General features: G+C 64.5%; 47 protein-coding genes and 1 tRNA gene (2 of these 48 only partly in view). 30 read left to right on the forward strand and 18 right to left on the reverse strand.

Features of this window, described 5'->3' with window-relative positions; genetic code table 11:
• From murC to B133_RS0104545, 9 genes are all read left to right on the forward strand, one after another.
• On the forward strand, nucleotides 1-325 hold the 3' end of the coding sequence (gene murC / locus B133_RS0104505; protein WP_369751482.1) for a UDP-N-acetylmuramate--L-alanine ligase. 1,097 nt of this gene lie to the left of the window's left edge; only the last 325 of its 1,422 coding nucleotides appear in the window; its start codon lies beyond the left edge, outside the window; its stop codon occupies nucleotides 323-325.
• Between the two features lie 107 nt (nucleotides 326-432).
• Complete coding sequence (locus tag B133_RS0104510; protein ID WP_232423346.1) at nucleotides 433-1,299, forward strand: cell division protein FtsQ/DivIB; 867 nt, start codon at nucleotides 433-435, stop codon at nucleotides 1,297-1,299.
• Nucleotides 1,300-1,471: 172 nt separating this feature from the next.
• Entirely contained in the window at nucleotides 1,472-2,626 is a 1,155-nt protein-coding gene (ftsZ, locus tag B133_RS0104515; protein WP_018599528.1) for a cell division protein FtsZ, read from the forward strand.
• 43 nt (nucleotides 2,627-2,669) lie between these two features.
• Nucleotides 2,670-3,389 (forward strand): peptidoglycan editing factor PgeF, encoded by a 720-nt coding sequence (gene pgeF / locus B133_RS0104520; protein ID WP_085974166.1) that lies wholly within the window; start codon nucleotides 2,670-2,672, stop codon nucleotides 3,387-3,389.
• Entirely contained in the window at nucleotides 3,386-4,219 is an 834-nt protein-coding gene (locus tag B133_RS0104525) for a YggS family pyridoxal phosphate-dependent enzyme (protein ID WP_018599530.1), read from the forward strand. The genes pgeF and B133_RS0104525 overlap by 4 nt, the downstream gene beginning before the upstream one ends.
• Nucleotides 4,216-4,857 (forward strand): cell division protein SepF, encoded by a 642-nt coding sequence (locus B133_RS0104530; protein ID WP_018599531.1) that lies wholly within the window; start codon nucleotides 4,216-4,218, stop codon nucleotides 4,855-4,857. The genes B133_RS0104525 and B133_RS0104530 overlap by 4 nt, the downstream gene beginning before the upstream one ends.
• Before the next feature lie 133 nt (nucleotides 4,858-4,990).
• The gene (locus B133_RS0104535; RefSeq protein ID WP_026255961.1) at nucleotides 4,991-5,281 is read left to right on the forward strand and encodes a YggT family protein; all 291 of its coding nucleotides are present in this window, start codon (nucleotides 4,991-4,993) and stop codon (nucleotides 5,279-5,281) included.
• Between the two features lie 220 nt (nucleotides 5,282-5,501).
• Nucleotides 5,502-6,323, forward strand: coding sequence for a DivIVA domain-containing protein (locus B133_RS0104540; protein ID WP_018599533.1), 822 nt, complete (start codon nucleotides 5,502-5,504; stop codon nucleotides 6,321-6,323).
• A 55-nt stretch (nucleotides 6,324-6,378) separates the two neighbouring features.
• Complete coding sequence (locus B133_RS0104545; RefSeq protein WP_018599534.1) at nucleotides 6,379-6,750, forward strand: hypothetical protein; 372 nt, start codon at nucleotides 6,379-6,381, stop codon at nucleotides 6,748-6,750.
• Here the strand turns inward: B133_RS0104545 and B133_RS0104550 are convergent.
• Both B133_RS0104550 and B133_RS0104555 read right to left on the reverse strand, forming a co-directional pair.
• Nucleotides 6,747-7,427: a phosphoribosyltransferase gene (locus tag B133_RS0104550; protein WP_018599535.1), complete on the reverse strand. Its 681-nt coding sequence runs from the start codon at nucleotides 7,425-7,427 to the stop codon at nucleotides 6,747-6,749. The two genes, B133_RS0104545 and B133_RS0104550, sit on opposite strands and share 4 nt — an antisense overlap.
• A 27-nt stretch (nucleotides 7,428-7,454) precedes the next feature.
• Nucleotides 7,455-8,180 carry a type 1 glutamine amidotransferase gene (locus B133_RS0104555; protein WP_018599536.1) on the reverse strand — a complete coding sequence of 242 codons (726 nt, stop codon included), beginning with the start codon at nucleotides 8,178-8,180 and terminating at the stop codon, nucleotides 7,455-7,457.
• Between the two features lie 45 nt (nucleotides 8,181-8,225).
• Between B133_RS0104555 and B133_RS0104560 the strand changes: the two genes are divergently transcribed.
• Complete coding sequence (locus B133_RS0104560) at nucleotides 8,226-8,609, forward strand: DUF2784 domain-containing protein (RefSeq protein WP_018599537.1); 384 nt, start codon at nucleotides 8,226-8,228, stop codon at nucleotides 8,607-8,609.
• A gap of 54 nt (nucleotides 8,610-8,663) precedes the next feature.
• Here B133_RS0104560 and B133_RS0104565 read toward each other — a convergent pair whose 3' ends face one another.
• Both B133_RS0104565 and B133_RS0104570 read right to left on the reverse strand, forming a co-directional pair.
• The gene (locus B133_RS0104565) at nucleotides 8,664-9,335 is read right to left on the reverse strand and encodes a response regulator (protein WP_018599538.1); all 672 of its coding nucleotides are present in this window, start codon (nucleotides 9,333-9,335) and stop codon (nucleotides 8,664-8,666) included.
• A complete protein-coding gene (locus B133_RS0104570) occupies nucleotides 9,328-10,956 on the reverse strand; it encodes an ATP-binding protein (RefSeq protein ID WP_018599539.1) in 1,629 nt (542 codons plus the stop codon). The genes B133_RS0104565 and B133_RS0104570 overlap by 8 nt, the downstream gene beginning before the upstream one ends.
• Nucleotides 10,957-11,067: 111 nt before the next feature.
• On the opposite strand from B133_RS0104570, the gene B133_RS0104580 reads away from it, so the two are divergent.
• From B133_RS0104580 to B133_RS0104595, 4 genes are read left to right on the forward strand one after another with little or no spacing between them, the layout of a single operon-like run.
• Nucleotides 11,068-12,063 carry a tripartite tricarboxylate transporter substrate binding protein gene (locus B133_RS0104580; RefSeq protein WP_036418402.1) on the forward strand — a complete coding sequence of 332 codons (996 nt, stop codon included), beginning with the start codon at nucleotides 11,068-11,070 and terminating at the stop codon, nucleotides 12,061-12,063.
• Nucleotides 12,060-12,584 carry a tripartite tricarboxylate transporter TctB family protein gene (locus B133_RS0104585; protein WP_018599541.1) on the forward strand — a complete coding sequence of 175 codons (525 nt, stop codon included), beginning with the start codon at nucleotides 12,060-12,062 and terminating at the stop codon, nucleotides 12,582-12,584. The genes B133_RS0104580 and B133_RS0104585 overlap by 4 nt, the downstream gene beginning before the upstream one ends.
• Nucleotides 12,585-14,126 carry a tripartite tricarboxylate transporter permease gene (locus B133_RS0104590; protein WP_018599542.1) on the forward strand — a complete coding sequence of 514 codons (1,542 nt, stop codon included), beginning with the start codon at nucleotides 12,585-12,587 and terminating at the stop codon, nucleotides 14,124-14,126. It begins immediately after the preceding gene.
• A gap of 31 nt (nucleotides 14,127-14,157) precedes the next feature.
• The gene (locus B133_RS0104595; protein ID WP_018599543.1) at nucleotides 14,158-14,547 is read left to right on the forward strand and encodes a universal stress protein; all 390 of its coding nucleotides are present in this window, start codon (nucleotides 14,158-14,160) and stop codon (nucleotides 14,545-14,547) included.
• Nucleotides 14,548-14,626: 79 nt separating this feature from the next.
• On the opposite strand, the gene B133_RS0104600 is transcribed toward B133_RS0104595, so the two are convergent.
• From B133_RS0104600 to B133_RS0104610, 3 genes are all read right to left on the reverse strand, one after another.
• The gene (locus B133_RS0104600) at nucleotides 14,627-17,227 is read right to left on the reverse strand and encodes a LuxR C-terminal-related transcriptional regulator (RefSeq protein ID WP_026255964.1); all 2,601 of its coding nucleotides are present in this window, start codon (nucleotides 17,225-17,227) and stop codon (nucleotides 14,627-14,629) included.
• Between the two features lie 120 nt (nucleotides 17,228-17,347).
• The gene (locus tag B133_RS0104605; protein WP_018599545.1) at nucleotides 17,348-18,445 is read right to left on the reverse strand and encodes a catalase family protein; all 1,098 of its coding nucleotides are present in this window, start codon (nucleotides 18,443-18,445) and stop codon (nucleotides 17,348-17,350) included.
• The gene (locus B133_RS0104610; protein ID WP_036418945.1) at nucleotides 18,442-20,217 is read right to left on the reverse strand and encodes a peroxidase family protein; all 1,776 of its coding nucleotides are present in this window, start codon (nucleotides 20,215-20,217) and stop codon (nucleotides 18,442-18,444) included. The genes B133_RS0104605 and B133_RS0104610 overlap by 4 nt, the downstream gene beginning before the upstream one ends.
• Before the next feature lie 463 nt (nucleotides 20,218-20,680).
• Between B133_RS0104610 and B133_RS0104620 the strand changes: the two genes are divergently transcribed.
• Nucleotides 20,681-22,525: a S8 family peptidase gene (locus B133_RS0104620; protein WP_018599548.1), complete on the forward strand. Its 1,845-nt coding sequence runs from the start codon at nucleotides 20,681-20,683 to the stop codon at nucleotides 22,523-22,525.
• A gap of 17 nt (nucleotides 22,526-22,542) precedes the next feature.
• Entirely contained in the window at nucleotides 22,543-23,907 is a 1,365-nt protein-coding gene (locus B133_RS0104625; RefSeq protein ID WP_018599549.1) for a hypothetical protein, read from the forward strand.
• Nucleotides 23,908-23,943: 36 nt separating this feature from the next.
• On the opposite strand, the gene B133_RS0104630 is transcribed toward B133_RS0104625, so the two are convergent.
• Nucleotides 23,944-25,257: an NAD(P)/FAD-dependent oxidoreductase gene (locus B133_RS0104630; protein ID WP_018599550.1), complete on the reverse strand. Its 1,314-nt coding sequence runs from the start codon at nucleotides 25,255-25,257 to the stop codon at nucleotides 23,944-23,946.
• Nucleotides 25,258-25,481: 224 nt separating this feature from the next.
• On the opposite strand from B133_RS0104630, the gene B133_RS0104635 reads away from it, so the two are divergent.
• From B133_RS0104635 to B133_RS0104650, 4 genes are all read left to right on the forward strand, one after another.
• Nucleotides 25,482-27,218 carry a molybdopterin-dependent oxidoreductase gene (locus tag B133_RS0104635; RefSeq protein WP_036418951.1) on the forward strand — a complete coding sequence of 579 codons (1,737 nt, stop codon included), beginning with the start codon at nucleotides 25,482-25,484 and terminating at the stop codon, nucleotides 27,216-27,218.
• Between the two features lie 333 nt (nucleotides 27,219-27,551).
• On the forward strand, nucleotides 27,552-30,200 hold the full coding sequence (gene mgtA, locus B133_RS0104640; RefSeq protein WP_018599553.1) for a magnesium-translocating P-type ATPase: 2,649 nt from the start codon (nucleotides 27,552-27,554) through the stop codon (nucleotides 30,198-30,200).
• An 86-nt stretch (nucleotides 30,201-30,286) separates the two neighbouring features.
• A complete protein-coding gene (locus B133_RS0104645) occupies nucleotides 30,287-32,029 on the forward strand; it encodes an ABC transporter permease subunit (protein ID WP_018599554.1) in 1,743 nt (580 codons plus the stop codon).
• 30 nt (nucleotides 32,030-32,059) lie between these two features.
• A complete protein-coding gene (locus tag B133_RS0104650; protein ID WP_018599555.1) occupies nucleotides 32,060-33,376 on the forward strand; it encodes a nitrate/sulfonate/bicarbonate ABC transporter ATP-binding protein in 1,317 nt (438 codons plus the stop codon).
• Between the two features lie 11 nt (nucleotides 33,377-33,387).
• Here B133_RS0104650 and B133_RS0104655 read toward each other — a convergent pair whose 3' ends face one another.
• The 8 genes from B133_RS0104655 to B133_RS0104690 form a co-directional block, all read right to left on the reverse strand.
• Nucleotides 33,388-34,728 (reverse strand): DUF1254 domain-containing protein, encoded by a 1,341-nt coding sequence (locus B133_RS0104655; protein WP_232423258.1) that lies wholly within the window; start codon nucleotides 34,726-34,728, stop codon nucleotides 33,388-33,390.
• Nucleotides 34,729-34,772: 44 nt separating this feature from the next.
• Nucleotides 34,773-36,179 carry a DUF1254 domain-containing protein gene (locus B133_RS0104660; protein WP_026255968.1) on the reverse strand — a complete coding sequence of 469 codons (1,407 nt, stop codon included), beginning with the start codon at nucleotides 36,177-36,179 and terminating at the stop codon, nucleotides 34,773-34,775.
• A gap of 219 nt (nucleotides 36,180-36,398) precedes the next feature.
• The gene (locus tag B133_RS0104665; RefSeq protein WP_018599558.1) at nucleotides 36,399-37,625 is read right to left on the reverse strand and encodes a type II toxin-antitoxin system HipA family toxin; all 1,227 of its coding nucleotides are present in this window, start codon (nucleotides 37,623-37,625) and stop codon (nucleotides 36,399-36,401) included.
• Complete coding sequence (locus B133_RS0104670) at nucleotides 37,622-37,831, reverse strand: helix-turn-helix domain-containing protein (protein ID WP_018599559.1); 210 nt, start codon at nucleotides 37,829-37,831, stop codon at nucleotides 37,622-37,624. Before B133_RS0104670 ends, B133_RS0104665 begins: the two co-directional genes overlap by 4 nt.
• Before the next feature lie 290 nt (nucleotides 37,832-38,121).
• Entirely contained in the window at nucleotides 38,122-39,141 is a 1,020-nt protein-coding gene (gene dmpG, locus B133_RS0104675; RefSeq protein WP_018599560.1) for a 4-hydroxy-2-oxovalerate aldolase, read from the reverse strand.
• A 1-nt stretch (nucleotide 39,142) separates the two neighbouring features.
• Nucleotides 39,143-40,072 carry an acetaldehyde dehydrogenase (acetylating) gene (locus tag B133_RS0104680; RefSeq protein ID WP_018599561.1) on the reverse strand — a complete coding sequence of 310 codons (930 nt, stop codon included), beginning with the start codon at nucleotides 40,070-40,072 and terminating at the stop codon, nucleotides 39,143-39,145.
• A 7-nt stretch (nucleotides 40,073-40,079) separates the two neighbouring features.
• Nucleotides 40,080-40,883 (reverse strand): 2-keto-4-pentenoate hydratase, encoded by an 804-nt coding sequence (locus tag B133_RS0104685; protein WP_018599562.1) that lies wholly within the window; start codon nucleotides 40,881-40,883, stop codon nucleotides 40,080-40,082.
• The gene (locus tag B133_RS0104690) at nucleotides 40,880-41,512 is read right to left on the reverse strand and encodes a TetR/AcrR family transcriptional regulator (protein ID WP_018599563.1); all 633 of its coding nucleotides are present in this window, start codon (nucleotides 41,510-41,512) and stop codon (nucleotides 40,880-40,882) included. The genes B133_RS0104685 and B133_RS0104690 overlap by 4 nt, the downstream gene beginning before the upstream one ends.
• A 74-nt stretch (nucleotides 41,513-41,586) precedes the next feature.
• On the opposite strand from B133_RS0104690, the gene B133_RS0104695 reads away from it, so the two are divergent.
• The 6 genes from B133_RS0104695 (at nucleotide 41,587) to B133_RS0104720 (ending at nucleotide 49,104) form a co-directional block, all read left to right on the forward strand.
• Nucleotides 41,587-43,188 (forward strand): bifunctional 3-(3-hydroxy-phenyl)propionate/3-hydroxycinnamic acid hydroxylase, encoded by a 1,602-nt coding sequence (locus B133_RS0104695; protein WP_018599564.1) that lies wholly within the window; start codon nucleotides 41,587-41,589, stop codon nucleotides 43,186-43,188.
• Nucleotides 43,185-44,057 (forward strand): alpha/beta fold hydrolase, encoded by an 873-nt coding sequence (locus B133_RS0104700; protein ID WP_018599565.1) that lies wholly within the window; start codon nucleotides 43,185-43,187, stop codon nucleotides 44,055-44,057. Before B133_RS0104695 ends, B133_RS0104700 begins: the two co-directional genes overlap by 4 nt.
• Complete coding sequence (locus B133_RS0104705; protein ID WP_018599566.1) at nucleotides 44,054-45,058, forward strand: VOC family protein; 1,005 nt, start codon at nucleotides 44,054-44,056, stop codon at nucleotides 45,056-45,058. Before B133_RS0104700 ends, B133_RS0104705 begins: the two co-directional genes overlap by 4 nt.
• Nucleotides 45,059-45,078: 20 nt before the next feature.
• On the forward strand, nucleotides 45,079-46,110 hold the full coding sequence (locus B133_RS0104710; RefSeq protein ID WP_018599567.1) for an amidohydrolase family protein: 1,032 nt from the start codon (nucleotides 45,079-45,081) through the stop codon (nucleotides 46,108-46,110).
• An 875-nt stretch (nucleotides 46,111-46,985) separates the two neighbouring features.
• Entirely contained in the window at nucleotides 46,986-48,461 is a 1,476-nt protein-coding gene (locus tag B133_RS0104715; protein WP_036418407.1) for a hypothetical protein, read from the forward strand.
• 31 nt (nucleotides 48,462-48,492) lie between these two features.
• Nucleotides 48,493-49,104, forward strand: coding sequence for a hypothetical protein (locus B133_RS0104720; protein ID WP_018599569.1), 612 nt, complete (start codon nucleotides 48,493-48,495; stop codon nucleotides 49,102-49,104).
• A gap of 177 nt (nucleotides 49,105-49,281) precedes the next feature.
• Here B133_RS0104720 and B133_RS24035 read toward each other — a convergent pair whose 3' ends face one another.
• Complete coding sequence (locus B133_RS24035; protein WP_018599570.1) at nucleotides 49,282-49,944, reverse strand: hypothetical protein; 663 nt, start codon at nucleotides 49,942-49,944, stop codon at nucleotides 49,282-49,284.
• A 570-nt stretch (nucleotides 49,945-50,514) separates the two neighbouring features.
• Here B133_RS24035 and B133_RS0104730 point away from each other — a divergent pair.
• The 3 genes from B133_RS0104730 to B133_RS0104745 all read left to right on the forward strand — a co-directional run bounded on the left by B133_RS0104730 (nucleotide 50,515) and on the right by B133_RS0104745 (nucleotide 55,852).
• Entirely contained in the window at nucleotides 50,515-54,000 is a 3,486-nt protein-coding gene (locus B133_RS0104730) for a hypothetical protein (protein WP_018599571.1), read from the forward strand.
• A 32-nt stretch (nucleotides 54,001-54,032) separates the two neighbouring features.
• The gene (locus B133_RS24265) at nucleotides 54,033-54,644 is read left to right on the forward strand and encodes a hypothetical protein (RefSeq protein ID WP_157625784.1); all 612 of its coding nucleotides are present in this window, start codon (nucleotides 54,033-54,035) and stop codon (nucleotides 54,642-54,644) included.
• 200 nt (nucleotides 54,645-54,844) lie between these two features.
• A complete protein-coding gene (locus B133_RS0104745) occupies nucleotides 54,845-55,852 on the forward strand; it encodes a restriction endonuclease (RefSeq protein ID WP_157625785.1) in 1,008 nt (335 codons plus the stop codon).
• An 869-nt stretch (nucleotides 55,853-56,721) separates the two neighbouring features.
• On the opposite strand, the gene B133_RS0104755 is transcribed toward B133_RS0104745, so the two are convergent.
• Nucleotides 56,722-56,807: transfer RNA gene (locus tag B133_RS0104755), tRNA-Leu, on the reverse strand.
• 138 nt (nucleotides 56,808-56,945) lie between these two features.
• Here B133_RS0104755 and B133_RS0104760 point away from each other — a divergent pair.
• On the forward strand, nucleotides 56,946-57,671 hold the 5' portion of the coding sequence (locus B133_RS0104760) for a M20/M25/M40 family metallo-hydrolase (RefSeq protein WP_026255970.1). It continues 609 nt past the right edge of the window; only the first 726 of its 1,335 coding nucleotides appear in the window; its start codon is at nucleotides 56,946-56,948; its stop codon lies off the right edge, out of view.

Below are 57,671 nucleotides of genomic sequence, written 5' to 3' on the forward strand. Positions count from 1 at the left end.
CACAGAGACTTTCGCGCTCGAATTCGGTTCGGCCCTCGACGCTGCCGACCAGGTGTTCGTCCTTGACGTCTACGGCGCGCGGGAACAGCCGATAGCGGGCGTCAGCGGCGCCACCGTCGCCGGGCACGTCAGTGTCCCGGTGACCTACGTCCCGGATTTCTCGGCGGTGGCGGCCGCGGTCGCGACGGCGGCCCGCCCGGGTGACGTGGTGATCACCATGGGTGCCGGGGACGTCACCATGCTGGGCAGCGAGATCCTCACTGAGTTGCAGATCAAGTCGAACCGCAGTGCACCCCGCACGCGAGGAGGACAAGGAACGCCGTGACCGGACCTGATCCCGAAACGGCAGAGTCCGACGAGGAACAGGCACCCGCGGAGGCCGGGACGGTCGAGGCCGAGACGACACTGCCGCCTGCGGCGGCGGGGCCCGATTTGCCGCCTGCGGCGGCTGGGGACGATTTGCCGCCTGCGGCGGCGGAAGACTACGAGGGTCCGCGCCGGCGGGCGCGTCGAGAGCGTGAGGAGCGCCGGGCGGCCCGCGATCGGGCGATAGCCATCGAACAGGCCCGCCGGGAGGCTAAACGCCGGGCGGTCGGCTCGGTCGGAGAATCGGCGAAAGCGCCTTCCTCTGGCGCGATTCGGGGCGTGAAGGTGCTGTTGTGGTCGGCGCTGGCGAGCGTGGTGGCGGTGTCGATCGGCCTGCTGCTGTACTTCACCCCGATCATGTCGGCCCGCAATGTGGTGGTGGCTGGGCTCTCCACCGTGAGCCGCGAGGAGGTGTTGGCGGCCGCTGCCGTCCCGTCGGGTGCCCCGCTGTTGCAGGTCAACACCGACGCGGTCGCCGAACGCGTGGCCGCGATCCGGCGTGTCGCGACGGCGAGGGTGCAGCGCGAGTATCCGTCCACGCTGCGCATCACGGTGGTCGAGCGAGTTCCGGTGGTGGTCAAGGACTATCCGGACGGCCCGCACCTGTTCGACCGCGACGGAGTCGATTTCGCGACCGGTCCGGCACCGTTGTCGCTGCCCTACCTCGATACGGACAATCCCGGGCCGAGCGATCTGCCGACGCTGGCCGCCCTCAAGGTGATGCTGGCGCTGCCGCCCGATGTGGCCGGACAGGTTGGCCGCATCGCCGCTCCGTCGGTGGCGTCGATCACGTTGACCCTGACCGACGGTCGGATCGTGGTGTGGGGCACGAACGATCGGACCGACGAAAAGGCGATGAAGTTGGCGGCCTTGTTGACCCAGCCCGGACACACCTACGACGTCTCGAGCCCGGATCTTCCGACGGTCAAGTAGAAATTGCCGCGCGGCACCTCGGCGCGCCTGACGCGTTCACGCGTGTCGGCCCCCTACGGTTCTGTTTGCGCGGAACTACTTGACATAACTCTAAGCCTATGGTTGAGGTTGAGGGTTTGCAGCAGAGGGGTTCGGCGTCACGAACACCCCAGACCAGGGAGGAAGACGATCTATGACCCCCCCGCATAACTACCTGGCAGTGATCAAGGTGGTTGGCATCGGCGGCGGCGGCGTCAACGCCGTCAACCGGATGATCGAACAGGGCCTCAAGGGCGTTGAGTTCATCGCGATCAACACCGACGCGCAGGCGCTGTTGATGAGCGATGCCGACGTCAAGCTCGATGTCGGCCGCGATTCCACCCGTGGGCTCGGCGCCGGAGCAGACCCCGAAGTGGGCCGTAAGGCAGCCGAGGACGCCAAGGACGATATCGAAGAATTGTTGCGCGGCGCCGACATGGTGTTCGTCACCGCAGGCGAGGGCGGCGGTACCGGCACCGGCGGCGCGCCCGTCGTGGCCACTATCGCGCGCAAGCTCGGCGCGTTGACCGTGGGCGTGGTGACACGGCCGTTCTCCTTCGAGGGCAAGCGCCGCAGCAACCAGGCCGAGGCGGGCATCACCGCACTGCGCGAAAGTTGCGACACCCTGATCGTGATCCCCAACGATCGGCTGCTGCAGATGGGCGACGCCGCAGTGTCGCTCATGGACGCGTTCCGCAGTGCCGACGAGGTGCTGCTCAACGGTGTCCAGGGCATCACCGACCTAATCACCACTCCCGGGCTGATCAACGTCGACTTCGCCGACGTCAAGGGTGTGATGAGTGGTGCCGGTACAGCGCTGATGGGTATCGGCTCTGCTCGCGGTGACGGCCGTGCGCTCAAGGCCGCTGAGATCGCCATCAACTCGCCGTTGCTGGAAGCCTCGATGGAGGGCGCGCAGGGTGTGCTGCTGTCCGTTGCGGGCGGTAGCGATCTCGGGCTGTTCGAGATCAACGAGGCCGCCTCGCTGGTGCAGGATTCGGCCCACCCGGAGGCCAACATCATCTTCGGCACGGTGATCGATGACTCGCTCGGCGACGAGGTCCGGGTCACGGTGATCGCGGCGGGCTTCGACTCCGCCGGTCCCAGCCGCAAGCCCGTGGTCGGCCCGGGCCAAGCCACGACGCAGCCGATCGCCACCGCGCGCGCAGGCAAGGTGACCACGTCGCTGTTCGAACCGACAGATGCGGTCAGCGTGCCCGTTCACACCAATGGTGCGACGGTCAGCATCGGCGGCGACGGCGGTATCGACGACGACGACGTCGACGTCCCGCCGTTCATGCGGCACTGAGTCAGGCCCGCGACAGCTGGCCGCTGATTCGGATACTGAGATTGTGAGTGTTCGCATACGTCGGGTGACCACCACTCGTGCCGGTGGTGTCTCGGCCCCGCCCTTCGACTCCTTCAATCTCGGCGACCATGTCGGCGATGATCCGGCCGCGGTGACGGCCAACCGTCGTCGATTGGCCGCCGCGATCGGCGCGGACGCCGTGGTCTGGATGAACCAGGTCCACGGTGATCGGGTGGTCACCGTGACCGAACCGCCCGCATCGGGTGCCGCAGTCGATAATGCCGACGCATTGGTGACCACCACGCGCGGTTTGGCATTGGCGGTGGTGACCGCGGATTGCGTTCCGGTATTGATGGCCGATGCCCGCGCGGGCGTCATCGGTGCGGCGCATGCCGGTCGGGTGGGCGCGCAAAAGGGCGTTGTGGCGCGCACGTTGGAGGCGATGCTGGCCGAAGGTGCACACGTTCAGGACGTCACTGTCCTGCTCGGCCCCGCGGTCAGCGGCCGCAATTACGAGGTACCCGCCAAGATGGCCGACGAGGTCGAGACGGCGTTGCCGGGCAGCCGCACCACCACCCGACGCGGCACGCCGGGTTTGGATCTCCGTGCCGGAATAGCCCGGCAACTAAAGGATTTGGGCGTCTGCGCGATCGACGTGGATCCGCGCTGCACGGTCGATGATCGAACCTTGTTCAGCCATCGCCGGGATACTCCGACCGGACGCCTGGCGTCGCTGGTGTGGATGGAGTCGAGCCGACGATGAGCGCCGAGCAGCGGTCGCGCGATGCCGATCGGGTCGGCGAATTGACCACTGCGCTGGGGGCGGCGCGGGCGCGGCTGGCACGGGCCGCAGAATCGGCCGGGCGAAATGTCAATGAGATCGAATTACTTCCTATTACAAAGTTCTTCCCCGTCACCGATATTCGCATTTTGCATCGGTTGGGCTGCCACGCATTCGGTGAATCCCGCGAACAGGAAGCAGCCGCGAAAGTCGCTGCGGTACGTGAGGAATTGCCCGACGCGTCGGTTCGCTGGCACATGGTGGGCAGCATTCAGCGAAACAAGGCGCGCGCCGTCGTCAGCTGGGCGTACGCCGCGCACTCTGTCGACAACGTCCGGCTCGTCGGTGCGCTGGACCGCGCGGCGACTGCCGCACTTGCCAGCGGCATTCGGACCCAGCCGTTGCGGGTCTACCTGCAGATCAGCTTGGACGGGGACATCGAGCGCGGCGGTGTCGACATTTCACGGCCCGATCTAGTGGATGAACTCTGTGCGGCGGCCAATGCCGCAAAGGGTCTCGAGTTCGTCGGGTTGATGGGGATACCGCCGCTGAAGGCCGATCCGGAGGAGGCTTTCGCTCGGCTGGCAGGGGAGTTGGAACGGGTGCAGCGGGGCTACCCGCAGCGCCTCGGACTGTCGGCGGGGATGTCGAACGACCTGGAGATCGCTGTGCGACACGGTTCGACGTGTGTGCGTGTCGGTACCGCGCTTATGGGACAACGGCCACTAACGTCACCACCGGTAGTCACACCAGTCACACATTCATCACAGACATCAAAATTCCCAGGGTCAGCAGAAGGGTCGCCGAGATGAGCACACTGCATAAGGTCAAGGCCTACTTCGGCATGGCGCCGATGGATGATTACGACGACGAATACTACGAGGACGACGACCGGGGCGCTGCTCGCAGCTACGCCCGGCGACCCCGTGAAGAGCGCTTCGAGGACGAGGGTTACGGCTACGAGGGCCGGGAGTTCGATGAGGGACCGGCTTACCGCGCGGGTTATCCCGGTGGCGGTTTCGCCGAGGAGCCCCGGTTCGACTCGCGGATGCGCGGACCGCGCGAATTCGAGCGTCCCGCAGCGCGATTGGGCACACTGGCCGGTTCCACCCGCGGGGCCCTGGCGATGGATCCCCGCCGGATGGCCGAGCTGTTCGAAGCGGGCAGCCCGCTGTCGAAGATCACCACGCTGCGGCCGAAGGACTACAGCGAGGCGCGCACGATCGGCGAGCGGTTCCGCGACGGCACCCCGGTGATCATGGACCTGGTTTCGATGGACAACGCCGACGCCAAGCGCCTGGTCGACTTCGCCGCCGGCCTGGCCTTCGCGCTGCGCGGCTCATTCGACAAGGTGGCGACGAAGGTCTTCCTGCTGTCACCGGCCGATGTCGACGTGAGCGCCGAGCAGCGTCGTCGGATCGCCGAAGCCGGGTTCTACGCCTACCAGTAGTCACTCACGTCCGCGCAGCCGTCCGGCCTTAGAGCGTGGCCGGGTAGGCTGGGGGCGTCGCATAATCGGCTGGTAGCACCGCTGAGGCGACGTGTTCGAATGTCACACATCTGCCTGAGTGAGGTCGGCCCCGTTGTCGCTGCTCTTCGAGATCCTGTTCTTCGCGCTGTTCATCTTCTGGCTGTTGCTCATCGCGCGGGTCGTTGTGGAGTTCATCCGGTCGTTCAGTCGAGACTGGCACCCCAGGGGACTGACCGTAGTGATCCTGGAGGTCATCCTCTCGCTCACCGATCCGCCGGTGAAGCTGCTGCGCCGGATCATCCCGCAGCTCACGATAGGTGCGGTTCGGCTGGATCTGTCGATCATGGTGCTGCTGCTCGTGGTGTTCATCGGCATGCAACTGGCCCTCGGTGCGGCCGGCTGACAGGACGCCGCGCAGCGTCTAGCCGGGGTCCAGATCGTTTGCCGGAGAGTCCACAAAGGCGTAAGAAGATTGAAATTCACTCTTAAAAATCGGCCTCGACTGCAACCGCCGGGTCTGGTGTGACAGGATGGACGCCAGTTGCGTGCAAACAAGGCTATACACAAACAAGGCTCTACACTTTGAGATCGGTTGACGGTCCAAAACTCCAAGGGGGCAGACAATGCCGCTCACACCGGCGGACGTCCATAACGTCGCGTTCAGCAAGCCGCCCATCGGCAAACGCGGGTATAACGAGGACGAGGTCGACGCCTTTCTCGATCTGGTTGAGAATGAGCTGACCCGACTTATAGAAGAGAACGCAGATCTGCGGCAGCGGGTCGCCGAGCTCGACGCAGAGTTGGCGTCGGCGCATTCGGGCGGCGGTGGCGCGGCCCAACCGGCCAAGCCGGTTCCGCTCTACGAGCCCGAACCAGAACCGGCCCCGGCGCCGAAGCCGGTCTACGAGGCGCCGGCGGCACCTGCTGCGCCGTCGGTGACCAATGAGGACACCGCGGCGCGTGCTGCCCGTGTGCTCAGCCTGGCCCAGGACACCGCTGACCGGCTCACCGGCTCCGCCAAGGCCGAATCGGAGAAGATGCTGGCTGACGCCCGCGCGCAAGCCGACGCCATGGTCGGCGATGCACGCAAGACGGCCGAGACCACGGTCACCGAGGCACGGCAGCGTGCCGATGCCATGCTGGCCGACGCGCAGACGCGCTCGGAGACCCAGCTGCGTCAGGCTCAGGAGAAGGCCGATGCGTTGCAGGCCGATGCCGAACGCAAGCACTCTGAGATCATGGGGACCATCAACCAACAGCGCACGGTGCTGGAGGGTCGACTGGAACAGCTGCGGACGTTCGAACGTGAATACCGCACCCGTTTGAAGACGTACCTGGAATCACAGCTCGAAGAGCTCGGCCAGCGCGGTTCGGCTGCGCCGGTCGATTCCAGTGCCAACAGCGACGCCAGCAATTTCGGTCAGTTCAACCGGGGCAACAACTGACCCTTGACCGGGCCGCCACCGTTGGTCGGGAGACCGGCCTAGCTAGGGTTGAACGATGCTGATCATTGCGCTAGTGCTTGCCGTCATCGGCTTGGCGGCGCTGGTGGCCGCCGTGGTGACAGGCAACGAGCTGATCGCTTGGGTGTGCATTGGCGCGAGCATGCTCGGAACGGTCCTGCTGATCGTCGACGCTCTTCGGGAACGCTCACGCGGTGCCGCCGACAAGTCGGAGGAAGAGGCCGCGGGAGCGGTTACCGACGCCGGCGAGGAATCCGTGCAGGACTATCCCGATGAGCCGGTGGAGGCGGAAGAAGCTGAGCCGATCGCGGAATCCGAACCCGCCGACGAGGTCGATGAGGCGGACGAAGCCGACGAGGACGACGCTGAACCCGCTGCCGACGAAGCGGCTGAGGAACACAAGAGCTAGCCCGCGCCGACTGTCGGTGTAGCCAGCAGGCGACGTACTTCGTCGTCGGTGACCTGGTGAAAGTCGGCGAACGCTTGGCCGACCGCCGAGAAACTGCTGGGGGTGCTCGCGCACACCACCTCGTCGGTTTCCCGGGCAAGCTCTCGGCATGCCGAGGACGGCCCCACGGGCACCGCCACCACCAGCCGGCGGGCGGCGCGCACGGCCCGTACCGCGGCGAGCATGCTCGCACCGGTCGCGATGCCGTCGTCGACCAGAATCACGGTCCGCCCGGTCACCTCCGGGGCGGGGCGGCTGCCGCGATACGCCTGCTCGCGCCGGGTCAGTTCGGCCGTCTCCCGCTCGATCGCGGCATCGAGTTGGTCGTCACCGATGCCGAGCCGTTGCACAAGCTGCTCGTTGACCACGATTCCGCCACCGGTGGCCAGCGCGCCCATCGCCAACTCCGGCCACTGCGGCACACCCAGCTTGCGCACCAGGAACACATCCAGCGGGGCCTGTAGGGCAGCTGCCACTTCCCAGCCGATCGGTACGCCGCCACGAGCCAGGCCCAACACCAGCAGGCCAGACTGGCCGCGGTAAGACGTCAGCTCCTGGGCCAGGACCTGGCCAGCCTCGCGGCGGTCCTGGAACACCCGCCCGGCACCGTGCCGGACGGCACTGCTCCACGCACACATGGCAAATCTGAACTTCCACTGACCACCCTACGGCTGTGGCGTGGCGTGGACCACTCGTGTCAGGTAACTGCGTACCAAAGCACGGACGCGTTGCGCCGCGTCGTCGCTGAGTTCCTTTGTCTGCATGCGTAATTCGTCGTGGGTGGTTTGGCACTTCCTGGCGGCTGCGCCGTCGTGGTCGTCGGCCAGCCACTCCTCCAGCAGGGCAGCATCGAGTTCGGGATGGAACTGCAGGGCCAGTGTCCGGCCCAGCACGAAGCCCTGGGACGCGTTGCCGTTGCGGGCAATCTCGATGGCGTCCGGCGGCACCGTCCAGCGGTCGATATGCCATTCGAACCACGGACCCGGCGGGATCAGCTCAGGATCGTCGGTGCTGACCTCGTACCAGCCGATCTCCGGTGAATCGGAGCTGCCGACCGACCCGCCGAAGGTCTGCGCCAGCAACTGACCGCCGAAGCACACGCCGAACAGGCCCACTCCTGTGTCGGCGGCGTTCCGGAGCAGGGTCATCAGCGTTCCGACCCAGCTGGCGCGCAGGGCTTCGTCGTACACCGACCATCGGGCCCCGAGCAGGACTACCACGTCATACTGGGTCAGGTCGGGAAACTCCACCTCTGCGGCCAGGGCGTCGAGGTGGTCGGGGTGCACCACGTCGAATGTGTCGATGTCGAAACCACATTCGGTGAAGGCATCGGCCAGCATCGCCTCAGGCGCCACAGGGTCGTTGCGGATGAACAGTACTCTCGATGTCACGCCTCACATTATTGCGCGAACCGGCCACGAACAGGGGCCGGGGCCATGACGGTGTACTCGGTGCTGGTCGCCCTCACCGTCGGGGTTCACTTCGGCTTTATCGCCTATCTGGTGCTGGGTGGGTTCATCGCCTGTCGGTGGCCGCGCACAATCGGGTTGCACGCGGCGGCCGTGCTGTGGGGCCTTGGCAGCATCGTCCTCGGGTTGCCTTGCCCGCTCACCGATCTCGAACGCTGGTCGCGAGCACAGGCCGAGCTGCCACCACTGCCATCCCAGGGGTTTATCGCGCACTACATCACCGGGGTGCTGTATCCAGCAGGCTGGGAATCGGCCGTCCAAGCGGCGGTGTTCGTGGTTGTCCTGGCGTCGTGGGCGTTGTTTGCGATCACGCGGCATCGAAAGTCACCCGCTGGGACGCAGGGTCGGTGATGCCGAATGTCGACATCACCGACGAGGACCGGCAGACACGCATAGCAGGCCATCTCAGCTGCGATGTGTCGCCGACCGGTACCGGCGTTCCGGCCGGCCGGTGCCATACTGCAGTCGCAGCTCCAGCGTCCCGACGCTCAGATAGTGCTCCAGGTAACGTCGGGCGCTGACTCGCGAAATTCCCACCAGCTCCGCGCATTCGGCGGCCGAGACCTCGCCTGCAGTGCGCACGGCACTCAGGACCAGGCCGCCGGTCTCGGCGCCCAATCCTTTCGGCAAAGCGACCCTGGTGGCCGCGGTGCCGCCGAATAGCGCATCGATCATCGACTGGTCCGCGCCGCCGTCGGCTGCGAGCACGTCGGCGCGCGCCGCGTATGCCAGTAGCTTGGCCCGGAGCTGATCGAACTCGAATGGCTTGACCAGATAGTCGGCGGCACCGCCATCCAGTGCGCTGCGCACGGTGTCGAGCTCGCGGGCGGCGGTGATCATGATGACCCCGACGCGGTTACCGTCCGACCGCAATCGATGCAGCACGTCCAGGCCGGTCATGTCGGGCAGGTACACATCGAGCAGGATCAAGTCGGGTGCCAGATCGGTCACCGCGGACAGGGTTTCCGTTCCGCTTCGGGCCACACCGACGGTGCGGAACCCGTGAACACGTTCGACGAACCGGCGATGGATCTCGGCGACCATGAAATCGTCGTCGACCACCAGTACGTCATGCATGGGTGCTCCGCTCGGATCTGTCGTGGGATGTGGCGGGCGTGGCCCCGGGCAGTCGGACCGTGAATACCGCACCGCCGGCTGGGCCGTCGGTAACCTCGACGGTTCCACCGTGCTGCACCGTCACCAGCCGGACCAGGGCGAGTCCTATGCCGCGCCCACCCGGTACGTCCGGCTTGGAGGTGATGCCGCGGGAGAAGATTGACTCCCGAAGGTGTTGCGGCACACCGGGACCCGAATCGGTCACAATCAACAGCAGGCCGTGGGCATCGTCTACATGGACGCACACCTGAGCCGCCGTCGAGCCGACTGAAACGTCCACGGCGTTGTCGACCAGGTTGCCCAACAGGGTGATGACATCGGTGGCCAGCACCGGGTCGAGTGCTGTCAGGTGACTGTCGTTCGACAGGGTTAGGGTGACGCCGCTCTCGGCTGCCAGCGAGGTCTTCGCGATCAGCAGCGCCGCCACCGCGGGATCGTAAATGCGTTGTGTCACAAAGTCGTTGATTTCAGCGCGACGGCGGGTGAGGGTGCCCACCAGATTGCGCACAGCGTCGAACTCGCCGAGCTGGGTGAGCCCAGAGATGGTGTGCAGCTGATTGGCGAATTCGTGGGTCTGTGCGCGCAGGGTGTCGGTGACGCTGCGGTGCGACGACAACTGTGCCTGCAGCGCGGCGAGTTCGGTGCTGTCGCGCATGGTGGTGACGGTACCGATGCGCTGACCCTGGCTACTTGCCGCACGCCGGTTGAGCGCGAGCACGTGGGTCCGGGTGGTGATGATCACGTCGTCCTCGCGGCCTGGGCCGCCTTCCAACAGGAATCCCGACACGGAGGGTTCAAGGCCGATGTCGTCGATACGGCGGCCCACCGCGCTGTCGTTCACGCCGAGCAGCTCCTGAGCGCTGTCGTTGAGCACGGTGATCGTGCCGTCAGTGCCAACCGCGACCACGCCCTCGCGGATGCTGTGCAGCAACGCTTCCCGATGATCTGCCAGACCGGCGATCTCGGCGATCTCCAGACCGCGGGTATGTCTCTTGATGCGGCGGGACAAGAGCCAGGAGGCCACCACGCCGAGCGCGGCCCCGATGCCGAGATAGAACAGCAGCCGCTCGCCGGCCCCGCCGAGGAGCTGCCACACCGACGGATACCGCTCGCTGACGGAGACGATGGCGAGTGCGTCGCCGTCGGTGGACAGGAGCGGAACCTGGCCGACCAGGCTGTGCGCGCCGGCGATGTCGCTGTCGCCGAACCACGCTCGGCCTTCGTCAGCGCGGCTAGGGCCCAGATCGACCCGCTCGCCGAGGCGCTGGGGATCCGACGATGCCCGTACCGTGCCGGTGGGATCGATGATCTCGGCCAGTTCGGCCCCGGAGAGCGCCACCGCGCGGTCCACCTCGGGGGCCAGGACGGTGCCGGCGAACGGATCGTAGTAGCGGTCCCGCACGATCGATGTGGAGGCAATGTTCTCCGCCACGGCGATCAAGCGCTGCCCCCGCACATCCCGGAATTCGCGGGTGGACTGTGCGACCGACACGGCTGCCACCGCGACCAGCACCACCGCGACGACCAGCATCTGAAAGGCCAGGAATTGGCCCGCCAGGCTCCGGCCCCGGAGCAGGCGCATGACCGCGGACCGTGAACTCAATGACCAATACTTCCTTTGCGAACTCATCAGTGACCTGGATCACGTCACGATTCAGTATTGCTGAGCATCACAAATGATTGGGGACAGTTGATGATGTGTCGAAGAAGACACCTGGGGTCAGTGGTGGCGGTGATCGTAGCGCTGGTCGCGGCGCTCGCGCTGGCCGGCTGTGGGGTGACCCGCAACGACGACACCCGCGGGCTGCACCGGCTGCGCATGATGGTGCCGAACAGCCCGGGTGGTGGCTATGACCTGACTGCGCGTACCGCGGTGAAGATCATGGAGGACACCGACATCACCGGGCGGGTCGAGGTATTCAACGTGATCGGCGCAGGCGGCACGGTCGCCATGGCCCGGCTGATGAACGAAAAGGGCAACGACGACCTGATGATGACGATGGGTCTCGGCGTCGTCGGTGCCTCCTACACCAACGGGTCGAAGATAAAGGCTTCGGACGCAACGGCGTTGGCGAAGCTGATCGAAGATCCGGGTGCGGTCTTCGTGCCCGCCGATTCGCCGTTGAAGACGATCGACGACTTTGTCGCAGCCTGGAAGGCGGATCCATCGAAGGTCACCATCGGTGGCGGCTCGTCACCGGGCGGCCCCGATCACCTTTTCCCGATGGAACTGGCCAAGGCCGTCGGTGTCGAGCCGAAATCGGTCAACTTCGTCACCTACGACGGTGGTGGTGATCTGCTGACCGCGCTGCTCGGCAAGAAGATCACCGTCGGTACCTCCAGCCCGGGTGAACTCCTCGATCAGATCGAGGCCGGCCAACTCCGGGTGCTCGCGGTGTCCAGCGACGAGCGGGTCAAGGGCATTGACGCCCCGACCCTGAAAGAGGCGGGAATCGATCTGACCTTCGCGAACTGGCGCGGAGTTCTTGCGCCGCCGGGCATTTCCGACGATGCCAGACAAGCGATGATCAAGGCGCTGGAGGACCTGCACGGCACGCAGCAGTGGCAGGAGGCACTGGTGAAGAACGGCTGGACCGATGCGTTCATCACCGGTGCGGAGTTCGAACAGTTCTTGAAAGACCAGGACGAACGCGTTTCGTCGACGCTCACGGAGTTGGGGCTGATATGACCGCCGCGCCAGAACCACGAGAGAATCAAGGCACCAGATTGGTCGACAGGGCCCAGTACATCGTCTGTGTGGTGATGGTCGCGGTCGGCGCCTACCTGATCTACGACGCACTGACGCTGACGGCGAGTTTCGCCAAGGTGGACCCCGTCGGCCCGAAGTTCTTCCCGGTGGCCATCGGCGTCATCCTGATCTTGCTGGCGATCATCCTGGCGATCGCGATCCCCCGGGGATCGGTCGGTGAGGCTGACGCCGGCGAGGATGTCGACCCGAATTCGCCGGGGGATTGGCGCACCGTCGGCTTGCTGGTGGGCTTGTTCGTGCTGCTGATCGTGTTGGTCAAGCCACTGGGCTGGGCGATCGCCGGGGCACTGTTCTTCGGTGGTGCGGCGACCATCCTCGGCAACCGCCACTACGTCCGCAACATCGCGATCGGCGCGGTGCTGTCGGTGCTGACTTTCTACGGCTTCTACTCCGGGCTCGGAATTCCGCTGCCCGCAGGCGTCTTGGACGGGATTCTGTAAATGGAGAACTTCGACTGGTTGATGCAGGGGTTCGCCGAGGCGGCGACTCCGATGAATCTGCTGTACGCCTGCATCGGGGTGCTGCTGGGCACCGCGGTCGGGGTCCTGCCGGGCATCGGCCCGGCCATGACGGTGGCGCTGCTGCTGCCCGTGACCTACAACGTCAGTCCCAGTGCAGCGTTCATCATGTTCGCCGGGATCTTCTACGGCGGCATGTACGGCGGGTCGACCACGTCGATCCTGTTGAACACCCCGGGTGAGTCGTCGTCGGTGATCACCTCGATCGAGGGCAACAAGATGGCCAAGGCCGGCCGAGCGGCCCAGGCATTGGCCACGGCGGCGATCGGATCGTTCATCGCGGGTGCGATCGGCACCACGCTGCTGGCCGCGTTCGCGCCGGCGATCTCACGTTTCGCGGTTACCCTCGGTGCGCCCTCCTATCTGGCGATCATGTTGTTCGCGCTGGTGGCCGTCACCGCGGTACTCGGGGCGTCCAAACTGCGTGGGGCGATCTCGCTGTTCCTCGGTCTGGCGATCGGTGTCGTCGGTATCGACTTCCTGACCGGCCAACCGCGCGCGACGTTCGGTATGCCGCTGCTATCCGACGGTATCGACATCGTCGTCGTCGCGGTGGCGATCTTCGCACTCGGAGAGGCGCTCTGGGTGGCCGCACATCTGCGCCGACGCCCCGCCGAGGTGATCCCCGTGGGCAGGCCATGGATGAGCAAGCAGGACTGGGGGCGGTCGTGGAAGCCGTGGCTGCGCGGCACCGCGTACGGATTCCCGTTCGGTGCACTGCCTGCCGGCGGCGCCGAGTTGCCGACGTTCCTGTCCTACATCACCGAGAAGAAGCTCTCCAAGCATCCCGAGGAGTTCGGCAAGGGCGCGATCGAAGGTGTGGCGGGGCCCGAGGCAGCCAATAACGCCTCTGCCGCAGGCACATTGGTGCCGATGCTGTCGCTGGGGTTGCCCACCAACGCCACTGCGGCGGTCATGCTGACGGCCTTCGTATCCTACGGAATCCAGCCCGGACCAACCCTTTTCGAGAAAGAGCCACTGCTGATCTGGACGCTCATCGCGAGCTTGTTCATCGGCAACTTCCTGCTACTGGTGCTCAACCTGCCGCTGGCGCCGATCTGGGCGAAGCTGCTGCGCACCCCGCGGCCCTACCTGTACGCGGGCATCCTGTTTTTCGCAACGCTGGGCGCGCTCGCCGTCAACGTGCAACCGATGGATCTCGCGCTGCTACTTGTGTTCGGCCTCCTCGGCCTGATGATGCGCCGTTTCGGATTGCCTGTGCTGCCGTTGATCATCGGCGTGATCCTGGGGCCGCGCATTGAACGGCAGCTGCGCCAAAGCCTGCAGCTCGGTGGCGGCGATTGGAGCAGCCTGTTCACCGAACCGGTCGCGATCGTCACCTACGTGCTCATGGCTCTCCTGTTGCTGGTGCCTTTGGCGCTCAAGCTGATGCACCGGAGCGAGGAGAGTTTGTTGGTTGTCGAGGATGATACGGATCAGAAAGAGAAGGCGACCCACTCATGACTACCGACGAGCGCTTGCGCGAGGAGAAATAATGATCGTCGTCGGTTACAGCGCGGACGAGTTCGGACATGCGGCCGTCGAGCATGCCATCGCCGAGGCCCGGCTGCGCGATACCGGATTGCTGGTGATCAACGCGACTTCCGGCGAGTCATACGTCGACACCCGGTTCGCCGGCGCAGGTGAGGTCCACACCATGGAGGAACATCTGCGGGCGAGCGGGGTGGAGTTCGAGCTGCAACGCCCTGTAGGCGTCGACACCGTCGCAGAGTTGCTCAAGGCGATGGACCGCCCCGAAGCCGAGTTGCTGGTGATCGGTATCCGGCACCGCAGTCCGGTCGGAAAGCTGCTGCTGGGCAGTGTGTCGCAGCGGCTGCTGCTGGAGTGCGCAAAGCCGGTGCTGGCGGTCAAACCCCCCGAGTAGCACCGCCGAGCAGACACCTAAGTACGCGACACGCGGCATTTCGGGTACCCCCGCGACTGCTCGCGAGGGGGACTGAGCGCTACTGGCCCAGATCGCTCCACACGATTTTGGCCAGTTGGTCGCGATCGGCCACGCCGAGTTTGATGCAGGCCCGGTAGATGTGGCCTTCGACGGTGCGCACCGACACGGTGAGCCGCTCGGCGATTTCGCGGTTGGACAGGCCCCCGGCGACCAGTCCGGCAATTTCGCGTTCGCGTGCGGTCACCGGCAGTGGCCGTGCTGCCGATCGGATGGCGGGGGTGGCTGCGCCGCCGCACCGGGCGGCGAGATGCAGTGCGTGGGCTGCGGATTCGGTACTGCGGCGGCGCTCGCCGGCCCGATCGTGCAGGGGGATGGCCTGAGCCGCGGCGTCGGCCGCCGACAGGTTGAGGCCGGCCTGCTCGAAAGCCTCCGACACCGCGTCCAGCTCGCGGGGATCCGCCGCGGCGACGGCCGCAGCGTGCCGGGCGTAGAGGCCGGCGAGTGATCCGTCGATGCGACCGGCCAAGGCCTCCAGCCGGCGCGTGACGGTGCGGTCGCCGAAGCGCGCGGCGTGGTGCAGTGCCTCGGCCTCGACCGCGAACTGCCCGGATGAGTGAGCGGCGTCGGCGGCTGCGCGGGCCAGGTCGATGGCCGAGCGGTGCCCGCCCTTGGCGGCGGCGACCCACGCCTTGGCGATGGTCCATTGTGGATCATGCAGTGCCATATGGGGACCTGAGTGCTCCGCCGCGTCTTCGAGTACGCGTTCGGCCTGTTCCGGGCTGCCCACTGCGGCGTAGGCCCGGGCCAGCAACAGCCGGCCGACCAGCTGCCAGGGCAGCGACGATTCCGCGTTCAACGCGGCCAGAGCCTGTTCCAGCACGGTGATCGCATCCCGGAACTGGCCGCGGTAGGTGGCCACCAGACCGGTCATCATCTTCGCGATCGCCCAACCGACAAACTGTCCGGCAGTGGAGAATTCGGCGTACTCGGCGGCCCGTTGCTCGGCCAGGTCCAGCTCGCCGAGATGGGTCAGCGCCAGCACGTCGCCGTAGTGGACCATCAACCGGATCATGCCGTCGGTGGATTTGCGCTCGGCCCGGCAGCGTGCGGCGATCGGCTCGAATGCGGTACCGCGGCCCGCTACCGGCATCGCCAGTCCGGCGCCCAGCGCCGCGAAATCGACGGCCTGCTTCGGCGCCGCGGGGTCGGCCAGTACCCGCTCGGCGGCGGCTAGCCCGGTGTCGATCTTGTTCTCGTGCACGGCCATTGCCGATCCGGTGGCCTCGACCACCAGGCGCAGGCTGGGATGGGTGACCCGGGAGCGCAGCAGCTCCAGCAGCCGGCCCGCCCGGGCGACATCCCCCATGGACCAGAACAGGATCGACAGCCGCGGGATACCCCACTGCACGAGTTGCAGCTCGTCCATGTCGTCTGCGGAGAACCGGGCGAGCACGTTCTCGGCCTGTGCGGGATGGCCCTGCCACAGCAGCGCTCTGGACAACAATTCCGCGGCGGGCAGACCGCCGCCGCGGTCGAACGCCGCGCGAGCCAGCCGCTCGCCGAGGGGAAGATTGGACAGGAAAACCGCATCCTTGGCCGCGGTGATCAACAGGTCGGCATCGGCGGGCTGATCGCTGTCGACACACAGCTGGGCCAGCCGGATCCTGCTTGCGGCCGTATTCAGTTGGCGTTCGGCCAGGATGCCGACGATGTGGCCGCGCAGCTTGCGGGCCGAGGCGGTACCGACGCGTCTGCGAACCACCTCACCGAACAACGGATGACTGAACCGGACATTGACCTGGCGGTCGTCCTCGGTGATGCGGATCAGGCCACGCAACTCGGCCGCATCTACGGCATCCTCGCCGGCCAGTTCGGCCAGGGCATCGATATCCAGTGGCTCACACAGGGACAATAGTTTCAGTGCGTGCAGCACGTCGGTGCCGGCGTGCGCCAGACGTTCGTCGAGCAGTTCGGCGAGCCCGGACGGGATGACGGTGGGGCCGCGGAACTGCCATACACCGTTGACCTCGGTGAGCGTACCGGCATCCACGGCGCCTTCGACCATGTTGCGCAGGAAGAGGGGATTTCCTCCGGAGGACTGCCACATCACGTCGGCGCTGAGGCCCTCCAGCGTGCCGCCGAGCACGGTTTCGATCAGCGCGATGCTCTGTTCCTTGCTGAACGGCTGCAGTTCGAGGCGCTCCAGATACCCGTCTTTCCACAGCGATGTGACTGCGTCGGGAACCGGCTCACCGGTACGCACCGTGGCCACCACGCGGCCGGCGCCCTCGACGGCGATCTGATGCAGCAGGGTCGCCGAAAGTTGGTCGAGCAGATGAGCATCGTCGATTCCGACGATGGTGTCACCCTCGGCGGCAATGGATTCCCGCGCGGACCCCAGCAGCGTTATCGGGTCGCGGGAGGACGACGGCCGCACCCAGGATGCGAAGGCGCCCAGCGGAATACTGCGCGATGACTCCGTGCACGCCGTCCAGTGCACCTTCTTTTCCATCGAAGACGTGACGGTCCGGGCCAAGGTGGTCTTGCCGACACCGGCCGCACCGACGAGCACGACGCCGCAACTGTCCGAACTGCTCAGTGCGGAGCGGATGGCCGCGTGTTCCGCGGGCCGGTCCAGCATCTGCCAATACCCGGGCATGGACGCACAGTCTAGGTGCCGGTGGCTGACACCGGGGCCGCTGACGGTGTCAGCGACGTGACACTTCGGCTGCTGGCGCTGGATTGCAGGCATGGGGCAAAGGTTTCAGGGTTTGCGGTCTCATGAGTCCGGGAGTTGGGTGATATCGGTCGGTTCGAGGTTGGGGGCCCGGTTCACCTCGTGCCGATAGATCGATGAGGCGTCGTACACGTCTTTCTTCAGCCGGTTGATGGAGCCGAGCGGGCGATGCGCGGCCAGAGCGCGCCACGAGTTGAACGACAGCACGTCGTCGCCGAACGCGCGCCGCTGTGGACTGGCCGGGTTTTGCTGGTGGAAGACGATTTTCGCGACGGGGCGGTGTGGTGAAGCATCTTCGGGCCAGGGGATCGTGGCGTCCTCGATCGGCATCGTTTTCGGGTCGGTGCAGAGCTGCACGCCCAGCTCGTACTCGGCGGTGTGGGTGGACAGGAAGTCGATGATCAGATCACGGTGGGCGTCCTGGTCGGCGTGTTTTGGAAGTAATTGGTCCTCAAGGGCTTTGACCTCCGGTGAGAGCGGCGCGTATCGGAGCTTGGCCACGTAGTCGCCATAGCGGATCGGCGCCGAGGAGTAGAACGTCTCGCCGAGGATGGGGCGGTTCTCGGCGACGAACACCGCTACGTTGGGCGGGATCGGCACACCGATTCGCTTGAGCCCAGCCAGGATGTCGCTGCTCACGGCCATCACGCTGTCGGGCAGGCGGGCCAGCAGGGTGGCCGTCGGCATGCCTTTGACCAAATAGTCGTGGGCATCGGCGAACAGGAATTCCCGGTGGGTCACCATGATGAAATCCTGGGTGGTGGCGTCGTCGTCTGCCCGGGCTCGCGGACCCTGCACGCCAAGCACTTTGATGGCCAGGCCACGGACACCGCGCACGCGGTCACTGCGCAGAACGCCCGAGGTGGTCGACAACCGGGCGATCACCGGATACGTGCGCGACTCGGCGAACAGCCCTTGGGCCAGAGAGGGCGGCAGGTTCGGATAGACGGTCAGCTCACCGCGCAGGATTGCGTGGCTCTTGGCATGGGCGTCGCGCAGCCCGTGCTTGAATTTCTTGTAGGCTCGAACGTTGTTCTTGTGCAACGCGTCAACGATCTTGGCGATCACCTCGGGCTCGTCGGGCCTCGGCTGTTCCAGATCGTCGCGGTAGCGAACGAATGTCTCCTCGGACACGGTCATCGTGCAGTGGCCTCTCTCGGGGATGCGGCGTCGACCGGGTTCCATGGTGTGAACGGATTGCGCACGCCCTCAAGCGCAGGGCCGAGTTCGCCGAAGTGCCGCAGTAGCACCGTGCGCATGTTGTTGTCGCGGATCCAGCCCATGCCCGCCTCGGTGTAGATCTCTTTACGGAAGCTGTCGGTGAAGAACCGGTCGCTCTCCAGCCGCCGCGACGCCATCAGGATGAACACCCGAAACGCGGTGTCGCTGAAGCCGAATCCGGGTGGTTTCGGCTCGGCGTAGAGGCCGATCATAAGATCCACGGCCTCGATGTCGTCGTAGACCTCCCGCAACTCGGCCGCCAATGTGCGTTCACCGGTGAGTTCCTCGAAACTGGCCACCGGCCTGAGCCGGAACAACCGTCGAAACTCGTTGTATCGCGGGACCCCTCGTTCCCGCGATCGGATGAGATCGATGGTGGCCAGATCGAGGAACTCACCGTCGTTGTGCTGCAAATGCTGCAGGTGGTGCGGATAGTTGTGCAGGTTCAAGGCGCCCGGGTTGGCGCGACCGAACGAGTACAGCAGATCGGTCATCGACGTCTCGGCGAGCCGGGCGCGGACGTTCTGCACGGTCAGGTCCGGCAGTTCGTGTTCGGAAAGCACACTGTCGTCGAGGGCCGAACGGAAGGTGAAAGTGTCGGGGATCAACGGATGCATCCGGTACACCGCGACGAACTCCTCGGTGAGTGCATACGGGATGCCGTGGTGGTTGGTGGGCGATCCGGGGATCCCGTGCAGCAGCACGCTGCTGGTCAACCGGCCGAAGCGGCGCGCGAAACCCTCGCCGAGAAGCCCGAACCAGTTTGCCCGCATGGCCGCGACCGTGGTGGGGTGCGCGATGATCGCTGTGGTCCAGTCGACGGTGTGGATCTTGGCCATCAATGCGGCGTTGACCAAGCGAGCCTTATCGTAGAGCTGCTGCGGTGAGAGCTGCGGGTAGGCCTCTGCGAGTCGGTCGCGGATGGCATTGTGCTCGCGCATGAACAGCGAATGCAGCAGTGCCAGCCCGACCCAGAAGTTGGCCGCCGCGCCGGTCAGGTCCACCGTCGCCTCTACATCGGGCGGCGGCAGACCCGAGTCGTCCAGCCGCAGCCGTCCCGTATCAGGGCACCGCAGCGCGTTCGCGAATGCCGTTGTGCTGCCGTAGATCTGTGACGAGTCCCACCAGTGGGTCTCCTGGGTGGTGAACGTGGCCGGGCCGGCGGGATCGGAATGCGGGTCCGGCGCGGTCCGGTACACCCACATGGGACGCTGGGTCCACGGGTCGTCGTCGGCCAACGGCACAACCCACGGCCGGGTCGGCGCGGTGCCGTGACTGAACCAGTCGTGCACCTCGAACTGGATCCACGCGGCCGCCAGCACGTTGAGTGTGGTGGCGGGCTGAAACTCGGTCCGGGTCAGCAGCGTGCGGCTGATCAGGCGTGGGTTGGGCTCAAGCAACTGCGTCGCCGTCTCCGGATATTGATGTGCCGGCGGCACATTGCGCCCGAAGCGGCATCCCAGCGCTCCCATCTGCGGCATGCCCAGATCGTTGTGTCTGCCGTCGCGGGTACGGGCGACGAGGTAGTTACCCGGATCGTCGTCAGCGGGGTCGGGTACCGGGCCGGGGTCGTAGAGGTTCTGGGTACGCAACTGGTGGCGCAGGCCGACCAGCACACCGAGGCCGAGCACCGTGGGTAGCCGGAACCAGCCGATGGTCTGATCCACGAGCTGAGCGAACCGGGCGGCCATGTCGGCCAACCAGTTCGGGCGCCGAGCCGTGGTCACCATCTCCGCTTTCCCCATCCGCGCACGTCTGGAATGTTGCCGCAGCGGACCGGAAAGCACATGAGTAGTGCGCTACTCGAACTGACCCGAACCTCGCGAGAGCCCGACAACTACTTGCGTGGGCAATGGGGTAATACCCATCGAACTGGAGTAGTGCGCCACTCGTGTCAGGTGTATCGGCAGGGTCGTACGTTTTCTGGTATCGGCAATAGATCTTGCTGACGGGAGAACCAGAGATGTCCGAGATGTCTGTGACCTCGACCGACCGAGAGTCGAGCCGACCATGATGGCGTGGCTCGCCGCACTACCGGTTTTGCTGCTCATCACCGTGGTGCTTGGCGTGTACGACCTGCAGCGCTGGCTCGAGCGCTGGGACCACGACCGGCACCTGTCGGATTGAGATCGATGCCATGCCAGGGGTAGCCGGGTGACCGCAGCCGAAGATCCATGGCCCGACCGGGTGCATTGCGCGCTCGGACGCCTGGCCACGCTCGAGGTTCGGGCGGATCTGCAACGTATCCGGGAGGCGGTGGCCGCACGCTTCGCCTCCCGGTTCGCCGCCGAGGACCGGCCCTGTGTCGCCGGCAGCCCGAAGTGGCACGGTGAGGTCGATCGGGCCGTCGAACAACTCATCGGAGCCGGTGTCGCTGCCCAGCCTGCCGGGGCCGCTACGCCCGTGCGGTTGACGCCGGCGGGCCGGCGCGGCGTCGATGCGGCCTGTGCGTCAGCCTTGGCCGCCGACGAACGTGCGCTCGCACCCGCGGCCCAGGCTACCGCCGGGCCAGGCCGGGATCCGCTCCTGGCCGGGGTGATCACACCACCGCTGCGGGCGAAGTTTCTCGTTCCTCCTCACGGTGATCCCGTCGCGGCTCGAGATGCGCTGTGGCCGATCATGATCGAATTGAACCTGCGTTACGCGGGTGGCATGGACGCGGCGATGCAGCGGGTGCGCGACCTGTGGCAACTGGTCGGCGGCATGGAGGTGCCGGCGCCCGTCGCCGGGCAGTACCTGGTGGGCGAGTTGACCACCGGCCAGATCGAGGGGTTGGTATCCGCCGATGCGGTACCACAGCGCTGGCCGGAGCGGGCGGTCTACCGGGTCTGGCCCGACTTCGAGACCCGCCCGCTCATCGACGCGTCTTCCACCACCATCAAGGCCGTCCCGGCGCAGCGGGCGTTCGACAGCTTCGGTGACGGGATCGTATGGGCGGTGATCGATTCCGGGATCGCCGGCGATCATCCGCACTTCACCGGGCATCAGACCCTGAGCGACCCGGCGGTGGCCGATCTGCATCGCGACTTCACCGCCGGTGAGCAGATCCAGTCCGCCCTCACCGACGACGACGGGCACGGCACCCACGTCGCGGGCATCATCGCCGGGGGATTGGTGGGGTTCAAACCCGAGGACGTCTACGTCGCCGAGAAACGCTTCAATGTCGGCGCCCCGGGCGGGGATGACCCGATCCTGCAGCAGCGGACGGTCGCTGATGTCGGCAAGCTCGCCGGGATGGCACCGCGGGCCAAGCTGGTCAGCCTCAAGGTGCTGGGCCCAGGTGACCAGACGTCGCGCGTGAGCCGCGTGATGCGGGCCCTGGACTACGTCCGTGCGGTCAACGCGCGCAGCGAGAGAATGCCCCGTATCCACGGTGTGAACCTCAGCCTGGGCTACGAATTCGCCGCGGAGTGGTTCGCGTGCGGGCAGAGCCCGCTGTGCCTGGAGGTCGACAAGACCGTGCGCTCGGGAGTGGTCGTCGTCGTCGCGTCGGGCAACACGGGTTACGTGTCGTTGAACCCGCTGTTCGCCAGTGACGTCACGAAGTTCAGCGCGGACATGACGATCAACGATCCGGGTAACGCCGAACGGGCCATCACGGTCGGTGCGACCCACCGGGATTCACCGCACACCTACGGGGTTTCGTACTTCTCGTCGAAAGGGCCGACCGGTGACGGGCGGCGCAAGCCGGACCTGGTGGCGCCGGGTGAGCGCATCACCTCGGCCGCGGCAGGCAGGAACCGCATCAGCGTCCAGCAGCAGACCGAGGCGCCGATCGCAGCCGGGGTGGCGCTGTACGTCGAAGCCACCGGGACCAGCATGGCGGCCCCGCACGTGTCCGGCGCCATCGCGGCATTCCTGTCCGTCCAGCGCGAGCTCATCGGCAAGCCCGAGGACATCAAACGCATCTTCGTCGAATCGGCGACCTCACTGGGTCGCGATCCAGCCTTCGAGGGCAGCGGTCTGGTCGACCTGCTGCGCGCACTGCAATCGGTATGAGTGGCGAAAGGAAACTGATGGACAACATCGACAGCATCGACGGCAGGCCGCTGTTTCGACTGGTGTTCGACGCCGACGGTTACATCGATCCGGTGACCTCGGTCGCGTTGACCGAGGGTATTCGGGCAAGTGCGCTCACCGATCTGGTGATCTTCTCGCATGGTTGGAACAACGACGAGGCCGCCGCGACATCCTTGTACGAGCGGTGGTTCAAACTGCTGTCGCCGCAACTGGATCCGTCCTACACGGTTGGTTTCGTCGGGCTCCGTTGGCCGTCCCAGCTGTGGCGCGACGAGCCGATACCGGACTTCGCCGATGAACAGGACGCCGACGACGGGGGTGCCGTCGCACTCGCGCACGCTCCGACCTTTCCCGCGGGTGCGCCGACGATCGACCCTGCCGAACTCGCCGACCTCAAGGCAATGTTCCCGCGCGGCAGTGCGGATCTCGACATGATCGCCGGGCTGCTGGCCCTGCCGCCCACGACGGTACGGGCCACGCAGATGTTCGCCGCGCTGCGGGCCTTCAACGCCCACACGGAGACCGGATTCGCCGACGGTGAAGTAGACCCGGCCCGCATGCTGCCTCCCGGCACCCCCGGAATGCTCGACCCCCAACGCAATCCCGTCGACGTGTTCACCAAGTTCGGTGACCGGCTGGCCGACGCCGGAGCCACGTTCGGCGGTACCGGCGGCGGCGCGGCCGGTATCGGAGATCTCGGCCAGAAGGTGTGGCACGGCGCGAAGGAGGCACTGCGGCAGCTCAGCTACTGGCAGATGAAGAACCGCGCCGGCGTGGTCGGCCGCAACGGACTGGGCCCGGCCATCGACCGGCTGGCCGACGGGTACCCCGCGCTGCGGTTCCATCTCGTCGGCCACAGCTTCGGCGGCCGGCTGGTGTCCTACGCGCTGGCCGGATTGCGGGAGCGCAAGCCGTCACCGGTGAAGGCAGTGACGCTGCTGGAAGCGGCGTACTCACGGTTCGCCTTCGCCGACCGGCTGCCGTTCCGCCAGGCCTCCGGCACGCTTGCCGGGTGCCAGAATCGCGTCGACGGGCCTGTGGCAGTCTGTTTCTCGCGCTACGACCGTGCGTTGAGCACCTTCTACCCGCTGGCCTCGGCAGCCGCGGGTGACGATGCGGCCGGGCTCGATGATCCGCTGTTCCGGTGGCGGGCCATGGGCTCGCTGGGTGCTTATCGTGCGGTGACGCAGCCGCTCAACGACGAGGGTGTGCCGTACAAGTTCCAGCCGCGCCAGCTGTTCAACCTCGACGCAGCGGCAGTGGTGAAAGCCGACGTGGGCCCGTCGGGCGCGCATAGCGACATCTTCCACCCGGAACTGAGCTGGGTGACCGCATCCGCGGGTGGCTTGAACAAGCCGTGAGCCGTGATCGTTTCCAGACCGCCCGCGGTTATCGGATCAATCGGTTTGCTGTGGCCGGTCGAGCGATATGTGGGGGCGCTCGCTTTCGTCGTGTGCCCAGACGATCCGCCGCGGCGCGGAGTAGACCTCCAGCATCGCCGAGTGGTCACGCTCGAAGTAATCCCACGCCCAGGTCAGGAAGGTATCGATCTTGGAGTGCACGCCGCTCAGCAGCATTGCGTGTACCCCTAGCCACGCGGCGAACGCGGCGGGACCCTCGACCTGGTGGCGGTGCTTGCCGACCTCGGCGATGGCAGCGTTGCGGCCGATCATCGCCATGATGCCCTTGTCCACGTACCGGAAAGGCTTTCGTTGTTTGCCCTGTCGGTCGAGCACGATATTGCGTGCTGCCCACGTCCCCGACTGCTGCGCTACCGAACCGAGCTGGGGCAGTGCCCCTGCGGTCGCACCGTCACCGTCTGGCACATTGGCGACATCCCCGACTGCGTACACACCGGTAAACCCTTCGACGGTCAGGTCCGGCCGGACGTCGATGCGACCGCCCCGCCCGGTGGCGGATCCGGCGTCGCTCGCGATCGATGCGGCAGACTCCCCGCCGGCCCAGATCACGGTCCGCGCGACGATAGCTGTCCCGTCGCTGAGGTCCACCCCGTCCTCCCGCACGCGGGTCACTCCTGTGCCGGAGTGGATAACGACGTTCTCCGCGGTCAGCTTCTTGTGGGCGTACTCATGGGCCTTGTCTGAGAACGGTGCAAGAAGGGCGGGGCCGTGATCGACGATGTGGACGGACCCACTGTTGGGCAACTGGCCGGTGACCCGCAGGGCGTGCCCGAGTTCGGCCAGCGCTCCGGCTGTCTCGACGCCGGTCGGCCCGCCGCCCACCACCACGATATCGAGCGCCCCGTCCTCGTCGGGACTGTTGAACAGGGCTTGGGTGTGCAGCCGCAGCCGCTCGGCATCAGCTACCGAGTAGAGCGGGAACGAGTGCTCGGCGGCCCCGGGGACGCCGAAGAAATTCGGGCGGGCTCCAGCAGCGATCACCAGGTGATCGCCGGACACCGTTCGCCCGTCGCGCAGCGTCAGGGTTCGATCGGACAGGTTGGCGGACTCGACATCCGCCACGACGACATCGACGTTGGGCAGGTCAGCTGTGATCGCGCGCAGCGGCCGCGCGATGTCCTCTGCGGGCAGCTGCGAGGTCGCTACCTGGTACAGCAGCGGCTGAAACTGGTTGTAGTCGTTGCGGTCGACAAGCGTGACCGACAGGCCCTTCTGGCCGAGGTGGCGCGCGCAGGCGACCCCCGCAAGTCCGCCGCCGAGAATCAGTACATCCGGCTCTTTCGCGGCCATATGGGTGCTTCCTCCCGTAATGCGGTTGTTCGTGAGCCAAGCTCAGGGCAACGCGGGCAATCCGATTGAGAGTAGAGGTTTGATCCACATACAGCCACCGGTGGGTGCGCACAGCAACATTCCGTGAAATGGTCGAAGGCGAGTGTTAGGGGCAGGCGCCCGGCAAGATGACAGCCATGGAGTTTGACCGTCACGAAGGAACTGGCGTTTCAGATCGTGAACCGGTGTCTCGACGACCGAGTGTTGGCGATGAACGGGTTCGCCTTGGTGAATGGGCCGGCGGGATCGCCGATGAACCCGCCCGTATTCCGTCGATTCGGATTGGTCACCGCTGGATCAGCACGCTATGGCTGATTCCGTTGGGGGTGGCCGGGGTGTTCGTCGGTGTGGTCATCGCTCAGCAACTTCGGCAGTTCGACTGGATGCAGGAGTTCATCCAGCGCTATCCGGGGACTGCGGCCGCCCGCGGCCACATCGAGCCCGGAATTCCGGCATGGCTGCGCTGGAGTCACCTCTTCAACATCGTGTTCATGATGTTCATCATCCGGGCGGGCCTGCAGATCCTGGCCGACCATCCTCGTTTGTATCTCAACGCGGGCAGCACACCGGGCACCGCCTGGCTCAGGTTGCGTGGGCCAATCCCGCCCGATCGACTGAACCCTACCGAGGCCAGGCAAGTGTGGACCGCCAAGGACGACTCGGTGTCGCTGCCCACCTGGCTGGGCATCCCCGGTGTTCGCCACACCATCGGGCTTGCGCGGTGGTGGCACTTCACCTTCGACGCGCTCTGGCTGCTCAACGGGGCGATCTTCTACATTCTGTTGTTCGCCACCGGGCAGTGGCGCCGCATCGTTCCACAGTCATGGGACGTGATCCCGAACGCTGCGTCCACGGCCGTGCAGTACCTGTCCCTGGACTTTCCGGCCAACGAAGGGTTCGTCGCCTACAACGGACTGCAGTTGATCGCCTACTTCTTGACGGTGTGGGTGTTCGCGCCACTGGCGTTCATCACCGGGCTACTACAGGCCCCGGCGATTGCGGCGCGCTTCGGATTGGGCAAGGGGCCGACCAACCGGCAGATCGCACGGTCCATCCACTTCCTGATCCTGCTGTGGATGGTGTTCTTCATCGTCATCCACACCGCGATGGTCTTCGTCACCGGGCTGGTGGGAAATCTGAACCACATCGTGTTCGGCACCAACACCGATTCCTACTGGGCGTTGGTCATCTACCTGGCGGCCATGGCCGTGATCGTCGTCCTGTGGCTCCTCGCGTCTCCCATCACGCTGCGACACCCACGGATGGTGCAGAAGGTCGGCCAGTCCTCGATCGGCTGGATCAAGGGACTCATGGAGTGGTTCCATCCCCGTGCTGATTACTCCGAAAAGGACATCTCGCCCTATTTCTGGTCCAACGGCACCCTGCCGATGTCGGGCGCGTATCGGCAGCTCCAGGCCGGTGACTGGTCCGAGTACAGCCTGCGGGTGGGGGGATTGGTCGAGAATCCGACCGATTTCAGCTATGCGGAGCTGTTGGCGATGGACAAGCACGAGCAGATCACCCAGCACTACTGCATTCAGGGATGGTCGGGCATCGCGAAATGGGGCGGTGTCCGGATGCCGGACGTCATGCGCATCGTTCGTCCCATGTCGTCGGCGCGGTGGGTGGTGTTCCGGTCAATGGCCGATGGCTCCGAACCCGGCGGAGGCCGCTACTACGACTGTCACAAGATCGATCACATGCGGGATCCGATGGCGTTGCTGGCCTACGAGATGAACGGTGAACCGCTCACCGAATCTCACGGCGCTCCTTTACGACTGCGTAACGAGCGTGAGCTGGGCTTCAAACAGGTCAAGTGGATCGAGTCCATCGAGTTCGTCGACAGCTTCGACCACATCGGCAAGGGTCAGGGCGGTTACAACGAGGATCACGAGTACTTCGGCTACCGAATGCCAATCTGATTCATCGGCTGGGGCACAGACGTTCCTCCGATGCCGCTTTCCGGGCGGCCTCGTTCTGAACACTTGTGCAATCGTTTGACTGTTTGGGCTGTTTCGGGTCTACTGGTGAGCGCACCCGGTGTGAGCCACGCCGCGTAGTGAACGCCTGTGGCGCGTGATGGCGTGATCGGAGGAGGTGACCCGCCATGGTGGAGGGAAGTAGTAGCTGCCTCCACACCGCTGTGTGCGGCCACCGATCCCGAGGGAGTCTGGGTTAGCTGCAACAGTCGGGTGGAGGTCATCGCTTCAGAGTTTCTCAACGATGCATGATTTCTCCGCGAGAAGGACCCGACCATGTCCCACCCCACGTTGCGGCTGAAGACCCGGCCGGATCTCGTTGTCGGCCAGGACTATCCGCTGACCGAGTTGGCCGACGCGCCCGTGTTCACAGTGTTTCAGCGAGTGGCGAGTTCCCCGCGTGGGTTGACCGAGCAGCAAGCTGACGAACGGCTGCGTCAGTTCGGCGACAACGAGTCGGCGCCGGCTACCGACGGCGGGCCAGTCACGCGGGCGCTGGCTGCGGTCCGCAGCCCTTTCGTGGCGTTGCTGGTGGCGTTGGGCGGGGTGTTCGTCGTGGTCGGTGACCTGCGCGGCGCGGTGACGGTCACGGTCATGGTGGTGCTGGCCGTCATCCTTCGGTGCTGGCAGCAGACCCGTTCGGTGCGGGCTATTCGCGCGTTGGGCGAGTTGGTGTCGACGACGGTGACGGTACGTCGGCGAGCCACCGACGACTGCGAACCGGTGGAACGTGAACTGCCCCAGCAGGATCTGGTTCCCGGTGACATCGTGATACTGCGTGCCGGCGATGTGGTCGCCGCTGATCTGCGGCTGCTCTCGGCGACCGATCTGGTCGTCGACCAAGCGGTGCTCAGCGGTGAAGCGTTACCGGTGCCCAAGGCCGTCACCGCACCTGCAAGTAGACCGGATCGCGGGCTCCGCGAACCGGTCGCGGACACTATGACATTGTGTTTCGCCGGGACCGCGGTGGTCGCGGGTACGGCGACCGGTGTCGTGGTTGCCACCGGTGCGAATACCTACGGTGGGTCGCTGGCCCGCACGGCCGCTGCGGCGCGTCCGGAATCGAGTTTCGACCGCGGTGTACGCACCGTGGGTTGGACACTGGTTCGGTTCATGCTGGTGATGGCACCCGTCGTTTTCGTCGTCAACGGTCTGGTCAACGGTGTGTGGGCGCAAGCAGGGATGTTCGCGGTGGCCGTCGCGGTCGGACTCACCCCCGAAATGCTGCCGGTGATCGTGACCACCAATCTGGTGCGCGGCGCGACCCGACTGGCGCGCGAGCGGGTCGTGGTGCGCCGACTGGACGCGATTCAAGATCTCGGCGCGATGACTGTCTTATGTGTCGACAAAACCGGTACCTTGACCGAAGATCGGATCGTTTACGCGCACAGCATCGACGTCACCGGTCGCCCCGACGACAACACTGCCGAATTCGCCTATCTGTCAGTGCATTTCCTCGACGGCGTGCACACCCAACTCGACGACGCCATCATCGAACTCCTCGCCGACGACCGCCACCTCGATGTCCTGGCGGAGGCCGCCTTCACCAAAATCGACGAGATCGGTTTCGACCACACTCGCCGGCGCAGCAGCGTGGTGATATCCCGCCAACGCGACGAGCACATCCTGATCTGCAAGGGCGATCCGGACCAGATTCTGCCTCGGTGCAGCCGGGTCCGCCTGGACGGCGCCATCACCGAGCTAGGCGATGACCTCGCCGTCGAAGCCGACGACCTTGTCGACGCCTATCGGCGCCAGGGTATGCGCGTACTCGCCGTGGCGGTCGATTACCTGCCTGCCCGGTGGGATCTCTATACGGATAGCGATGAAAACCGGCTAATCCTGGCCGGTTTCATCGGATTCGTCGACCCGATGCGCGAGAGCGCGGCCACCGCGGCGGCCACGCTGGCCGACCACGGCGTCACGGTGAAAATGCTGACCGGCGACAGCAAGGTCGTCGCACGCCAAGTCGCCGGTCAGGTCGGACTTGACATCGGCACGCCGATCGTCGGCAGGCACATCGACAGGCTCGATGAGCGTCAACTGCAAATTTTGGCCGCGCGCACGAGCGTGTTCGCCGAACTCACCCCCACCCACAAGATGCGGATCGTGGCGGCGCTGCGGGCCGGTGGCCAGGCAGTCGGATTCCTCGGTGACGGGGTCAACGACGTCGCGGCGCTGCGCCTGGCTGATGCCGGAATCGCCACTGACACTGCGACCGACGCTGCCAAACAGGCCGCCGACCTGATACTGCTGGACAAGGATCTCGCCGTGGTCGCGCGCGGCGTGGTGGAAGGCCGGCGCACGTTGGCCAACACCATGAAGTACGTCAAGATCACCGCCAGCTCCAACTTCGGCAACGTGCTCTCGGTGCTGGCAGCAAGTGTGTTGCTGCCTTTCCTGCCCATCCTGCCTGTCCAGTTGATGGTGCAAAACCTGCTCTATGACACCGCACAGCTGGCCATCGCCTGGGACCGCGTCGACCGCGGCTATCTGCGGACACCGCGCGGCTGGCAGTCCGAAGGTCTGGTCAGGTTCATGGTTGTCTTCGGCATGTTGAGCTCGATGTTCGACCTGGCCACATTCGCGTTGTTGTGGTGGGTATTTGACGCGGCCACCGCACCGACGATGTTTCAGACCGGCTGGTTCACCGAAGGGCTCTGCACCCAGCTGCTGGTGGTGCTGATCTTGCGCACACCGGCGCTTCCCTGGCGCGCCAAACCTGCGAGAGCGGTATCGGCCGCAACGATCGGCGCCGCAACGATCGGATTGCTCCTGCCGATCAGCGCGCTGGCGGGACCGCTGCGGCTGACTGCTCTGCCCGTTCCGATACTGGCCTGCCTTGCCGTCGTGATCGCGGCGTACGGGGCGACAGCGCAGTTCGTCAAGCAACGCTACCTGCGTCATCACCCGATCTGGCTCTAACCAACCACGCGGCATACCGGCCACTGTGCGCCGGCGTAGCTGACACATCCGCACTCACCGTCACGACACCGAAGACAGGTGAAACCATGTCCGCACCAGGCACTTTCCCGACCCGCGGCGCGCTGGTGCGCCCGACCCGCGGCGTCGCCGCCGATGTGGTCGTCTTCCTCGCCGCGGCGGCATTGCTGTGGCTGATCGTGCGGGTTGCCCACGGCACCACTGTGGCGTGGACACCGCAGAGCGCGCCGGCCAGAGTTTCCACCGATCCTGCCGAACTGCCGTACTACGCAGCCCGATCGCTACTGCGGATGTTCGTCGCGCTGGCGCTGTCGCTGATCTTCACTTTCGTCTACGCCACCGCCGCGGCACGACTGCGCCGCGCAGAGAAAGTGTTGATCCCGCTGCTCGACGTCTTGCAATCGGTGCCGATCCTGGGCTTTCTGTCGGTGACCGTCACCGGCTTCATCGCGTTGTTCCCCGGCTCGGAGCTGGGATTGGAGTGCGCGTCGATCTTCGCGATCTTCACCTCCCAAGCCTGGAATATGACCTTCGCGTTCTACCACTCACTGGTGTCACAGCCGCAGGAACTCGATGAAGCCTCCAGGCTACTCAGATTGTCACGCTGGCAACGGTTTTGGCGGCTCGATGTGCCTAGCGGCATGATCCCGCTGGTCTGGAACGGCATGATGAGCTTCGGCGGCGGATGGTTTTTTCTCACCGCCTCGGAAGCACTCAGTGTCAACAACCAGCACTTCGCCCTGCCCGGCATCGGTGCCTACGTCGCCGCGGCCAGCGACGCCGGCGAACTCAACAAAGTCCTGCTGGCGATCGTGGTCATGATCGTCATGGTCATCGGAGTCAACGTGCTGTTCTGGCGGCCCCTGACCGTATGGGCCGAACGCTTCCGCGTCGAAGACTCCGAGACAGCCGACCTACCCCGCAGCCTCACCCTGAACTTGCTGCGCTATTCCCACGCCTCCCGGATCATCGGCAGGCCCGTCGGGCGCCTCGTCCACCCGCTCGATCGGGTGATGGCAATCTTCGGTGTCGCCGAGCGTCCCCTGCGCACCTCACCGACGCGACGGCGTCTCGGCGACACGGTGTTCACCCTGACCGTAGCTGTGATCATGGCGTACGGCGGCTACCGGGTTATCGATTACATCGCCACCACCGCGGGCTTCAGCGAAATCGGCCATGCCCTTCTGCTCGGGTTGGTGACCTTCGGCCGGGTCATCGTGCTCGTGATGGCCGCCACCGTGATCTGGGTGCCGATCGGAGTGTGGATCGGGTTGAACCCCAAGGTCGCCCGCCTCGCTCAACCCGTCGTGCAAGTGCTCGCATCGTTCCCCGCCAACTTCCTCTTCCCGCTCATTGCCGCATTCCTGGTCGCGACCGGCGTCAGCCTCAACATCGGCGGCATCGTGCTGATGAGCCTCGGAGCCCAGTGGTACATCCTGTTCAACGTCATCGCCGGAGCCAGCGCCATCCCCAACGATCTGCGTGAAGTCGCCACCAACCTCCAGCTACCCCGAAAGCTGTGGTGGCGCAAGCTGATCCTTCCAGCCATCTTCCCCAGCTATGTCACCGGCGGCATCACCGCCGCCGGCGGCGCCTGGAACGCCTCCATCGTCGCTGAAGTCGTCAGCTACAACGGCACCACCCTGACCGCGACCGGACTCGGGGCCTACATCACCGACGCCACGGCCACCGGCGACTCCAGCCGCATCCTCATCGGCGTCGTCGTCATGAGCTTCTACGTCGTGACCACCAACCGGCTGTTCTGGCGACGCCTCTACGCGCTGTCGGAACGACGCTTCTCTCTGACCTAACACGTCATCACTACCCGACGGAGGTTCACCGTGACCGGCACCAACAACGTTCTCATCCGCGTCGAACACGTCAGCAAGAGCTTCACCGGTGCCGCCGGTGACACCCTGCATGTCCTCGACGACATCACCCTCGACATCCGCGCCGGCGAAATCGTTGCTCTACTCGGTCGATCCGGGTCCGGCAAATCCACCCTGCTGCGCACCATCGCTGGCCTCATCAGCCCCACCTGCGGTTCAGTGCAGTATCGCGGCACCTTACTCAACGGTGCCAACCCCGGCACCGCCATGGTGTTCCAAACCTTCGCCCTCATGCCCTGGCTCACCGTGCAAGACAACGTCGAACTCGGTCTCGTCGCCCGCGGAATCCACCCGGACCAACGACATGCGCAAGCGCTCAAGGCCATCGACCTCATCGGTCTCGACGGATTCGAATCTGCCTATCCCAAGGAACTTTCCGGCGGCATGCGCCAACGTGTCGGATTCGCCCGCGCGCTGGTCCTCGAACCCGACCTGCTACTCATGGACGAACCCTTCTCTGCCCTCGACGTCCTCACCGCCGAAAACCTGCGCACAGAACTCATGTCTTTGTGGACGGGCCAAAACTTTCCCACCCAAGCCATCTGCCTGGTCACCCACAACATCGAAGAAGCTGTTCTGCTGGCCGACCGGGTGATCGTTCTCGGCGCCAACCCCGGCCACATCCGCGCCGAGATCCGCGTCGACCTGCCGCGGCCGCGGGACCGGCGCGCATCGGCTTTCACGGCGTTGGTCGACAGACTGTACGTGGTGCTCACCGGGACCGAACCCGGCATCAGCATTCCCGAACCTACCGACGCCTCACCGACTGCACGACCACTGCCCGACGCCACCGTCGGTGGCCTGGCCGGCCTGGTCGAAATTGTCTATGCCCGCGGCGGCCGCGCCGACCTGCCTGACATCGCCACCGAACTCAACTTTGAAATCGACGACCTGCTACCCATCGTCGACGCCGCCGCGCTACTCGACTTCCTGCACGTCACCGGTGGAGACCTTGAAATGACCCACACCGGAACAGAATTCACCACGGCCAACATCCAAACCAGCAAACAGATCTTCGCTCATCAAGCACGTACCCGAGCACCGCTGGTACGCACCATCTGCAAAGCGCTATCGGCCAGTGCCGACGGCAACCTCCGCGCGGGGTTCTTCCTCGACCTGCTTAAACGCGGCTTCAGCATCGAAGACGCTCAACACCAGCTCGATACCGCCATCGACTGGGGCCGATACGCGGAACTCTTCGACTACGACACCGACACCGACCAGATCACTGCAGATCCCGCCGCCGGAATCTTCGCGGTTATCTCCTAGTGGGACTTTACTTACGCAATCCTGATCTTGGGCGGCTGCCAGGTGCCGTCGAGAACGGATTGGTCGGGCCAGTATGCGCGAATGTAGAGGGAGAACGGGCCCCCCGGCGCCGGTAACCAGTTCGATTCATGCTCTGCGCCAGGGGAATTGACACCCACATGGATGGTCAACGAACCGTCGGGGTTTCGGCTCAAGTTCTTGTTCTTGGTCCCCAGCGAGTAGCGCTTGAGATCGTTGGGATGAAAGAAGTGGTGTTCGTTGTAGAGCGTCACCGACCAGAATCCGCGCACCGGAGGCTCCTGGCCGGCTGCGAACGTGACCTGATAGGAACGGGCACCCTCCAGCGGCGCCCCGGCCGAATCGTTGTCGGTATAGAAATACTGTGTTTCGGTGGGGCGGTTTTCGAAAATGTTCGACTTGGCCGTACCGGTCCGATTGAAATAGTCGTAGCCCCACTGCGCATTGTTGATGGATCGGTTCCACCCGTTACCCGCCGGACGACCGTTGTGCACCCACCGCAGGAATGGGGTGATGACCGAGTTCTCGGTAGCCACCGCGGTGTCGAGCACGACTTTTTTGGTGTCGACGTCACGTTCGGCGGTGTCGAGTAGCACGCGGAACTGCCCGTACAGCGCCTCTTCACCCGGGAGGGGGTCGACGGTGTCGAGAACCTCGCCGAACTGGTCGATGAACCTTTCCGGCACAACCCATTTCGTTTCGCCTTGGCCTTCGGCGACCGGGCCTTCCAGCGTGGGCAACTTCGCCCATTCGGCAGTCTTGACCGTGCCGTCGAACTCGCGCAGCGGGTAGATGTTGACTCCATTGATCACCGGCTGAATCGCCTTGCGATCGGCGGCCGTGTCGTCCATGAAAATACGTGGGACCGCGTTGGCCAGAGCTGTCGGAGAGGTGATGACGGCTTCGACCCCGTCGGGCTTCCCGCCGCGCCAATTGGGGCCGACGATCAGATAGAACCCCGGCTTGGTTCCGTAGGGTTTGCCCAGCTCACCGAATTGGTCGGTGCGATTGTCGTAGAGCGCGTAAACCCAGAACCGATCCCCGAAGTCGGGTACCTGCGCGATCACCGGCTCCTCATCGAGGGAGAAGTTGGCCAGGCCGTACACCACATCCTGGTTGGGGCACGCGACAAAGGTCTGGCCGGGATCGACGTAATCCGACAGCATCGCCAGACGGCCGCGCGGTGCCACCGGCAGTACACCATTGAGCAGGGCCCGCTCGGGTACCTGGGTCATCGCGGCGCGGCGGTTGATCATGTTGACCATCGGCCAACCCCACGTGTAAGCCATCGACGCGATGGTCTGGGCATATCCGGGTTGCATGTTGAACGGCAAGATGACTCCTTCGGTGGTTTTGGCAGGAGCGGTGGTCGGCCCGATCAGGGGACTCTGACCACGACCGGAGGTTTCCAGGTGCCGTCCAGGATGGCCTTGTCCGGGCCGTAGGTGCGAAGGACCACCCAGAGCGGACCATCCGGCGCAGGAAGCCAGTTGGCACTACGCTCGCCGCCCGGATCGTCCTTGGAAAGCACAATTGTCAGGGTGCCGTTGGGATCCTCGCGCAGACCCGGCGTGCGATTTCCTATCGAATAGCGGTCGACGGAGTTGGTCACCAGGAAGCGACTCGGCAGGCTGTACATCGTCATCGACCAGAAGTATTTGGTCGGAGGCTGCTGGCCGGCCGGGAATGTCACCGTATAGCTGGCGTCGCTGCCGTCGAGCGGCTTGCCCTGATCGTCGGCGATCAGACTGAAGTACATCGCTTGTTCGGCGACGTCGCCGAAAATGCCCGCGTAGACCCCCAGTGCCCGGTTCAGGTAGTCGGTGCTCAACTGGGCTCGCGTACCGAACACGTCCACTGCGTTCTTCGTGACTTCGCTGGCGTGCTTGAGCTCGGCTTGACCGTCGGTGATGCCCTCGGTCAGCGCCGTGCGAACTTCGGGTGCCAGACTCCACGGATCCCAGGGCTGATCGGTTCCGAGCCCCAGCTTCGCGAGGGCGTCATACACGGGCTGGTCCACGGGATTGCGCGTGACGAACTGAAGCAGGAACGCGACGTAGTCCCAGAATTCGAGTTTTTGCTCTGCTCCCTCTTTCCAGCTGGGCCAGTCGATCTGGGGCGCAGCGGGTGGTGCGCTGGTACCGAGGTAGGCGCTGAGCGGCTCGAGCCGGTATTCGTGCTGGATCTCTTCGACCCGGGGCATTCCACCCTCGGCAGCCAGCACCTGAGTGCGGGTCAGCGTGCCCAGGATGCCGCTCTCACCTTTGACCACGCGGTCCAGTCCGGCCGGCAGGTCGCCGGTCCAGTCGGGGCCGGCCAGCAGCACCGAGACCCCATCGTTCCCGTCGAGCACCGAGCCTGGGTTGTCCAGGACATAACCCCACAGATCGTCCCACTGGGAGGTGTAGTACCGCTCTTTTTCGACGGCGGGCAAGGTCAGCACCCAGGGTTCGGTCCGCAGGTCTACCCAGGCATAGGAGTACGGAGTGTCGTTGTTCGGCGTGACGATGTCGGTGTCTTGCGGTGTGGCCAGCCCCAGATTCAGCCACTTGCCGAATTCCGCGCCGCCGGCGATGGCCTGGCGGTACATCGTGCGGTAATTCATCACCAGCGGATAGCTGAAAATGTATGCGTCGCGGGCCATTTCACGCAGTGAAGCGTCATCGGCATGCGAAGCGGCATTGCGGCCCGAATGGGATCCGCCGGAGTTGCACGCCGTCAGCGTCAGCACTCCCATCGCAGAGGCGAACCGCCACACTCGTCGACGCCATACTTTGATCCCCAAGCTCCGCACCTTCGCATTCGAAACGGGTCATCGTCCGCCGCCGACGAGCAGTCGCACTCTGCGGTGGATCGACCATAGCGAATGCCAGGTGGCCAGCGACATCGCCCGATTCGGACGAGCTCGCCACAGTAAGGAGCGCACCACAATCGAACGACACCGCCGAAGGTTGGATCGGCGGGTGTACTGATTCGTGTCCCTTGATCGGTATGTGCTGTCAGATCACCTCAAACTGTCCAGCCTGGTGTTCAACATTTGTGCAAGGCGCTCTGTTTGCCGGTCGTCAAAACCTATCTCGCCACATCTATCCGGCCATGCAGTTGCCACGTCGATCATGGTGTCGATCATGTTTTTCGTAGCCCGTTCGCGTATTCCAAGTCGTTCGCCCGCCTCGATGAAGTTAGTGCGCGTGAGGCGGTTCGCTCGTCCGTACAGGTTGAGTGCCATAGGGTCGTTCCACCCGGCGTACGGCTGCGTGCAGAGCAGGTCGTAGGCGGGGGTCGGCTGCCACAATCCATCTGGGTTATAGATCGACATGTTCTTTCCGTGCAGGTCCCCGTTCCCGATCAGCCAGCTGAATACAACAACTTTCAGCAACTCGACGAGCGCTATCACTCGCGACCCGCCTCCGCGTCCGCAGGCCTCGGCGAGTTTTGTCAAAGCGGTTTCCGTCTTGATGCGGTACTTTGACGCCGGATACAGGTCGGCCACCTGGCACGCATCTTCTTGCGGAATCCGTTTTGGCCCAACCCGATCAAATCGATTTACCAATAGGGCGCTGCGCCCCTGCCCATCGTGTAGCAACGTTGTCTGAGCGGCTCGCAGTCCGCATGCTGATGCCATCCGCATGAAGAAGTGCTCGTTTTCGACGAGGAGCGGGAAGCCGGCAGGGTTCAGCTTGAGTATTGCGGGGCCTGCACGGGTTTGAGTCGGAGTCGACATCGTGCCAGCACTGACTTTGGGTTGGACCCCTGCCAAACCGACAGGGTCGGCCTCGACAGAACCCGTCAGCTTCGCAAAGACTTCGTGAAAGTCGTTGTCTCGCTCCGGTTCGAACAATGGCAGCGGTCGGAGGGGAGCTGCGCCGGCGGGGAACACTCGAATGTTGCCGATAGTGTCGGCGCCGATCGCGAGCAGCAATGTCAGATGGTCATCTGCCGAGGTCTTTGTTGATGAGGTGACGACGCCGAGTCGAATACCCTCTGGCAAGAGTCCGGCGAAAAAGGGCGGAACGGCCCCTCCCGCGGTGATTACCGGATACTCGCCAGACCGCAGTAATGACCAGGAAACCGATCGATCTCGTACACGGCCTTCGCCAGGTTCTTCGGCCACATAATCGAAGCTGACGGCATCTCCACGTTCACGGGTCAGGTGGGCGGCGAGTACCTCGTCGAGGTATACGTCGGCTTTGGTGACGTCGCGAAGATCGAGGTCAATTCGGTCCGTCATTCCGGCGCCGAACCCACATCGAGGCGCAGGCCAAGGACGTTGGCGATCTCGAGGACCGAACCGATCTTGGTTGCACCGGTCCCCGCTTCTAAGGTTTGGACGCTGTAGCGCGACACCCCGGCCAGGTCAGCCAGTGTCTCCTGGGTGAGCTGCAGTGCCAGTCTTCGCTCGATGAAGGCTTGGCTTATGCCTGTTAATTCAGGCATTAAGCCCTCGCGTTGCGGATTTGTGCGCCTTGGGCGTGCCATGACCCTCCTTATGCCTGATAAATCATGCATAAGACAGAATGGCCCTTCAGTGGGGTGGCGTCAAGCTGTTATGCCTGATTTTTCATGCATAAGGGCCGCTCCTCACTCAAACTTCAGGGATCATCTACGTGTTCCGGTGGAAGGTTCGGCCCGCCCGTAGACCCACGCAAAGGCCAAATGTCGGGGTGCGGGGCCTATCCGGCGTAGCTGCATTCGTTCAACGGCCGGATCAGGTTGGTCGATGTCGGTCACGATGGCGCCTGGGCCTGGGTGAGATCGAGGGCGATGTCGACGAGCATGTCTTCCTGCCCGCCGACCATGCCACGGCGTCCGGCTTCTTCGAGCAGGGTGCGGGCGTCGACGTCGTAGCGGGCAGCGGTGGTCTCGGCGTGGCGCAGGAAGCTGGAGTACACGCCGGCGTAGCCGAGAGTCAGTGTTTCGCGGTCGACGCGGACGGGTCGATCCTGCAGCGGGCGCACCAGGTCGTCCGCGGCGTCCTCAAGTGCGTGCAGGTTGCAGTCATGACGCCAGCCGAGTTTGGTGGCCGCTGCGATGAAAACCTCCAGGGGCGCATTGCCGGCGCCGGCGCCCATTCCGGTCAGCGAGGCGTCGACGCGAGTGGCGCCGTGTTCGACGGCGATGATCGAGTTGGCCACCCCCAGCGTCAGGTTGTGGTGGGCGTGGATGCCGACTTCGGTTGCCGAATCGAGGGTTTGGCGTAGGGCGTCGACGCGTTCGGCGATGTCGTTCATGGTCATCGCGCCGCCGGAGTCGACCACGTAGACGCAAGTGGCGCCGTAGCCTTCCATCAGCTGGGCCTGCTCGGACAGCGACATCGGGTCGGTCATGTGGCTCATCATGAGAAAGCCCACGGTGTCCATGCCGAGTTCACGTGCGGCGGCGATGTGTTGAGCGGAGATGTCGGCTTCGGTGCAGTGGGTGGCTACGCGCACGACGGTGGCGCCCGCGCGGTGGGCGTCCTTGAGGTTGTGCACGCTGCCGATGCCGGGTAGCAGCAAGGTGGCGACCTTGGCGCGGGTCACCGTGGCGGCGACGGCTTCGATCCATTCCAGGTCGGTGTGGGCGCCGAAGCCGTAGATGCAGCTCGAACCGGCCAGGCCGTCGCCGTGGGCGACTTCGATGGAGTCGACGCCGGCGTCGTCAAGGGCGGCGGCGATGGCCACGGCCTGGGCGACGCTGTACTGGTGGCGGATGGCGTGCATGCCGTCGCGCAGGGTGACGTCGCTGACGTAGAGGTCGTGGGTCATCTCATAGTCCTGTTGTGGCCGTGCTGGCGTGGGTGGCGATGCGTTCCGCGGTGGCCTTGGCCGCCGAGGTCATGATGTCGAGGTTTCCGGCGTAGGCGGGCAGATAGTCCGCGGCGCCGGTGACTTCGAGCATCGCGGTGACGCGGGTACCGCTGAACTTGCCGGTTTCGGGGATGTATAGCGGGTTCTCGGCGGTGAACGTCTCGAATTGCACGCGTTGTTTGAGTCGGTAGCCCGGTACGTAGGCATTGACTGTGGCGACCATGTCGGTGACGGCGGATTCGATGGCGTCGTGGTCGGTATCTCCGTCAACGAGGCAGTAGACGGTGTTGCGCATCAGCATGGGCGGGTCTGCGGGGTTGAGGATCATCACGGCCTTGCCGCGTTGGGCACCGCCGACGGATTGCAGTGCCGCCGAGGTGGTTTCGGTGAATTCGTCGATGTTGGCGCGGGTACCGGGTCCGGCGGATTTGGAGCTGATGGAGGAGACGATCTCGGCGTAGGACACGATGCCCACCTGTGACACCGCCGAGACGATGGGGACGGTGGCTTGTCCGCCGCACGTCACCATATTGAGGTTGGGGGCGTCGAGGTGGTCGTCGAGGTTGACCACCGGCACGCAGTAGGGGCCGATCGCTGCGGGGGTGAGGTCGAGCATCCGTACGCCGGTGGGTTCCAGTTGCTGCCAGTTGGCGCGGTGCGCTCCGGCCGACGTCGCGTCGAAAACGAGCTTGATGTCCTGGAAGTGGGGCATGTCCAGCAGTCCGTCGACGCCGTCAGCGGTGGTGGGTACGCCCAGGCTTTCGGCGCGGGCCAGGCCGTCGGAGTGCGGGTCGATACCGACCATTGCCGCGGCGCGTAGCGGTCCGTTGCTGCGCAGGATCTTGATCATCAGGTCGGTGCCGATATTGCCCGAGCCGATGATGCCCACGGGCCAATCATGTTCTGTCATGGTCAGTTTCCTTGGGGGTAAAGGCCAGCGACACGGTGCCCAGACCGCTGATGGTAGTGGAGGCGACGTCACCGGCATGGACGAACGCCGCGGTGGTGTAGGACCCGGACATGACGAACTGTCCGGCGTCTAGTTCGGTTCGGTAGTCGGACAGGGCGTTGGCCAGCCAGGCGACGGCGGCAGCCGGGTCGCCCATCACTGCAGTACCGGTGCCGGAGTCGATCTGCACATCGTTGAGATACAGCGTTGCGGTGGTCTCGGGCAGCGTGAGGGCGTCGGTGTAGGGCACCCAGTCGCCGAGCATCACCGCACCGGAACTGGCGTTGTCGGCGACAGTGTCGGGCAGGGTGAGTTTCCAGTCGGCGATGCGGCTGTCGACGATCTCCAGCGCCACGGCGACGGCCTCGGTGGCGTCGCGGACATCGGCGGCGGTGACGCCGGGCCCACGCAGGCCCGACCGCAGCAGGAATGCGACCTCGGGTTCGACTCGGGGAGCGCAGAACTGGCTGATGTCCACGGCGTCGCCCTCGATCACCATGTCGTCGAGGATGTAGCCGTAGTCGGGCTCGTCCACGCCGAGTAACTGCCGCATGGGTGCGGAGGTGAGCCCGATCTTGCGGCCCACCAGAGTGGCCCCGGCCGCTTGTCGGCGCCGCTGGTTGATCTGCTGCACGGCATACGCCTGGGCCACCGTCAGTCCGGGATGACTGGCGGTCACCGGGGCGATGGGTGTGCGGTCGCGGTGCGCAGCCCACAGGTCGGCGGCAGCATTGATGAGTACGTCGCTCACGAGGCGTTGTCCTCTGCCATCGCAACCGCGGTGGCGTAGACCGCGCGGAGGTGCAGTTCGAACAGTTCGATCAGGTCGATCGCGTCTCCGCCGATCTCCTTGGTGATGAACAGTCCGTCGGCGCCGGCGAGAGTGTACGTGGCCAGCTGGTGGATCTGGGTGTCAGTCAAACCTGGTGTCAGATCACGGATTACGGACGTCAACTCCTGATAGGCCTGTGCGCGTACGTCGATGAACATGGCGCGCGCTCGGGGCTCGACGGGGCGTCGCTCCAGCGCGAGCATCAGGCCCAGGCGGATGAAATCCGGTGAATCCAGCAGCGCCTTGGCGGCCTGTCCGGCCACCGCCTCGATGCGTTCGGTCGCCGAACCGTCGGCGGGCAGCTGCCATGCGGTGAGCCAATTGCCGAAGCTGCGTTCGATGACCGCGGCCAGCAGGTCGTCCTTGTCTTTGAAGTGCCAGTAGATCGAACTGGCCGGCAAGCCGCACTTGGCGCTGACGGCGCCGATGCTGGTGCCCTCGTAGCCGCGCTCCGAGGCGATTTCTGTTGCGGCGTCCAGGATTCGGGCGCGGGAGAGCTCACCGTCGGCGCGCCGCCGCCTCTTTCCGGGGGATTGCTTGTCAGCCACCGTCTGGCCTTTCCCGTCGTTCTTGACTCCGTAGTGATCACTACATTACCGTAGCGATCACTACAGAACAAGTGATGCGGGAGGCAGCGGTGAGTGAACTGACATACGACGTGGCGGTGATCGGCTACGGCCCCACCGGTGCCACGGCCGCGAACCTGCTCGGGCAGCTCGGCCTCAACGTGGTCGTCATCGAACGCGATCCCGACATCTACTCCCGCGCACGTGCCATCTCCACCGACGAAGAGGTGCTGCGGGTATGGCAGTCGATCGGCCTGGCCGAGCGACTTCAGCAGGACATGCTGCCTGATCGCCCGGTCGCCTTTGTCGACGCCGACGGCGTGCCGTTCATCGAGACGACCATCGCCGGCCGCGGCTGCGGGCATCCGCCGCAGCAGTTCATCTACCAGCCCGCCATCGACCAGGTGCTGCGGGAAGGTGTCGCCCGTTTCGCCAACGTGGAGGTGATTCTCGAAGCCGAATGCCTGCGCGCGCTCAGCAAGGGTGACCACGTCGAACTACTGATCGGTGACCTGCGCACCGACACTCTTCGCCGGATCCGCGCGTCCTACGTCATCGCCGCCGACGGCGGGTCGTCACCGACACGGGGCCTGCTCGGCGTCGGCTATACCGGGCGAACCTACGGGGAGCGCTGGGTGGTCATCGACACCAAGGTGCGCAAGGAGTGGGACGCCCACGACCGGTTGCGCTTTCACTGCAACCCCGGGCGCCCCACGGTCGACTGCCCCACCCCGCTCGGACACCACCGCTGGGAGTATCCGGCCACCGCCGGTGAGGACGAGAAGAAGCTCGTCAGCGACGACTACGTGTGGCAGGTCCTGGGTGATCAGGGCATCACCGACGAGCACGTCGAGATCCTGCGCGCGGTGGTCTACAGCCACCACGTCCGCGTCGCCGACCGCTGGCGCGTCGGCCGGGTCTTCCTCGCCGGTGATGCCGCCCACGCCATGCCGCCGTGGATCGGGCAGGGCATGTCCGCCGGTGTGCGCGACGCTGCCAACCTGTGCTGGAAGATCGCAGCGGTCCTGCGCGGGCAGGCCCCCGAGACCCTGCTCGACTCGTACGAGACCGAACGCAAACCCCATGTCACCGAGGTCACCAAACGCGCTGTCTTCGTCGGCAAGGTCATCACCGAACGGCGCAAACACATGTGCGCACTGCGCAATCACGCTCTGCGCGCGGTCACCAAACTGCCCGGCGTGCTCACCGGCGGACAGAAGCTCTACTGGATCCCCCAGGCCCGCTACGACGACGGGTTCTTCGCCACCGACCGGCATCCGGCGTCGGGATGGCAGATTCCGCAGCCCTGGGTCGCCGACCACACCGGCGTCACCGCGCGCCTCGACGACCTACTCGGCGGACAGTGGGCTGTCCTGCACACCGGCCCCGCCCCGGCCGGTGCAGCGGCCTGGGAGGCGATCGGTGCCCCGGTGATCGGCCTGGCCAGCGCCCTGGCGGCGCCGTCACCGGGAATCGTCACCGATCGCGACGACGAATTGCGCGCGTGGCTGGCCGCGAAGAACGCGACCACCGTCGTCGTCCGGCCCGACGGATTCGTCTACGCCGCAACGCGATCCGGCCAGCCGCTGGCACCGCCACCGACCACCCTGACCGCGTTCTCACCCGCAACCACCATCCGGGATGGAGTCACCGCATGACCATCGCCAACCTCACCGAACACACCGTCACTGTTACCGGCAAACCGATCTTCTACGCCGAAACCGGCACCGGGCCGGCAGTGGTCATGCTGCACGGCGGCGGCCCCGGCGCCTCAGGGGTGTCGAACTACTCCCGCAACATCGACGCCCTGGCCCAGCACTACCGCGTCATCGTGCCCGATATGCCCGGCTACGGCCGCTCGGTCAAGGGAGTCGACCAGTCCGACCCCTTCGGCTATCTCGCCGACATGATCCGCGGCTTGCTCGATCACCTCGGCATCGACACCGCGCACCTCATCGGCAACTCCTACGGCGGTGCGGCCGCCCTGCGCCTGGCCCTGGACACCCCGCACCGGGTGGACAAGCTGGTGCTGATGGGTCCCGGTGGTATCGGCACCACGAAAGGGCTTCCTACCGCCGGGCTGAACAGTCTGCTGGGGTACTACGGCGGCGACGGCCCCAGCCGCGACAAACTCGACGCGTTCATCCGCACCTACCTCGTCTACGACGGTGCCTCGGTGCCCGACGAGTTGATCGACCTGCGCTACGAAGCCTCCATCGACCCCGACGTGGTGGCCGACCCGCCGCTGCGCCGCCCGTCCGGGCCGTTCGCGCTGCGGACCTTGTGGCGCATGGATCTGACCCGTGACTCCCGGCTCAAGACGCTGCAGACTCCCACACTGGTGCTGTGGGGCCGCGACGACAAGGTCAACAAGCCTGCCGGTGGCCCCATGCTGCTCGACGCCATGCCCCACGCCGAACTGGTCATGACCTCGCAGACCGGTCACTGGATGCAGTGGGAACGCGCCGAACTATTCAACCAGCTCGTCACCGACTTCCTCTCCTCGGCAAGGGTTTTCGCGCCGTGATCGCCCACAGCGTCTTCGGCAACGTGCACCTGGGCTACGTCGTCGTGGAGACCGACCGCTTCGCCGACTGGCATCGATTCGGCCGCGACGCCATAGGCATGCACCTCGACGACACCGGGGGCGACGTCATGCGGTTCCGACTCGACGATCACCAATGCCGGTTCCTGCTGCAACGCGGACCCGCCGAGGACGTCACCGCGCTGGGCTGGCAACTCGACGACCACGACACCTTCGATGAGATCCTGCGCCGTGTCACCCGCCACGGCGTTCCGGTCACCGACGGCACCGCCGAGGAAGCTGCCCTGCGCGGGGTGGAACGCCTAGTGCGCGTCCCCGGGCCCAACGGCCTGGCCCAGGAACTGTTCACCCGCGCCCACACCGCCAACGTCCCGCTGACCATGATCAGTCGCGGCTTCGTCACGGGTGACTCCGGCATGGGCCACGTCGCGGTCATGTCGAAGAAGCCTCATCAGATGCGCGGCTATTACGACGCCGTGTTCGACGCCCGGCTCACCGACTACATCGACGAGACCATCAGCGGCGTCAAACTCAAGATCCGGTTCCTGCGGGTCAACGAGCGCCATCACTCCATCGCGATCGCCGCAGTGAACCGGTTGCCGCTCAACCCGATTCGCACCCGGGTCCAGCATCTCAACATCCAAGCCACCGAACTCGACGACGTGACCGCCGCCTATCAGCGCGTCAAAGACCTCGGCTTCGACATGGCGCTGTCGATGGGCCAGCACACCAACGACAGGGAACTGTCCTTCTACGCGATGACCCCGTCGGGATTCGAATGGGAAGTGGGGTGGAACCCGATCGTCATCGACGAAAACACGTTCGAACCCACCACCTACCAAGGCATCAGCATCTGGGGACACACCCCCGAAGGCCAGACCATCATCGACAAACTGCACCAGTTCAAAACCGGCGTCCAGTCGCTGCTGCACCGCGAAGACTCCGTGCCCGCCCTCGCAGGCGCCGGCATCGCCGACAACTAATCGAAAAGGACACGCCCGCCATGATCCGTATCGACACCCACCACCACGCCATCCCGCCGTTCTACCGAGACGCACTGCGCAACAAGGGCATCGACGACGCCGGCGGCCGAGCCCTGCCCGAATGGAGCCCTGAAGCGTCCCTGCGCACGATGGACGAACTGGGCGTCGCCACCGCGATCTTGTCGGTGTCCACGCCGGGCACCACCTTCCTGCCCAACCCCAGCGACGCCGCCGCACTCGCACGCGACCTCAACGACTACGGCGCTCAACTCGTCGCCGACAACCCCGCACGATTCGGTTTCTTCGCCACCATCCCCATGCCGAACATCGGCGAAGCCGTCACCGAAGCCACCCGCGCTCTGGATACCTTGCACGCGGACGGACTGGTGCTACTGGCCAACAACGCGGGCACCTACCTCGGCCAGGAAGGACAAGACGACCTGTGGACCGTCCTCAACGACCGGTCCGCCGTCGTGTTCATCCATCCGGCGGACCTGCCCGGACCAACCATCCCCGGTGTCCTGCCCTTCGCCGCCGACTTCCTTCTCGACACCACTCGCGCGTCATATCTACTGGTGCGCAACGGAATACGGCGCAAGTATCCGGACATCAAGTTCATCCTCAGCCATGCCGGCGGATTCGTGCCCTATGCCAGCCACCGCATGGCCCTCGCCATCACCGGCGACACCGGCGCCAGCCCGACCGACAGCCTCGACGATTTCGCGAGCTTCTACTTCGACACAGCGCTATCCTCCAGCGCCGCAGCCCTGCCCACTCTGTTGGCCTTCGCCAAACCCAGCCACATCACGTTCGGCTCCGACTGGCCCTTCGCGCCGCTGGCCGCAAGCAAGCTCTTCGCGGCAGGGCTCGAAACGTACCCGGCGATCGACACTCCGACACGACGAGACATCGACCGGGACAACGCGCTCGCGCTGTTCCCCAGGCTCGGAACCGTCCCAGCGCCAGCGCCACCGGCACCACTCGAGCGCATCCGACATGCGGCCAGTCGAACGGTCATGCGGAGAGTCGCCAGACTCATCAACACTCGGTAACGTCCCGGAGCCCAACTCCTTTGGTTATCGCGGCTGCGAACCTCGACCGATGAAGCCGGTCGGTCATGTCGGGGGAGCGGCAGAGGACTGCGGCGGGGTCGTGGGGCCCGCTCACTATCAGGCGGTTGCGGAACAGCGCCCGCCAGCCGTCGGCGGCGCTGTGTTCGTGGACAAGCGATAAAAATCCCCTCCCAATTAGGTAGGAGGGGATTTTGAGCAGTATTCGGCTAACAAAATTGTGTCCGAGGGGGGACTTTCCACCTGCGACACGAGTTGAGACCTTCCAACTCACCAATAAATCGTAACAAAAACCCCTGCTCGAAATCGGTCTGCTGTCGGTTCGCGCCCAGTGGGACGCGTAGAAAACCGCTGGTAGAGAGCATGTCATGCCATTTTGATGGCAGAGGTGAGCCAGGTTCACCCCGTGTCGTCCCAGACCGCGGCGAGGTCGTATTGGCGCGGTCGGCGCCGCAGATAAAACTCTGTCGGACGCGGTATTTCACGGTCATGCGGCGTATCCGAGCGATGCGGCGGAGCACTCAAAATGGCGCTTAGCTAACCCCGCTCCTGTGCGGCTGGCCATGCCGTCAGCAAACTTGCGTCACCCCGGTCTCCTCAGTATCCGAAGGGGAGTTGTCCACCTACGACACGAGTTGAGGCCTCCAGCTCATCGATGATTGGTAACAAAGCCGGGTCCATAGTCATGGATAACTGCCGTTGTCTATGAACAGTGCTGGGCGTGACGGCCGGCTGTGGGGGCGTCAGCGGCTATTGGGAGTGGTCAAATTGCCGTCTCTTGGGGCGCCTCCGTTGTAAACAGCGTGAGCGGCCAGCTGCGGACATCTGCTCATTGGAGCAACCACTACATTGATCGCATGCCGGACGCGGGGGGTGGATCGATGGACGGCGGATCGGCCCTGCGAGTCGTTCTCGACGGTGTCGTGGACCTCCCGGATCTGAGCGCTACTTGGCTTGCCATCGCCACCGAACTGCTGTGTTTTGCTGCAGCGCATATGCCGTCGAGTTCCAGTTGGGACGGCTTGGCGCCCGGTGAACCGGAAGACACCTTGATAGTCGTGTCGGCCGCGGCGCAGGCAGTGCTGACGGTCGATCCGGGACCGACGCTTTCCCACGCGACGAGACACGATCGCGAGACGTTGCGCGCCGTGGGCCTCGAGCAACTCGACGATGCACCGTTTGACGCCGACATGAATGAAGCAACGGTTGCGCTCGGGCTGGCCGACGCGATCGACAGTCTCGTGGGTCACACGTTCCTGCCGTGGTTCAAGGATGAGGGTGAAGTCGTCGTCGGCGAGGGCACGGTGTACCCCGTCCGCGAGCACGATCCGCGTCGATGGCTGGGAGACCATCCGGTCAACACCCAGCCCAGCCACTTTCCCACTCGGGAGCTGCTGAGCACGGCGCGGCTGCGGGTTGCGACCGCAGACGCTGCGGAGTTCCGGTATGTCCTCGATTTCAAATCGTGGGACATCCTCAGCGACCTGGGCGCCGGCGTCGAGCTGGTCGCTGCGGTGGGGCAACCCAACGGCGACCTCGATGAATTCAAGATCGAACTCTCCCAAGCGCCGCCCCTCACCTACGCCAACCATGGCCCGACGGGGCACGAGCTTCACGCGCAGCGTGTCGGCCAACTCATCGTCGGCGCGGCGGCCGCCGACATTCTCGTGCTACCCGAGTACGGGCTCGCATCTGCGTCGCGGGACCTGGTGATCGCATCGCTGCCCAGCATGGGCGCGGCGCCCCGGCTGGTGATCTCGGGCGTGTCTTCGGGCATCGACGACGACGGCTACATCGTCAATGATGCCGTGACGGTCGTCACGACACCGGCAGGCGGTGTCTCGAGGGTGATCAATCTGCCGCGCAAGATCTTTCCCGCGCAGGTCGGTGGCTATAAAGAACGCATCCGGCAAGGCTGCGAGGTTCGGGTGTTCCTGACCGAGAGTTGGACGATGGCGACCCTCATCTGTTTCGACTCGATGAACGCTGAGATCATTGCCCAACTGGCGGACTTTGGCGTCAACCTGCTGGTCGTCGCCGCTTTGAGTGAGAAATCTGCAGCGATCATCGGATCTGCGACCTCGTTGTGCCATCGAAGCCAGGCCTTTGTGGTCATCGCGACCGGGCCGGCGCGCTGGATGAGCACCGCAATGGGGATCGATGCGCCCGCCGCACTGCGATCGGAAGCAGTGTTCGCCGGGCCTTACGCCGCCACCGACGGCGGGCAGGTCGCCATGTCGGAGTCGGAGGCGAGCGTCGTGGATCGCCCCAATTTGTGGACGTTCAACTACACCGAGCGAGTGCTGTCCTCCTATGACGTCCACAACAGTTGACAACTGTTGTGGACGTCGTACCCTTGAGGCTATGGCGACGACGACCTCTTCCGCAGCTCAACTGACTGCGCTGCTCGACGCGCTGGGTGAGCGTGCGGTGTCGCAGGACAACCCAGACCTGCGCGCCGCGACCGGCTTGGTCGCCGACATCGGGCGGGTTGCAGTGAGTGGCGATGAACACGACGTCCGCGGTACGCAGAGCGCAGTTGGTGCCCTGAGAGGAAGCCTGGGGGACTGCACCCCAGCCCAGTACCTGCATAGTGTCGACGGCCAGACGTTTCTCGCTGGAGCGTTGTGGGCGTTGTCGGCCGTTCTTGATCGCCGGTTGGATTCGATAGGGGAGCAACGCGCGGCCGGCCAGCACCACACGCGCAAGGAGCAAATATCGCAGCTGGTCTCGGTCGCGCTGATCGAGAACTCCGCTGTGTCACCGTCGGAGCTTCTGAATTCGAAATTGCGTGATGGATCGAACGTACGGCGCGACGAGCTGTCACGGACGTTCAGCACGTTTGTCCAAAACGGTTGGGCCCATGTGGTTTCGGGCGATCAGGGCCGAAAGAAGTTCTTTGCGGCCACTCCAGCAGGTAGGGATGCTCTGGGTCGGGGCGCAAACGTCGAGGGTGTGTACGCTACTGCGCCATAGTTGAGTTGCCGACACGCGGCGCCGGCGCTGTCGGCCCACCCCTCGGCTCCGGCCACGGGATCGTCCAACAATTACCTTCGCCCGCCGCTGCGTCGGGATGAACGCGCGCCTTACATAGTTGGTTGTTATCGGCTGATTGACGCCGGATTGCGTTGGGGGGCCTGACATAGGTCGCCTTTATCGGCGACGGCCTTGTTCACCTTGGCGGAGCAGCTCTCTCAATCGGTTTGCGCCGCGGTCAGTTACCGATGGTGAGCTCAGCACGTACGCGGCGGCTTCGTCGGGCGTTATGCGGCCTGCACTGACGTGCTCAGCAAGGTGTGTGCGGAGGTGCGCCTTCTCGTCGGGGTTTGTCCATCCGTTGCGACCTCCGTAGAAGATCACGGATTCGAGATCGTCGCGGACCTCTGGGGTGATTCGTGATGCGGTCACCTTGCCGGTTAAGAGGTTCAGCGCGTTGGCTGTGGCGGCCCATTCACTCAGGGACAGCAATGAGCCCTCGACGATGGCGAGCGAGTGACCTCGCGCCAGATTCATGGCCAGATGCAGCGAGCGCTCGGTGGGCGCGAACGCCAGTACCGGGCCCGGGTCGTGGATTGTGCGACTTTGGGGCGTGGCGTGCCCGCCGGCCCGAATGATGTCCTCGAAGTCAGTGTATCCGAAGCGGGCGGCGTTCTTGGCGTTGGTGACGAGGAGCGGCGGAGCCGCTTCAGCCTCACTACGCCTCCAAATCCATTGTGCAGCAAGTCCGATAGCGTCCGCCCACGGACGCGTGGGGTCATCGTTGGGCACCCAGGCGGCGGCACCGAGATGGGTGCTCGGGTGCCGATCAGATGTCATGACTGCGTCGTCTCATAAGGATCGGTCGATCGACGGGGGACGCTGCTGGTCGATGGCGAGGGTCGGGGCGCCGACGCATCGCCGCCACACGAGCGGCGACAGCGTCCCCGTCCCGAGGCGCTCATGTCATCAGCTGTGGCTGCCGTGGGTATGCAAATCCGTCGGTGCCCTCCACATGGTGTTGTCATTCGCATGGGTTCAATTTACGGCGGTGCACCGACACCTCACAGAGCGCTTCTAGTCGTGGCTGCGTCTACCGTCAATCAATCTCCGTTTCCGTATTGCGACCGCCCTGTCGCAACTGTTGCGTCGACATATTCGCAATGCCCTGACCACACGGTATGAGCATGTGAAACATTGTCCTCAGCGAGATGCGAGCCTAAGCCGAGCCTGGGCTCGGCGGCGGCGACCGTCAGGATTTCTCTTCGGTGGAAGCGAAGAAAAGCGATGCCTTTTATGAGCACGTTTACGTCGCGAATCCCGACCCTGTCACGACTCCCGAGAACGGCAGGCTGAGGTGACGTTGTCCAGTATCTTCCCAAGCATGAGCTGCGGATTTATTCAGGCGCGATGACCACAGAGGAACTTCCTGCCGGCGACGCCGAGCGGATCGCCCGTGTCGTCGCGCTCCAGCTGGTACCGAGTAATTTGCACTACCTCGCCGCGCTCAGCTGCCTTGTTTCGCACTCGTTGAGAGAGCCCGTATCAAGCGATGTCGCTGACTCAATCGCTGCGATCGAGTCGAAGGTGGGCATCTCTGTAGCGCAGATGAGCGAGGCGTTCACCGGATTGCCCGTCGTCGAGGTGCCCTTTTTCAAGAGCACATACACAGTCCTCCAAGGGATCACTACAGATTCGGGCACTGTAATTCGTCATCTCCTGCCGGCGATCTTCGGTAGATTTCGCCACCAGTTTCCCGAGACTTTTGTACGTAATGTGGATGCCGCCGCGAGATTTCTCCTGCTAACGAGTGACTTTGTAACCGCGCATACCGGCCTCGAGCTGTTCGACGCGCCACCACCATTGTCGGCGCTGAGATTGCCGACTGGCGAGGACGCGAAGACCCTGGCTGAGGCTCTGATATTGGACGAGGCGGAGTTCTTCGACGGCTTGCCCGCGGGAATGGTCGAATACCTTCAATCGATGTTCTTCGCCGATACGGAGACGCTGCCAGCCCGGGACACGGAGGGCGTCGAGGAGGCGCTCATTGAGCGCCCGTTCCTGCGGACGGGGGAAGGAAAAGTTGTCATTGCGGCACCGCATGAGTTGATGGTGACGCTGCGTCACGCCATTTGTATTGAGGCGACGGCCCACGATTGCCATGCATTGCTGCTGGAGGCCCTGACGGCGCACGCAACACGGTTGACTGGTCAGCTCTGTGAATCCCTGTTCGATGCAGCACCGCAGGTCAACTCCGCTCCTGGCTCGGCGACGTTGCGCGGTGTGATCGACGGCGACAAGGCTCTGGAATTTCGGGCATGGATCCCGACCCTCGAATCGTCGGCTAGCAGCGTATTTGGCGACTTTCTCACGTTGGCGCCACCGGCAGCGGAACCGAACGATGCTGGACGCCAGCTGACTGTTGATGTGTTCTGGCCCCTCGGACGCGACTTCCAGTTGCTCACCCCGAACGAGCAAATGCACCTGTGCACCACATTCGAAGATCTGGAAACGGTGCTAAACACCCCTGGCACAAAACAACTGAGCCTGTGGTACTTCGCCGAAGCACTTGATCGCCTCAGCGAGACTGCTGAGACGGTCTTGCACAGCGGACTCGCCGAACTGTACGGCTATTACGTCGAGGGGGAGGAGTCTTTCTACGAAGGCGACGACTCGCCACCGTCTACTGCACTTGTTATAGATGGGGACTACGCAGCCTCGCTGCGCCACACGGCTACACGTCGAGCTGGCCGCAGGTTCGTGAACATCGCCAACGTCGTTCACGAATCGTTGCTTTGCCACGGCGAATCAACCTCGGTGCGTGAGGTAATCGCCTGGCCGCGCATTATCTTTTCTGCCGACTTCGAGGACTTCGCGATATGGGTCGAGCTCGAGGTCCAATCATCGTCCGATGCATATCGCACGCGCACCCTCGCGGAAGCGCTCGCCTACTGGGCATTCCACGTTTACGCCGAACAGCCGGAGTTGTTCTCAACCTTCGATCGGGATGTCCAGATCCTGCTCAAGCCGTCGGACTGGTCCGAGGAATCGGACCCGCGATGGATACGACCGGGGCCCGCCGTTGAAGGCAAGGACCTCACCTTCGAATTTCGGCCGCCCCAGAAGCCGGCTCCACCAGCCCCGGCGAACGCGTTGGACCGCGAGCTTGTCGCCGAATTTGTGTTCTTGCTCAGAAACATCAACGGGTCCGCGCAGCCGGGTGACCAGTCCGACTCCCTGCTGGAATCCCTAGCACCTCCAGGAGAACGGCGCATGATTCACGTAGTGCGCTCGGACACCGACCCGCTCGCCTGGCCAGGAGCGCTACCACCGGCCCGGACAATATCCAAAGCCTGTGTGGCGCAACTACTCGACGAAGTAGGCACCCATCTCCGGCTGGACTGCAACCGTGCAGTGGGCGATATCGCGGACACCGAACGGACGGCCGTCCTCAACGACGAAGTCGTAGCTTTCCTCCGAGACAAACTGGCGGAAAGCCTTGGCAAGTACGACTTCCCAGCGATGCTTCAATACCTCATCCAGGCCAACGAAGCGTTACTGCACCAGCAATACGTAGAGCGCGCTCGGTACCCAGCGCGACTCGCCTGCTTTGGTCAGGACTCCGATGAGGTTCGGGACCTCGCAAAGTGGATCGGTGAAATGAGCACGGCATCAGTCTCCTCGAGATTTCTTATCGAGTATTGCGCTGCACTGCAACCACCTTCAGCTGCAGCGCCAACACTTGAGGGATACGAGAAAATTCTGGCCATTGCCTCAGAAGTCGTGAACAAGGGCTTTCTCTCGGATGCCATCCATGTCGGCTTGTCGAACGCACAGCTGATGATTCTCGAGTCCGGTCGACTCGGCATCAGCCGCGATACCGACCACTACATGAAGGGGCTGCAAAGCCTCCTCAGCGCCAACGCCCAAGCCATCTACGACGACGCCACACGTCCAGAAGGCGAACCAGACGACGAGAAAGGCAACGACGACCGCACAGCAGCCGACCATCTCGCGACAGTTGAGTGGGGATTTTCCTTCACCGATGTGACCTCGTTTGCCCGTGAGATTGTGGGCGCATCGCTCGACGCTGGTCAAGAAGACGTAGGCAGCCTATCCACAGCCCATGTCCGACAAGTCATGTCGTCGACGCTGGACTGGGATGAGAAGAAAATTTCCGCACTCCTCGACGAGCTCACGATGACCCGCGAACCGGACTTCTGGTCGCTCGGACCCGAGGCGTTCCCATGGCGCTACAACCGGGCCCGCTCATACCTTCGACGCCCACTTATTGCATCCACAATCGATGGAACCGACCACGTAATGTTCGGCCACCGCAACACACTTCGCACTTCCTTCGAGCTGCATGGTCAATACCTCTCAGGCCGACTAAAGGCACGCACATCCGAGATGAAGACCGCACTTAGCGCCGCCACAGACCGGAAAGGCACCGTGTTCGAGGAACGCGTGGTGGAGTATCTCCAGGGTTGGTGCAAGCCAGTTCGGAGAAGAGCCAGGCGATTCGGACCCCACGACCTCCGCAACATCGGGGGTAAGAACCTTGGAGACGTCGATATCGTTGCCTTCCACGAGGACACCAACACATTGTTCCTGATCGAAGCCAAAGCCCTTCTGGTTGCCAGAACCCCACGCGAGATGGCCAACGAACTCGGCGCCCTGCTCGTGGGACCGAAATCGGCGGTAGAACGTCTGCGCCTACGCCATGAATGGGTAAGCGACAATCTCAACGATGTACTACAGGAATTACGAATCACGCCGACGTCGACCGTCACTCTCACCCCGTTGATCGTCATCGATGCTGACCTCCTAACACAGCAATTCAATTCGCCCTACCCAGTCATTACCGCCACGAACCTTAAGCAGCCGCTGCAGTGACTGCGCGAACCACAGCATGGGGTGACTTCGCCATGGCGGTAGAACGGCTCGCAGCTCGAATTGGTGACGCAGACGATTTCGCAGTAGAACCGGGAAGCTCGCTAGCGGGAGATGACCGTGCTGCCAACCCATTCAAAGTTAGTGAAGCAATCCGGCATATCATCAACGCGGCCGTCGATCAGCTTCACGGCGCAAAGGTTGCCGATCACGATTCTGAGCCACGGCACTTGGCCGTGAGTGCAACGCTCGCGCGCGCGGCAATCGAGAATGCGGCTGCAGGCCTATGGATTCTAGGCCCGCGCCAGCGGAACCCTCGCATCGAGCGCGTGTTGCGGTGGCACTCCCGCAACTACAACGACTTTCAGCTATTCCTAGACGCTGCAGATCGCGACACAACAGCGGAAAGCGACCGCAATCAAAATGCCCTAGAACAGATTCGAACCGTTGCACGAGCCGGAGGTATTGACCCCACCGTCGCCACTGGCGGATTTCGAGTCACGAAGCCACTCATCGAGTGCTCCGAATTTACTGACGTGCCCGTGCACAGCACGTGGCAGATCGCCTCGGGTTTCGCCCATGGGCGTATCACGGATTTCTGGAGCGCCAGAACATCACGACCGGCCAGCAGCCGGCGTACCGTCTGAGCTCCCGCATAGAGATGACAAGCTACCTACCCGTATAGGCAATGCGCCTGCTAATGGAGCTTTTACGAATGCGCGACGTTCGGGCGGGAGTTTTTGCATGAGCGTTCACTACTGGTTGGAACGCGCTTCGGCCAGCCGCACTGCGGTCGGCTCCGCTACCGCCTCGACAGGCTCTTCTCGAACGGGAACGAGGTGACGATGTGAGCTATGACGAGCACGAGTTCGATCTGAAGGCGCTGTCCGGACTGCAATTCGAGCAGCTGGTCGCAGCACTGTTGGCCCAAGAGAGAGTGCCCGTAGAGGCGATCAGCAGAGGCCAACTGGACGGGGGCGTTGATCTGGTTGTACATCGAGAAGACGGGAGTCGCCAGTTCGTAATCGTGAAACATGCAGCCACCCGGACCATCTCACGCCAAACGATCGCTGAGGTAGCGCGGCTACGGGACCAGTACGGTTTGGGTACAACTGGTCTGTTCGCCACGTCTGGAATGGTCTCTGCGTCGAGTCGGCAACTGCTGAGCGACTCAGGTATTTCGGTGTGGGACGGCGCTGCTATAGCCGCGAAGCTGTCCGAATCTGGGCCGATCCGGAACGCGTATGCGTCGGTGCGACACGCTGACGATGTGCTCGCTTCGCTGAGCACGGTGGCGGGCAAGTCACGCTCTGCGACTGCGCTGACGGTTGCCGAAGAGTTGGCAGCGATTCCTCCTGGTAGGACGCACTGGCGAGACTACGAGCGGGTGGGTTCGCGGATACTCACGGACGTCTTCCTTCCGGAACTCGGCGCTCCCAGCCCCCAATATCGCTCCGATGATGGTCTCGACATCATGGATGCGGTGTACCCGATCCGGTCGCAAAACGGACCATGGGCACGGGCAAGGGCAGAGTACGGCAGTCGGTTCGTGGTTGCAGAGTTCAAGAACTACTCAGAGCCGGTCGGCGCGGACTCAGTGCGACAAATACATCGCTACCTATGGCGCAAGGCATTCAGGACGTTCGGGCTCCTGGTATCACGCCACGACCCATCCGAGGAGGCACGTGCGCAGCGCCGTCGGGCATGGCTCGGCGACGAGGGTGCTCACGCGCTGATTGTGTTCATCAGTGACGACGACTTGATCGGGATGGCGGACTTGGCCAGTCAAAATCGCAATCCGTTCGACGTGATCGACGCTCAGCTCGAAGACTTCTTTATAGGATTGAACCCATGAATCCATCTGTCGTGGAGGCGAACCCGTGAATCGAGGGTGCCAGCCCCGAAAGGATGATGAAAGCACTGGCGGCCAGTCAATTTCAGGCGCTGGACGATGCTGGCGTGCATCGAAGCGCCGGCACTATCAGACCGCCGGTTAGTTCATTGCGGCAACCGGCTGCTGCTGTGGACCGATGCCCTCGTCCGGGTACCGAAAGTCGTTGCACGACAGGACGGAAAGATCATCGACGAAAGACTCTCCGTGGCCGGCGTCGCCAGGACGAGCATTCCTGGTACCGTCCAGCATCCTCGACCGCGTCAGCTGTCACGGCGGCCCGTCACCTTGTCGCTCGACAACGTCACCTGATGAGCCGCTCAGCCCGGAGCCACGCGACGATGTCGAATGTCCGCCGATTCTCCTGTCCGGTGGATAGATGGTCGACGCCGCGCCGCCCCGCGTAGCGGTGGATGGAGGCCGACCAGCTACAGCAGGACCAGGACAGACAGAGAGAACCCGGCTGGCGCGCGTCTCACCGGAAGGTATCTCATCCGTCGACTGAGGACGGGTCGGACCGGGCTGGACGTGTCGCTGTCGGTCTGCAGGTCGCAGACGGGCAACGCCCCCCGCGAGCAAGGGGAGCGGTTTTGCGGAGTGGATGCAGGTGGTTCGCCTCACCGCCCGGAAGCGAAGAGTCAGCCGATAAGACGGCAACATGTATGTGCCGCCTCCCAGGATTGAGCGCTAAACAGCACGGTTAGCGGCGTTTCAGCAGGTTCATGACGTCAGTGTGGGGGTTTGTGTCGGAGGTGACGAAAACCGGCTACCACAAAAAAATCCACTCCGACCGAGGTCAGAGCGGATTTTTGGACACGCACAGCTAACTTTTGTGTCCGAGGGGGGACTTGAACCCCCACGCCCGTTAATAGGGCACTAGCACCTCAAGCTAGCGCGTCTGCCATTCCGCCACTCGGACTCGCCAACCTCACGGGTTGGGCGCCTAAGGCTAACGGATTGAGGGCCCAGGCCCCAAACCCGGGCGGTCAGACCCAAGGTGTCGGCTTGCCGTGCGTCGGTCGGCGCAGTGATCCGAATCGGTGGTACGAATGGTCAGGTGACTGTCCCCGTGGGCAGCGTTGACGAGGTGGTTGACATCGTCAGCGCTCTGATCAGGTTCGATACCTCCAATACCGGCGATCTTGCCACGACCAAGTGCGAGGCGGACTGCGCTGAGTGGGTTGCTGACCGGCTTCGTGAGGTGGGCTACACCACCGAATACGTCGAAGCCGGTGCACCCGGGCGGGGCAACGTGTTCGCGCGGCTGCCCGGTGCCGATCCGCAGCGCGGGGCACTCATGATCCACGGGCACCTCGACGTAGTGCCCGCCGAACCGGCGGACTGGAGCGTGCACCCGTTCTCCGGCGCGATCAAAGACGGCTACGTGTGGGGCCGCGGTGCGGTCGACATGAAAGACATGGTCGGGATGATGATCGCCGTGGCCAGGCACTTCAAGCGGGCCGGCATCGTGCCGCCGCGCGACCTGGTGTTCGCGTTCGTCTCCGACGAGGAGCACGGCGGCACTTACGGTGCGAACTGGCTGGTGGACAACCGGCCGGACCTATTCGCCGGGGTGACCGAGGCGATCGGCGAGGTCGGCGGATTCTCGCTGACAGTTCCGCGCAAGGACGGCGGTGAGCGGCGGCTCTATCTCATCGAGACGGCCGAGAAGGGCCTGTCCTGGATGCGGTTGACTGCGCGGGGCCGGGCCGGCCACGGGTCGATGGTGCACGACGACAACGCTGTGACGGCGATTGCGGGCGCGGTCGACCGGCTCGGACGG

The organism is Mycobacterium sp. 155, assembly GCF_000373905.1.
GTDB lineage: Bacteria > Actinomycetota > Actinomycetes > Mycobacteriales > Mycobacteriaceae > Mycobacterium.

Excerpts from the sequence above, each read along its gene's own strand:
- B133_RS0104560 (WP_018599537.1), top strand. The coding sequence starts at position 8,226 with ATGACGGTGTACTCGGTGCTGGTCGCCCTCACCGTCGGGGTTCACTTC.
- B133_RS0104670 (WP_018599559.1), bottom strand. The coding sequence starts at position 37,831 with ATGCCTGAATTAACAGGCATAAGCCAAGCCTTCATCGAGCGAAGACTG.
- B133_RS0104540 (WP_018599533.1), top strand. The coding sequence starts at position 5,502 with ATGCCGCTCACACCGGCGGACGTCCATAACGTCGCGTTCAGCAAGCCG.
- B133_RS0104665 (WP_018599558.1), bottom strand. The coding sequence starts at position 37,625 with ATGACGGACCGAATTGACCTCGATCTTCGCGACGTCACCAAAGCCGAC.
- B133_RS0104545 (WP_018599534.1), top strand. The coding sequence starts at position 6,379 with ATGCTGATCATTGCGCTAGTGCTTGCCGTCATCGGCTTGGCGGCGCTG.
- B133_RS0104625 (WP_018599549.1), top strand. The coding sequence starts at position 22,543 with ATGGACAACATCGACAGCATCGACGGCAGGCCGCTGTTTCGACTGGTG.
- B133_RS0104600 (WP_026255964.1), bottom strand. The coding sequence starts at position 17,227 with ATGCCCGGGTATTGGCAGATGCTGGACCGGCCCGCGGAACACGCGGCC.
- B133_RS0104585 (WP_018599541.1), top strand. The coding sequence starts at position 12,060 with ATGACCGCCGCGCCAGAACCACGAGAGAATCAAGGCACCAGATTGGTC.
- B133_RS0104700 (WP_018599565.1), top strand. The coding sequence starts at position 43,185 with ATGACCATCGCCAACCTCACCGAACACACCGTCACTGTTACCGGCAAA.
- B133_RS0104525 (WP_018599530.1), top strand. The coding sequence starts at position 3,386 with ATGAGCGCCGAGCAGCGGTCGCGCGATGCCGATCGGGTCGGCGAATTG.
- B133_RS0104715 (WP_036418407.1), top strand. The coding sequence starts at position 46,986 with ATGCCGGACGCGGGGGGTGGATCGATGGACGGCGGATCGGCCCTGCGA.
- B133_RS0104550 (WP_018599535.1), bottom strand. The coding sequence starts at position 7,427 with ATGTGTGCGTGGAGCAGTGCCGTCCGGCACGGTGCCGGGCGGGTGTTC.
- B133_RS0104630 (WP_018599550.1), bottom strand. The coding sequence starts at position 25,257 with ATGGCCGCGAAAGAGCCGGATGTACTGATTCTCGGCGGCGGACTTGCG.
- B133_RS0104595 (WP_018599543.1), top strand. The coding sequence starts at position 14,158 with ATGATCGTCGTCGGTTACAGCGCGGACGAGTTCGGACATGCGGCCGTC.
- B133_RS0104570 (WP_018599539.1), bottom strand. The coding sequence starts at position 10,956 with ATGCGCCTGCTCCGGGGCCGGAGCCTGGCGGGCCAATTCCTGGCCTTT.
- B133_RS0104565 (WP_018599538.1), bottom strand. The coding sequence starts at position 9,335 with ATGCATGACGTACTGGTGGTCGACGACGATTTCATGGTCGCCGAGATC.
- B133_RS0104710 (WP_018599567.1), top strand. The coding sequence starts at position 45,079 with ATGATCCGTATCGACACCCACCACCACGCCATCCCGCCGTTCTACCGA.
- B133_RS24035 (WP_018599570.1), bottom strand. The coding sequence starts at position 49,944 with ATGACATCTGATCGGCACCCGAGCACCCATCTCGGTGCCGCCGCCTGG.
- B133_RS24265 (WP_157625784.1), top strand. The coding sequence starts at position 54,033 with ATGGCGGTAGAACGGCTCGCAGCTCGAATTGGTGACGCAGACGATTTC.
- B133_RS0104695 (WP_018599564.1), top strand. The coding sequence starts at position 41,587 with ATGCGGGAGGCAGCGGTGAGTGAACTGACATACGACGTGGCGGTGATC.
- B133_RS0104720 (WP_018599569.1), top strand. The coding sequence starts at position 48,493 with ATGGCGACGACGACCTCTTCCGCAGCTCAACTGACTGCGCTGCTCGAC.
- B133_RS0104610 (WP_036418945.1), bottom strand. The coding sequence starts at position 20,217 with ATGGCCGCCCGGTTCGCTCAGCTCGTGGATCAGACCATCGGCTGGTTC.
- B133_RS0104530 (WP_018599531.1), top strand. The coding sequence starts at position 4,216 with ATGAGCACACTGCATAAGGTCAAGGCCTACTTCGGCATGGCGCCGATG.
- dmpG (WP_018599560.1), bottom strand. The coding sequence starts at position 39,141 with ATGACCCACGACCTCTACGTCAGCGACGTCACCCTGCGCGACGGCATG.
- ftsZ (WP_018599528.1), top strand. The coding sequence starts at position 1,472 with ATGACCCCCCCGCATAACTACCTGGCAGTGATCAAGGTGGTTGGCATC.
- B133_RS0104730 (WP_018599571.1), top strand. The coding sequence starts at position 50,515 with ATGACCACAGAGGAACTTCCTGCCGGCGACGCCGAGCGGATCGCCCGT.
- B133_RS0104605 (WP_018599545.1), bottom strand. The coding sequence starts at position 18,445 with ATGACCGTGTCCGAGGAGACATTCGTTCGCTACCGCGACGATCTGGAA.
- mgtA (WP_018599553.1), top strand. The coding sequence starts at position 27,552 with ATGTCCCACCCCACGTTGCGGCTGAAGACCCGGCCGGATCTCGTTGTC.
- B133_RS0104580 (WP_036418402.1), top strand. The coding sequence starts at position 11,068 with ATGATGTGTCGAAGAAGACACCTGGGGTCAGTGGTGGCGGTGATCGTA.
- B133_RS0104590 (WP_018599542.1), top strand. The coding sequence starts at position 12,585 with ATGGAGAACTTCGACTGGTTGATGCAGGGGTTCGCCGAGGCGGCGACT.
- B133_RS0104645 (WP_018599554.1), top strand. The coding sequence starts at position 30,287 with ATGTCCGCACCAGGCACTTTCCCGACCCGCGGCGCGCTGGTGCGCCCG.